Source organism: Lawsonibacter sp. OA9, from assembly GCF_022440585.1.
In genome coordinates, this window is sequence record NZ_JAKNTI010000022.1 from 343,888 (window position 1) to 399,199 (window position 55,312).

Genomic DNA, 55,312 nt, shown 5'->3' on the forward strand with positions numbered 1-55,312 from the left:
AGAGGGCAGGCCCCGGTGGGGCCTGCCCTCTTTTTTTAAAATGTAGCTGGCAGCCAGCCCAGTTCCTTCAGCTGGCCCAGCGTATCCACTGGGAGATTGGAGGCAGTGCCACGCTCCAGGCGGAAGCACCAATAGGCCCGTGAGCGGGCAGGATAGCTCTCCTGAATGTCAGAACAGAGGAATAGTACCGTGTCTCCATCCCTTAATCCATGGAACAGGTTCCCGGTTCTAGAGCGGTCTCCCAAAATGATGGGATCACCGTGCCGGTCAATCATAATATGAGAACCGTCACCAGCTTGGAGATACTGACCCCATATCAGGTTCCAGCCTGTGGCCTGCAAAACGCCAACCGCGGCAATCCCCAGACAGGCCAGTACCAGCAGGGAAGCCAGCAAACCTTTCAGCGCCCTTTTCAATGTTCTTTCCTCCTCTACGCAGGAATACCATCTGTTTTATTAGACGAAAATAGAAGGGGTTTGTTTCACGCTAAGAAAAATTTTTCCATTAAAAGGCTGCGTGACTGTTGTGACTCCCTTAGTTGGGATAACTTCTTAGGTATCTGGAGCCCCGACAGATATTACATCAGAAGTATCTACAAGGTTTTTCCGTCTATGCGGGTTCTGCTATGCTTTGTGTCTCATCCGGCACTATCTTATCCAGGATATACACGACCGGATGTGATGGGCCGTGCAGTCCTTGCGTCTGTCCGTATCCACATTGTCATGAATGGCGGTGTATCGGACGCCGAATATGGAGACCTTTCCCCAATGTTCAGTGGGTTTCAGCCCAGGCGGTTAAACGAATCTGGAGTATCCATCATCCACACAGAACTTCGGATTGGGTAAGTAGCGTTCAGCGGCGTACTGCTCCAGTATTTTCTTTTGGAATACAGGTTTTCAGCTTGCCCTTCGGAGCTTTGTGGGCCTAGGTGGAAACGCAGACGCTACCCGGATGACTCTGTTGTGGGACATTTGTGCCTCAGTGAGTTGGATTCCTGCGTTGACGTTTTGCGTTCAAGATGATCCGGTTTGCAAATGGATCCTCCTTCTGAACATTTAATAAACCTTAATACAGAAAGAGGACTTTCGGCAACATTGCCGAAAGTCCTCTTTTTCCTCAGACGGAGATAGAGAGTGCCATCTTTCCGTGACTCGTCGAAAAAATCTGCCCGCAGGCGGCATAGGGGTCAGAATATCAAGTGTTGAGCGCGCAATTTTGAATGATATAATCGCGCACCTTCTGGGCGGCAGGAGAGATGGGATGGATCTTAGGATAGGTAAGGTAAATGGTACGCACGAACTCCTTCTCCTGATCGGAAATAGGAACGATATAGACCTTATCCGTATCCATGGCCGGTACCTGCGGCAATACGGACACGCCAAATCCCAACCCGACATACTGCAACGCGGCATTGCACTCCCGCACTTCAAACACAATATTAGGAATGATCCCATGCTGAGAAAAGACCTGATCCATATTGGACCGCAGGTTGCTGCTGTGTTCCAGCATAATCTGCGGCTCGTGAGCAAAATCATCAAAGGAAACAAAACTGTGGCCGGAAAGAGGATGGTTGGCGGGGACTGCCAGATAAAGTGGCTGACGGATAACCCCTACCGACTCCGCCCACTCGGCCTGATGAAGGCTGAATCCCAGATCCAGTGCGCCAGAACGGATCTGGTTCAGGATATCATAGGAAGCGCTTTCTGTAAAATGAAAGCGAATCTGGCGGTTTTCCTCCTGCTGATAAAATCCATCCACCAGAGCGGGGATCATGGAGGCGGAAACGCTGTGAAAATATCCTAATCGGACAATCTGGGGGGCGTTGTTGGCCATCTGCCGCAGCACATTAGAACCGTCCTGCAGAAGAGTAAGAGCTTGCTCCACATAGGGAAGAAACTGCTGCCCATAGACTGTCTGAGTAACCTTCCGGTTTTCCTTCTGGAACAGCTTGACCCCCAATTCCTTCTCCAACTCATTGATGGCGTAACTCAAGCTGGGCTGAGAAATACACAACTGCTCAGCAGTGCGTGTATAGTGCAGGTTGTGTGACAAAACCTGAAAATATTGCAGCTGGAGCAGCGTCATAGTAACCCACCTTTCTATAAAAAGAATCTATTAATACATAAAGAATATTGGATAGATGGGAAATTGTCAAGCTTGGATCAGGCAAAGAGTAGTTAAAGATTACTGGTGTTGGGACTGCTCCTGACAGGCAGAGGTGAAATAATTATAGATTTTTCTCTATAAATCCAATTCAAAACAAGTATTAGACATAAGGTTGTGCTAAATGTTAAATTTAGATTAGATAAAAGAGCTATTTACAGCAAAATTATCAAAGGAGTGTTGAATACTATGGCAAAAGAGATCACTACAGAACAGATTGAAATGTTGGAAGAAATGGTTGCCAGAGCCCGTAAGGCTGCGGCAATCATTGAGACTTACGATCAGGACAGAGTAGATCACCTGTGCCAGGCAGTTGCGGCGGCTCTTTATGATCTGAAGGTCTGGGCGCAGCTCAGCGATGAGGCCGTGGATGAGACCAACTTGGGCGATAAGGTGACGAAGCGCAACAAACGCAACAAGCTGAAGCTGATCCTGCGCGACTGTATGCGGAGCAGAAGCGTCGGCGCTATTGAAGAAATCCCGGAGAAGGGGCTGGTCAAATATGCCAAGCCAGTGGGGGTAATTGCCTCTCTGGTACCTACTACCAATCCTTGTCTGACACCTGCCGGCCAGGTAATCTACGCTATCAAGGCACGAGACGTTATCATCTGCAGCCCTCATCCACGGGCCAAAGTGGTGACCAACAAGTGCATTGACATCATTCGGGAAGTCCTACTCCGTGAGGGCGCCCCCGCCGACATCATCCAGGGTATTCAGCAGCCCTCTATCGCTCTGACTCAGGAACTGATGAAACGCTGCGATCTGGTTATCGCCACCGGTGGCCGGCCCATGGTCAAGTCCGCTTACTCCTCCGGCACGCCCGCCTATGGATCCGGTGCGGGCAATGCTACTGTGATTATCGATAATACTGCTGATACTCCTGAGCGCCAGCGTGAGGCAGCGCAGAACACCCGCATCTCCAAGACCTCTGATTTCGGTTCCGGTTGTTCCTGTGACGGAAACCTGGTCATCCACGAATCTATCTATGACAAAATGGTAGACGCGCTTAAGGCCGAGGGCGGCTATCTAGCTAACGAAGAAGAGGCGGAGAAGCTCAAGAGTGTCATGTGGGACGAGATGGGGCACCGACTTCCCGGCACTGTGGCCATCAGCCCTCAGAAGCTGGCTGAGGCTGCCGGGTTTGAGATCCCCGAGGACCGGAAATTTATTATGGTCACGGGTGGTGGTATTGATCAGATTGGCAAAGAATACTTCTTCTCCTCTGAGAAGCTGACCACTCTGCTGGCTTTGTTCAAGTATGAGGGAGAGTTTGAAAATGCCCTGGACATGATGCGGGCCATCTTCGAGGTAGGCGGCAAGGGCCACTCCTGCGGTATTTACTCTTGGGATGACGGCCACATTGACCGTCTGGGCAAGGCGGCCCCTGTCTCCCGCATCATGGTGCGCCAGCCCAATAACAAAGGTAATGCCGGATCCGCCACCAACGGTATGCCTCCCACGTCCTCCATGGGCTGCGGGACCTGGGGCGGCAACATCGTTTCCGAGAACATTGCCCTGAAACACTATATGAATACCACTTGGGTGGCCCGTCCTATCCCCGAGGATATGCCCTCTCTTCAGGAGCTGTTCGGTAAATTTTATAAAGATGGCATGGATGAGGAGTGATCCGACTATTTTCCTGTGGTCATCTAACTGTTGAAAGGAGCTTTGTGATGCAACATAGTATTCAGGAGCTGACTGAACTGGCGAAGGAGGCTCGTCGGACCACAATGGAAATGATTGCTAGCCTGGGAAAAGGTCATGTTGGCGGCGCATTGGATATTGTGGACGTACTTACTGTACTCTATTATGAGGAAATGAATATCGATCCGAAAAATCCCCAAATGCCTGGGAGAGACCGCTTTGTGCTTTCTAAAGGACATGGAGGTCCCGGAGTTTATTCCATTCTGGCCATGAAGGGTTATTTTGATCGGAAGGAAATATATACCCTGAATAAGCCAGGTACTATGCTACCCAGTCATTGTGACCGGCTTTTGACTCCTGGAATTGATATGACCACCGGCTCTCTGGGGCAAGGCCTATCTGCCGCCGTAGGCATGGCGCTGGCTGACCGAATCGATGGGAACGGCGCCAGAGTGTATTGTATCATTGGTGACGGCGAAAGTCAGGAAGGCCAGATCTGGGAGGCTGGTATGTATGCAGCACAGGCCAAACTAGGCTCATTGACCTGCTTTCTAGACCTGAACGGCCAACAGATTGACGCCCCGGTAGATGAGGTCAACTCCATGATTGATGCGGCAGCTAAGTGGCGCGCATTTGGCTGGAACGTTCAGGAAATCGACGGCCATAACCTCCAGGCCATCTATGACGCTATTGAGCAGGCAAAAACCTGTATGGACAAGCCCAATATGATTGTGCTCCACACCATAAAAGGAAAAGGCTGGAAAAAAATAGAGGGGACGACCAAGTCCCATAGTATGCCGGTGACTGCGGAAGATCTAAAAGATGCTCTGCAGGACCTGCAGTAAACGGTGATCAGGAGGTGAAATCATGGAAAGCAAAGTTGAAATGAGAAAAATTTTTTGCGATACCCTGATCGACTTGGCAAAAGCGGATGAACGCATCTGTATCGTCAACTCAGATTCCCGACAGATCTCCGGTACACGGGACTTTGAACAGGCCTATCCTGACCGTGCGTTTAATGTAGGAATTGCGGAAGCCAACATGGTGGGCGTGGCGGCCGGGCTGGCTGTCAGTGGAAAACGTCCATTTGTCCATGCGTTTGGTCCCTTTATGACGCGCAGGGTTTTGGATCAATTGACGATTTCTCTGGCGTATAGTAAACTGAATGCGGTTTTGGTAGGCCTGTCTCCCGGAATTGTCGCTGAAATTAATGGCGGGACCCATCAGAGCTACGACGATATTGCCGCTGTACGAGGAATCGCAAATACTACCATTGTGGAGCCCTTTGATGGTATGCAGCTTCGTCAGATGATTCCAGCCCTATTGGATCTGGACGGCCCGGTGTATCTTCGCTATGACCGGGCTGTGGCTCCTTGTTTTTACGGTGATGACTACCGCTATCAGCTTGGTAGGGCTGATATACTGCGTAAGGGCAGTGATGTCACTCTGATTTCTTCCGGTATTATGCTGACTCAGTGCCTGGAAGCGGCCCAAATTCTGAAGGAGAATGGGATTGAGGCACGGGTTCTAAATATGCATACCATTAAGCCGATAGATCAGGAGGCAATCATTCAGGCTGCCCGCGAAACTAGAGGGATCATTACAGTGGAAAACCACAATATTATCGGTGGCCTGGGAAGCGCGGTAGCTGAGGTACTGGCGGAAAACTATCCGGCCCCTATGCGCCGCATTGGCATTCGGGACCGGTTTGGTGAGGTGGGCAATCGTGCTTACCTTCGCCAGTGCCTTGGAATTGACACTGGAGACATCGTAAAAGCGGCAATGGAATGGAAGTAATCAAAAGATATGCGATAGAAAGGAGCGCAAAAATGAAAAAAACTATAAGCGCAATGTTAGCAGCTGTCCTTCTACTGTCACTGACAGCCTGCGGAGGTAACAACAATAACAGCGATAACAATTCATCCTCTGCTATCAATGCGGATGGAAGCCGTGAAACCTATGTGACGTTCAAGGTTGGTACCAGCCACAATGCGGAATCTTTTTTCTATGCTGGCTTGGCTGAGTTTGAACGGCTGGTTGAGGAGAATACCAAGGGGGCGGTTCAGGTCGAGGTCTTTGCTGATGAGGCTCTGGGCACCGAGGGTGAGATGGCTGAGGGTGTGGCCATAGGCACAGTAGACGCTTGTCTGGTAGGCTCCAGCTCAGTAGCAAAACTGGATTCTAATTTTAATGTGTTTAGCTTGCCTTATCTTTTTATTGACAGTGACCATGTAGACGCTGTCTTTGCAGGTGAACCAGGGCAGCTTTTCCGAGACAATATCTGGAACAGCAATCATGTTATGATCCTAGATTACTGGGATTCCGGCTTCCGTCATTACTCAACTAACAAGGGAGAAATCAATGGTCCCGAGGATATGGCTGGACAGCTGATTCGTATTCCTGATAACCCCATTCAGGCTGCCACAGCTGCCGCTCTGGGTGCGTCTACTTCTACGTTGGGCTATAAAGAAGTCTATCTGGCTTGTTCCAACAATACTGTAGACGGTCAGGAAGGCCCTATTTTTGCTTTCTGTGATGATAACTTTTACGAAGTGCAGAAGTATATGGTTCTGGATGGCCACATTTACACAGTTATGGGCCTGCTGATGAATGGAAATGTCTGGGAAAAGTTGACCGATGAGGACCAAGAAATTGTAATGCAGGCTGCAAAGGACGCAGGCCTGGTGGAAAAGAATGGGATTCGCCAGAGCGAGGCTGAACAGATTGAGTTTTTAAAGGAAAAGGGAATGACAATTAATGAGAACCCCGATAAAGAGGCTTGGCGTGTGGCAACTGCCAGTGTATATGATCAGTTCGCTGATACCTATGGCGCAGATCTGATTGACCAAATCAAGAACTTCCAGTATTAATGTGTGCTCCTTTCTTCCAGATTGCGGAGCTTCTGGTTCAGGCCAGAAGCTCCGCGGTTCCCAATGTTAGAATTGAAAATCAATAAGATCGAAAGGAGATATTTTATGCATTCGTTCAACCGAAAACTACAAAAAATCTCCCGCGGCATTTATAAGGTTTTTTTTGTCTTTGCTACAGTTAGTTTTGCCGTACTGCTTGTAATTCTCCTAATCAATGTATTTTCTAGAAACTTTCTCAACGGTGCGGTCGCGTCTATTGAAGAAGGAAGTAGATTTATTTTTACATGGATCATGTTTCTGGGAATTGCCATCGGTGTGTACCGGAAAAAGCATCTAGGTGTGGAATTTCTGGTGGAAAAATATCCGCCCAAGCTGAAACGGGCTTTTTCCATAATCAGTGAGATTTTGACTATTCTGCTGTTTCTGGTATTGACCATTTATGGTTTTAAGTACTCTGCCAGTACCATGAGAATGTATTCTCCAATTATGTCTATCCCTTATGGATTGGTTTATCTCTGTATTCCTCTGTGTGGCGCATTCAGCTTATTTTATAGTATTGCCGGGATCATAAACGACCTGTATGGTGACGAGGAGAAGGGGGAGGGCAGCAAATAATGGTTTCTACCCTGTTGATTTTGATGATTGTTCTCTTCCTGATCCTAGTCATCTTTACTGGTACTCCCATTGCGGTAGCTTTGGGGCTGTCCGCAATCGCTGAACTGGTTATGCAGGGAGAGGTCCCGCTGATGATTGCGCCCCAGCGTATCTTTAACGGCGTAAATAGTGTGACACTGATGGGCATTCCCTTCTTTATGCTGGTGGGCTCTATTATGGAGCGCAGTGGAATTACCCAAAAACTGATTGATTTTGCCAACTCGCTGGTTGGCTGGCTGCGCGGTGGCCTGTGCTATGTAGGTGTTCTTACCGGCATCCTGATGGGCGGTATTTCCGGGTCCGCTCCCGCCGATACCGCGGCTTTGAGTTCTATTATGGTGCCGAGTATGGAGCGCAGCGGCTATCCAAGAGAATACTCCGCGGCCCTGATGGCCAGTTCTGGTACGCTAGGAATCATTATTCCCCCCAGTATGCCCATGATTGTATTGGCCAGTATTACTGGTATTTCAGTTGGGAAACTATTTCTAGGTGGTATTATCCCCGGTATCATGATTGGTGTTTCTTTTATGCTGGTCTGCGGGATCACCTGCTATGTACGCGGCTATGATAAAAACCACTGCAACCATTTCTCTGTTACCCAGGTTCTGAAGACGTTGCGGCATGCCCTGCTTCCGATTTTCGCTCCGGTCATTATCGTAGGTGGCATCCTGACTGGCATTGTAACCGCTACTGAATCTGCCATCACAGCAGTGGCTTATACCTTGATTGTTGCGATGGTGGTCTATCGGACTATCAGGATAAAGGACCTCCCAGAGATGTTTGTGGAATCAATAATTGGTGCCTCAAATGTCATGTTTATCATTGGCACATCCAGCCTCTTTGCTTGGATTTTGCAGAGCAATAACTTCCAGCAAGTTATTTTAAATCTGTTCGGTGATTCGGTCAGCAATAAAATCTGGGTCATGTTTATTGTCAACTTGGTGTTCTTTATCGGGGGGTTCTTTCTGGAGGGCACCGCCATGCAGATTATGTTTATCCCTGTTCTACTGCCCATTGTTCAGGCAGCCGGAATTGATACAGTTGCCTTTGGTGTTACCGTAATCTGCAATATAGCCGTAGGCAACCTGACTCCTCCCGTCGGCGTTTGTCTGTATGTAGCGGCCAATTCCTCTAACGCCAAGGTAGAGGGGATTATCCGCGAAATTATCCCGTTTGTCCTAATTACGCTGGTCGATGTTGCCATTTTGGTTGTGTTCCCGCAGCTGATTACATTTATTCCTAATATGATGAACGGATAAAAACAACGATACAGGATAAGGAAGGGTTTCTATGCCATTGAATCTGGTGGAAGAAATCAAAATTTGTGAAGTTGGACCTCGCGACGGCCTGCAAAATGAAAAGAGGATCTTGACCACAGAGGAAAAGTTAGTGCTGATCGAAGGTGTTGTACAAGCAGGTTTCTCCGTAATTGAAGTGGGATCCTTTATGAGCCCTAAAGCGGTCCCTCAGATGGCCAATACCGATGAGGTATTTCAAAATTTGAAGCGCAAAGAAGGTGTGGAGTACCGCGCGTTGGTCGCTAATTTAAAAGGTGTGGAGCGGGCCGCCGCCTGCGGTTGCAAAAAGGTCAAGCTGAATGTCTCCGCCAGTAAAGCGCACAATCTGGCCAACCTAAATCGGACTCCGGCGGAGACAGTGGAGGGTTTCTACGGCTGTATGGACGCGGCAAGGTCTGTGGGAATTGAGGTCTCCGGCTCGATCTCTATGGCCTTCGGCTCCCCTTGGGACCGGGAGATCCCTCTGTCCGACGTAAAGGAAATTGTGGACGCCTATCTGGCCGTGGGCGTGACGGAGATCTCCCTGTCCGACGCCTCTGGTCAGGCTTACCCCACACAGGTATATCAAATCTGTACCGATATGGCAAAGACCTATCCCCAGGTAGCCTGGTGGCTCCACTTCCACAATACCCGGGGGCTGGGGATTGCGAACATCATGGCTGGAATGCAGGCGGGCTTCACCCGGTACGATTCCGCTTTTGCAGGCGTGGGCGGCTGCCCCTTTGTGCCGGGTGCAGCAGGCAACGTGGCTACGGAAGACGTGGTCCACATGTGCGATGAAATAGGGATTAAAACCGGCGTGGATTTGGATCAGGCTATGAAGGTCAGCCGCCAGCTCGTCCAACTGCTGAACCATGGAACCGACAGCTATCTGCTGCGGGCCGGAAAGTCCAGTGATCTGATTTCTGAACTGCCCACTGGACAGCTTAGAAATCAGACATTAAAATAAAACAAAAGTGTTCCGGCTGAGACAGAATGCTTTTGGGTTATTCAAGCGAAAGGGAACGATATGAGAAAGCGATTTTATCGGAAAAGCCCCTCTCCTGCCGCGCAAGCCATTGCAGGCTGTACAGTGAGTGTAGCAGGCATTTGCGCCGGGTTGTTCTATTTTATCCCTATCCATGAGGGTATAGGTACCTTGTGGACTATGTTCTGCGCGGTAATTGTGGGTATCTATTATGCGCGCTATACTCGGATTTGGAAAAGCACTTCGAAGAAAAAAGAGTAATATACAGATCGACACCAACCCCTAAGTGTTCTTATCTGCTCTATATGACAGACAAAATATTTAAAAGAGGGTTGAATTTCTACTAGAAGAATGAAATCAGTAGTTTGAATTCCCACATTAATAATCAGATATTTAAAAAGGGTCATCTGCCTTGATATCAAGGCAGATGACCCTTTTTAAATACACTCTGATGGAATATCCTGGTGCCCTTACCAGGGGTATCCCTCAAGTTCCACGGCTTTATATCAGCTTTTTTCCTGGAAACTGGCTCCGCATCCCCGGCAGGTGACTGTGATCTTCCCCTTGCCTCGGGGGACCCGGAGCTGCTGTCCACAGTTGGGACATTTGAAATACCGATGCTCCTTATCACGGGCGATGGTCCTGCGCAGGCGAAGCCACTGGATGGTTGGACCGGCCAGCTTCAAAAACCGCGCGTTTTCCTCCCGCCTCCGGGGCAGGTTCCGGGAGAGAAGGCGGAACAGGGAGAATACTATCAGCACACAGCAAACCCAATAGAGAATCTCGAACCTGGTGAGCAGGAACAAAAGGTATAGGACAAGATATGTGCCAATCAAAAAGACGTTCAGCTGGTCGTTACCATACCGGCCATACATAAACCGTTGGATCGCGTTGCGGATCATAAATGTGTGCCCCCTTAGGAAACAGGAGGCAGGCGTGTCCGCCTGCCAATGTACGATATTATGATAGTCTTTCTCCATGTAATCGTCAAGGCACCATTCGTAAACAAAATGTAAATTCCGTAGCCCTTTGCCACCCTCCGGCGCCTTTTTGCGCCTGACGACCCAGTATCAGGCCGAAGACTCTTGCGTCCGGGCGAAAAATAGGATATACTGTCACCATCCAAACAGAGGACAGGGGGACCTCGTATGAAGCGCATCGATAAGGAAAATTATTATCTGGACATTGCCGAGACCGTGCTGGAGCGGTCCACCTGCCTGCGCCGGTGTTACGGCGCTATCATCGTGAAAAATGACGAGATCGTGTCCACGGGCTACAATGGGGCTCCCCGTGGGAGGAAGAACTGTATGGACTTGGGCTACTGTACCCGGGAGGCCATGAATATCCCATCTGGTCAGCGGTATGAGCTGTGCCGCTCCGTCCATGCGGAGATGAACGCCATCATCTCCGCTGCCCGGCGGGACACCCTGGGTTCCACCCTCTACCTGGCGGGGCGGGAGGCGTCTACCGGCGAGCTGCTCCATGACGCCACTTCCTGCTCCATGTGCCGCCGGACCATCATCAACGCGGGTATCGACCGGGTGGTTATCCGCAACACAGATAAGGATTACTCCGTGGTCCATGTGGAGGACTGGATTCGGGAGGATGATTCTCTCCCGGAAAAGCAGGGCTGATCCCCTTTGCCCCATTGTTTGTAGGGAAATGCCGCCTATGGAACATGAAGGCGGCATTTTTATGGACAAAATTTGTATTTTGTCTTGACATTTACACGGCAGCGTGTATAATAATTAGGTCTGCCGATGTCGTCAGACAACATCCTTGCCCCTGGCATAAGACTTCAGGGGCCATATGTCCATAAGGAGGTGCAAAACATGGCAAAAATCAACGCGAACTACGAGGCGGTCTATATCCTGCAGCCCGACCTGAGCGAGGAGCAGATCTCCGCCCTGGTGGCAAAGTTCAAGGCCGTGGTCGAGGCCAATGGTACCGTGTCCGAGATCGACGAGTGGGGCAAGCGCCGTCTGGCCTATCCCATCAACGATCTGATGGAGGGCTACTACGTCCTGATGACCTTTACTGCCGCCGCCGCTATCCCCGCTGAACTGGACCGTATTTTCCGGATCACCGATGGTGTGATGCGCTCCATGATTGTCTGCAAAGACCAGTAAGGGGGAGCGGATATGCTCAACAAAATCTTCATCATGGGTCGTCTGACCCGTGACCCCGAGCTTCGGCGCACCCAGACTGGCACGCCCGTGGCCTCCTTCTCCCTGGCCGTAGACCGGGATTTCAAGGACAAGTCCACCGGCGAGCGGACCACTGACTTTATCGACGTGGTGGCCTGGCGTCAGACTGGCGAGTTCGTCAGCCGCTACTTCACCAAGGGCCGTATGGCCGTGGTGGAAGGCCGTTTGCAGATCCGTGACTGGACGGATAAGGACGGCAATAAGCGCCGCTCCGCCGAGGTGGTGGCCGACCAGGTCTACTTCGGCGACTCCAAGCGGGATGGGGACGGAGGGGGCTTCTCCTCCGGGTATAGCCAGGGCGGCTCTGCCGCCGGCGGCTGGTCCGCTCCCGCTTCCAACTCCGGCTATGGCGCTCCGCCCGCGGACGGGGACCAGTTTGCCGATCTCTCTGATGATGACGGCCGGTTGCCGTTCTAACTTTGACCATGTATGGTCGTAAAAAGGAGGTCAATCCCATGGCTATGGAACGTGATAACAGAGCTCCCCGCGGCCGCAAGCGCCGTAAGGTCTGCGCTTTCTGCGTGGACAAGGTGGAGTGCATCGATTACAAGGACGCCGCCAAGCTGCGCCGGTTCACTTCCGAGCGGGCCAAGATCCTGCCCCGCCGCACCACCGGCACCTGCGCTATGCATCAGCGTCAGCTGACCGAGGCCATCAAGCGGGCCCGTCAGATCGCTCTGCTGCCCTATGTGACCGATTGATCGTGTCTATTAAAAAGCCGCCCATGGTTCATCCATGGGCGGCTTTTTGTTGTAGCTGTATGATACACGCGGCCCGGTCAAATTCCCGCCTTTATCCTGAGAAGAAAAATAGCAAAGGCAGATACAAGAGCCAGGATTATCACGATTTTTAGGAGCTGTTGGGAGCGTTTCACATACTCAGGCGGAATATCATCCGACCGGCTGGAGCGGAGCTTATACCAGCAATACAGCGCAGGTACACCAAGAAGGATGAGCAGTATCAACAGATACCAAGAGATGGAGGAAAGAATATGCTCTAATGCGCTCGCTCCAAGCAGGGGAGCCGCAGAGTGAAAGGAAATCAGAAGTAAATAGAGGCTCAGACCCCAGTTTCCAAGACATAGAAGCTTATAATACAACTTTTTCATGCCAATTCCCCCTGAATAAAGGCTATACTCCACTAAGCCTGCGTGATGCTCTCTGCTGTGAAGGGGAGAGATAGGAACGACCGCTGTGCGGAAGCGCGATTGCCTGACGGTCATTCTATAGGGAAATGGGGGCAAGGACATCATAAATTTTCTCCGGATCAATGGCCTGGTAGGTTCCGGAGGAGGTCTGGACCTGGAGGGTCACCTTGTCCTCCGTGCAATACAGGTCCAGGAAAAAATGCTCCCTCTCTCCCGTCATGGCCACAAAACAGTAGGACGCCTCTTCTGGAGGGGTATAGGGGCCAGAAAACAGCCTGCGGCGGAATTTGGTTTCAGACAAGGCCCGGTACAGAAGGGCCGTTTCCTCCGCACCGGCCTGACAGCTTATCCCCCGTCAGATACATTCCATTGGGGGAAATACAGGATGTCCACGCTGAAAATGCCCGTCCTGACCGTCTGCGATCCCGACAGGGCGAAAGAATACAAATCCCAATGCTCCGATGAAAAGGGCGCAACCAGCCAGCAGAAGAAGGATCCCCATTCTGGGCCTTTTTGCGATTTCTTTCATTGATGACCGACTTCCTATTCCAATCGAACTGGCATTTCTTACAAACACCAATTTCCCTATCTGTCCATCCAGCCTGTCCCAAATGCCATCCCCAATTCCAGTACCCACAGGGATGAGAGAAAAAACAGGCAGGTCAGTCCGTATCCAAAGAGCGTCCCGGTCACCAGCCTGCGCCCATTGCCGCTCTCATAAGGGGTCAGCGCCTGAAGTCCGCCGTCCAGCACCAGTGGGACAAGCAAGAGCAGGGCGGGCTTCCAGCCAGGGTGCCAGAGGGCAAAGGTGAGTCCACTAGCCAGGATGCCTGCAAGCTCACCGGTACACCGGGCACAGATTGGGAACTGTCTTCCGTGGAAGTGAAAGGAGCGGTCTGCCCGTTGGTGGCAGCCAAACAGAATTGGCAGCCACTTGTCAAACCAGTCCAGCATTTCAACTGCCCAGGACGATCCCGACCCCAAGCATGAATATCAGCACATAGTACAGCGCGCCAAGGCCCACAGCGACCAGTGCTCCAATACCGGCGGCCTTGGCTGTCCGGGGCTTCTGGTCCTTCCAGACCAGCCACAGCACCAGGCCGACAATGGGGATACAGCAGCCCAGAATCCCCCATCCAAGGCCGCCATTGTCTACCACCGGGGGAAGGGAGGACTGAGAGGCACCGCACTGGGGGCAGGTGATGGTTCCATCCGCTATGGGAGCGCCGCAATGTCTGCAATATGCCATTTGGATTCCTCCTTTTTCAAACTGCATAATACGGATATTTCAAAGTCATTGTAGACGATTCTTCCTGAAAAGGCAAGAAAAAGCGCTCATTTTCTCAACTATGACACCCGGATCCGGAATGCTGCCCGGCTTCCAACCCCATCTCGTCCATGGCGTGAGCCATGTGGATGGCCATGGCGTGCTCCGCTCCTACTCCGTCCCTTCGGGCAAAAAACTCCAGCAGCAGGGCGTGGTCCCGCAGAGTGGCCTGGGCCAGGTTCTCCTGGCCTTCTCCGGCGGATCCGATGGCCGTTTCCACTGCCTGGCTGATGATGGGCAGCAGGCGCATCATAAAAGCGTTGTGGGTGGCACGGACGATGGCCCCGTGGAATTCCAGGTCGGCCTGGGTCCGATCCTCGCCCGCCTGAATGCGGGCAGCCACCCGCTCTCCCTGGGTCAAAATTTCAGCCAGCTCCTGCTCCGTGGCCCGGACGCAGGCCAGACGGGCGGCCTGGGGCTCAAAGATAGCCCGCAGCTCGAACAGGTCCCGCAGTCGGCCCCTGATTTCTTCCAGGCGGCCAAAGCCAAAATCCTCAATCTCAGCCACCTGCCGGGACACAAAGGTACCGCGGCCCCGCTGGACCTCCAACACCCCTTGGACGGTGAGCGCCCGGATGGCTTCCCGCAGGGTGGCCCGGCTGACCCCCAGCTCATGGGACAGGTCTACCTCGTTGGGCAGCTTGTCTCCTGGGGACAGCCGCCCCTCGGCCACGATCTGGTTATAGAGCCGTTCTGCAGTCTGCTGGGATAAATTTGAGCCCATTGTGTCCGCCTCCTCTTGACATCCTTTCCCCCATGATATACTATATGGTCAGACAATTCAATAGTTATCAGACAACTGATGGCTTGATTTTTAAGGAGGCTTACTGTATGCGCTCTGATGTTGTAAAAAAAGGCGTGCCTGCCGCCCCGAACCGCTCTCTGCTCTATGCCCTGGGCTATACTAAGGAGGAGCTGGAGCGGCCCCTGATCGGCGTAGTCTGCTCCTACAATGAGATTGTCCCCGGCCACATGAACCTGGATAAGATCGCCGAGGCTGTGAAGGCCGGAATCCGGGCCGCCGGGGGAACTCCAGTGGAGTTCCCAGCCATTGCCGTGTGTGACGGCATCGCCATGGGCCATGTGGGCATGAAATACTCCCTGGTCACCCGGGACCTCATCGCTGACTCTACCGAGGCCATGGCTATGGCCCACCAGTTTGACGGCTTGGTGATGATCCCCAACTGCGACAAGAACGTGCCCGGCCTGCTTATGGCCGCCGCCCGGGTAAATATCCCCACCATCTTCGTGTCCGGCGGCCCCATGCTGGCCGGAACTCTAAATGACGGACGCCGCACCTGCCTGTCCCATATGTTCGAGGCGGTAGGCGCCTACTACGCCGGCAAGCTGGACGAGGCCGGGGTGGAGGAGTATGAGAACAACGCCTGTCCCACCTGTGGCTCCTGCTCTGGCATGTATACCGCCAACTCCATGAACTGTCTGACCGAGGCCATCGGTATGGGACTGCGGGGCAACGGTACCATTCCAGCTGTTTGGTCCGCCCGTCTGCGGCTGGCCAAGCACGCCGGAATGCAGATCATGGACCTGGTAGCCAAGGACATTCGCCCACGGGATATTATGACCGAGGCGGCTTTCCACAATGCCGAGACCATCGACATGGCCTTGGGCTGCTCCACCAACACCATGCTCCACCTGCCCGCTATCGCACACGAGTGCGGTATTGAGCTGTCCTTTGACATGGCCAACGAGATCAGTTCCAAGACCCCCAACCTGTGCCATCTGGCTCCCGCCGGGGACACCTATATGGAGGATCTGGAGCGGGCAGGGGGCGTCTACGCCGTGATGGCGGAGCTGGCCGGAGCCGGTCTGTTGGACACCAGCCTGATGACCTGCACCGGCAAGACAGTGGCGGAAAATCTGGCGGGTGTGGTCAACCGGAATACCGAAATCATCCGGCCCATTGACAATCCCTACTCCAAGACCGGCGGCATCGCCGTCTTGAAGGGCAACCTGGCCCCCGACGGCTGTGTGGTGAAGCAGTCCGCCGTGGCCCCTGAGATGATGGTTCATGAAGGCCCCGCCCGGGTGTTTGACTGTGAGGACGATGCCATCCAGGCCATCTATGATGGCAAGATCGCGGCCGGGGACGTGGTGGTCATCCGCTATGAGGGACCCAAGGGCGGACCTGGTATGCGTGAGATGCTCAACCCCACATCCGCCATCGCCGGAATGGGGCTGGACAAGGACGTGGCTCTCATCACCGACGGCCGCTTCTCCGGCGCCACCCGGGGCGCCTCCATCGGCCATGTGTCCCCGGAGGCGGCCAGCGGTGGTCCCATCGGACTGGTGGAGGAGGGGGACCGAATTGCCATCGATATCCCCAACCACTCCATCACTCTGAAGGTGCCTGACCAGGAGCTGGCTGCCCGGAAGGCCAAGTGGTCCTGCCCCGAACCCAAGATCAGGACCGGCTATCTAGCCCGGTACGCCAAGCTGGTGTCGTCCGCTGACAGGGGCGCTATTTTGGAATAAACAGAGCGTCTGATAGAAACAAAGAGGGGGCTCCCACCTATATGGGAGCCCCAGTGTTTTGTTAAAAAGTCGCCTTGCATATCATTTTGGGAAATTGCGTGAAACCGTCCCACTGCGGACGGTTTTCGGCGCTTCATGAAAGGGATCGTCACAAGATGGATCACCCAGAACAGGCTCAGACAATGGAACCTGAAGGACTTCAACAAAGACAACACAGAGATTGAAACAGCCCCGGTGGTGAGCAGCTGCTGCTCACCTAAACAGGGCAAAAATAAGCTCTCCAGCTTGGCCGGAGAGCTTAAATAAAATAGGGAAGATTAGGTTAGGGACAGGGCCTCTTTCACCTTGGCGATAATGTGAGCGCCGATGTCACGGGAGGCGTCCACTGTCTGGGCACCCAGGTGGGGGGTGACGATAAAGTTATCACACTCAAACAGGGGGGAGTCAAAGCCGGCACCCTCAGTCAAACCGCCAGCAGCCAGCTCGTTCTCCATGACATCCGAGCCGTAGCCACCCAGCTTACCGGACTTCAGGGCCTCATACATATCCTTCTCGTTGACGATGCCGCCGCGAGCCATATTCAGAACCACAGCGCCGTCCTTCATCTCGGCGATGGACTTAGCATTGAACAGATTTTTGGTTTCGTCGGTGAGAGGCATATGAATCGTCACATAATCAGACACCTTCAACACCTCATCGATGGTCATGCTGGTGGCCTTCTGCTCCTCAAACACATGGGCGGGCAGATAGGGATCATAAGCGACCACGTTCATCAGGAAGGCACGGCCCAGTTCACCCACGCGCTGACCAATGCGGCCGAAGCCCAGCACGCCCAGAGTCTTGCCACGCAGCTCAGAGCCTACGAACTTATACTTGTCCCAGTTCTTGTTTACCTTCACGTCATAGCAGGCAGGGATGGTATGACGCGCGATATCCAGCATTTTGGCAATGGTCAGCTCGGCAACGGCGTTTCCGTTCAAGCCGGGGGCGTTGATGACCTGGATGCCCTTCTCCTTCGCCGTGTCCATATCAATGTGGTTCAGACCCACGGAGCAGACTCCGATGACCTTTAGATTCTTGGCAGCGTCCAAAATCTCCTTGTTAATGGCGGGGTCCACCCGCATGATGAGTACGTCATAGTCAGGGATCAGAGCGACCAGCTCCTCCTGGGTGGGGAGCATCTTCGTATCGACCTGCATGTACTTGCCGAGCTCCTCGGCAATAGAGCTATGGACTGCGTCAATGATGAGGCACTTCATAAATGATCAATCCTTCCTTAAAAATATGTTTGGACATACCTTTTGTTGATTTCCTTTTTCACTATCCCTATTATGCCACAAAATCTTTGCCAAGAATATCACTTTTTTGGTTATGGTTGCCACAACTGTTTGACTGTGATAAAATAGTTGCATACCACAAAAAAAGTGAAGGAACTCCGTCAAAGTCAAGGAGGCTAAGTATGAATTTTCTGCATCTAAAATATTTTTTGATGGTAGCTGAAGAACTAAACATTACTCGGGCCGCAGAGCGGCTGTATATCTCCCAACAGTCCTTGTCCAATCACATCAGCAATATGGAGCGGGAGCTGGATGTCAAGCTCTTTACCCGCTCCCCCAAACTGTCTCTGACTTATGCCGGCGGTCTGCTGGTGGAAACGGCTACCCAGATCCTAGACCTGTACAGCCAATATCAGACCAAAGTAGGAGATATCAACCGCCACTACTTAGGAATGCTGAGGGTCGGGATCTCCCATACCTGCGGTCTGGCGCTTATGCCGGATATCCTGCCAAAATTTCGACAGGAGTTCCCTTTGGTGGAATTTTCTCTTTTTGAGGGAAACTCTACCCAGTTGGAGGACGAGCTGTCCCACGGCCGAGTGGACCTGATTATCTGCTTTCAGCCCATCATGATGGATGGTGTGCGAACCGAACCTCTGACGGAGCAAAGATTAGTCATGGTGGTGCCCAGAGCCTTCACCGACGAGTTATTTGGCGAGCGAGCGGAGGAGGTCCGGGCCCAGTTTGCACAGGGGGCGGATATCGGAGCGTTCCAGCAGGTGCCTTTTATCCTCATTAAGCGGGGAAACCGGACACGGAATATTATTGATCAGTATTTCAGCCGGTATTACTTCAAGCCAAAGCTGATTTTGGAAACAGAAAATACGGTTACCACCTTAGCGATGGCGCAATCTGGCATCGGGATTACCATTTGTCCGGAGCTGTTTCTACGGGCCATTCCATCCCCCACGGCATCGGCGGGTGGGGTAGACCTGTTTCCCCTCACGGACCCCTCCACCTTCAGCAAGCTGGTAGCTGGATTTCGTCAGGACCGATATTTGTCCCATTTTGGCGAGCGGTTTATAGAGATTACAAAGGAAGTGCTGCAGTAAAAACCGCGGCCCCGGAACACCGGGGCCGCGGTTTGCCTTTTCTGTTGCAGGCGGATCTGGGCTGGGTCTCAAAAGCGGCTGATAGCCTATTTCCGGTCAGCTTTGAAGCTGATCCAGCTCCTCCATCCAGAGGGAGTTCACCGCGTCGCTGGGCATCCGCCAGTCTCCACGGGGAGACAGAGTCAGGGAGCCCACCTTGGGCCCGTCGGGCAGGCAGGAGCGTTTGAACTGCTGGGCAAAGAAGCGGCGGTAGAAATTTTGGAGCCACTTCAGGATGGCCGCCCGGTCATAGTAGTTCCCCAGGGCGTACAAGGCCAGCCGGAACACCTTGCGGGGGGAGAAGCCCCAGCGGACGGCGTAGTAAAGGAAAAAGTCGTGCAGCTCGTAGGGTCCAACCAGATCCTCGGTCCGTTGGGCGATTTCCCCCTCCTTGGGGGGGAGCAGCTCTGGAGAGACGGGAGTGTCCAGGATATCCCGCAGCACGGCGGCCAGTTCGGGGTCGGAGGGCTCCACCGTATCTGCGGAGTAGGCCACCAGATGGCGTACCAGAGTTTTAGGAATAGAGCCGTTCACGCCGTACATGGACATATGGTCTCCGTTGTAGGTGGCCCAGCCCAGAGCCAGCTCGGAGAGGTCGCCTGTACCGATGACCAGCCCACCCTGGTGGTTGGCTACATCCATCAGAACCTGGGTACGCTCCCGGGCCTGGCCATTTTCAAAGGTGACGGATAGGTCGTCCATAGACTGGCCGATATCCCGGAAGTGGACTCGCACCGCCTCGCCGATATCGATGGTCTGGAATGTGGTCCCGATTCGCTCGGCCAGCAGCTGGGCGTTAGACTTGGTACGGCTGGTGGTGCCAAAGCAGGGCATGGTGACAGCGGTGATGTCCGTGCGGGGCCGGCCTAGCAAATCCATGGCCCTGGCGGTGATGAGCAGGGCCAAGGTAGAGTCCAGCCCACCGGACAGCCCCACCACGGCGCTTTTGGCCCCAGTATGAGCCAGCCGCTTTTTTAAGCCTAGAGCGGCGATATGCAGGATCTCCCGGCAGCGCCGGTCCCGGTCACCGCTGTCGTCGGGGACAAAGGGATTTGTCCCAATGGGGCGTGTGAGGGAGGTTTCCACCGGCTCCAGCGAGAATTCGGACCAGTCCATCCGCTCCTGTCTGGCGGGGGGGAAGGTAGTGATGCGGCGGCGCTCGAAGGCGATCCGGGCCACATCCACCTCGCTGACAGTCAGTCCATCCGCAAAGCGGCGCTCCGCCAGGACGGTCCCGTTTTCCGCAATCAGATTGTGGCCGGCAAAGACCAGATCGGTGGTGGACTCCCCCTCGCCGGCGTCGGCATAGACATAGCCGCACATCAGACGCCCGGACTGACCGGCAACCAGAGCCCGTCGATAGTCCGCCTTGCCCACCGTCTCGTTGGAAGCCGACAGATTTAGGATCAGAGTGGCGCCGGACTGGGCCAGAAAAACGGAGGGGGGGGCGGAGGACCACAGATCCTCGCAGATTTCCACGCCGACCACCAGATCGGGCAGAGTGTCGCATCGGAACAGGTGGCGTTTGCCCAGAAAGACCTCCTGTCCGCACAGGGTCAGAGAGAGAAATTCCTCCTCCGGCGCTGGCTCAAACCACCGCTTCTCATAGAATTCCCCGTAGTTGGGCAGGCAGGTTTTAGGCACCAGCCCCAGCAGCTCCCCCCGGCAGAGCACAGCGGCGCAGTTGTAAAGCTTGCCCTCCGCCCGCACCGGAAGCCCCAGGGCCACCAGCATATCCACGGGACGGGTGGCCTCCAGCACCTGCCCCAGCGCATCTTCGGCGCCGCGGAGCAGGGTGTCCTGGAAAAACAGGTCGCCACAGGTATAGCCGGTCAGACATAATTCCGGAAGGGCCAGGACTTTGACGCCCTGCCCCTGAGCTTCCCGGATCAGGGCGATGCACTGTCGGGCGTTATAGGCACAGTCGGCCACCCGGATCTCCGGGGTACCGGCGGCCACTTTGATAAATCCGTCCCGCATGATAAAAAACCTCCTATGGAGTGAATCTCGTTGACAAGAGCGGCCCCGCCGCCCAGTTTCTTTTGTTATCTTACCGTAATTTATGGGAAATTTCAAGAGGCCGGCGGCTTTCTGCCGCCGGCCTCACGCACTGTCGTTGGGGTGCTATTCCACCCCGCCCCGCTCCAGGGCGTGGGCGGCGCTGGTGGAAAAGGCGCTCCGCATTTCTTCATCCCAACTGCCAAAGGGCGGAGAGCACTTGTGCAGAAAGGTACCCCAGCGGAGGACGGAGCCATCCCCTCCACGCTCTGCCGCCAGATAAGCGTTAAGTCCGGTATGATAGCGAAGCTGGCTGTCTACCCAGGAGCTGTCCGCCCATGGGGCATTGAATAGGTCATCCACCACAAAGCCCAGGTCATAACCGTACAGCGCCACGCTGTCCCCCAGTGGTTCCGGAGGTTCCAGCAGGGAGAGGGCAGTGAGTTGAGCGTCTAGATAGGACGCCCTGTATTCGCCGCCGTGGTCCGGCGTATTCCACAGGGCCAGGGTATCTGTCAGCACCTGATCCATTACCTCCAGGATGGCAGGGTCTGTGACGGCGATGTGCTGGGTGCTGTCTGAGGCGGAACGGATCAAGTGATACAGCTCCGGGCATTCTTGCAGATGGACGGTCTCCGAGATGCTGACCTGTTCCTCTGACCGCCCTGCGTAGAGGGAAAGGCGGCTGCCGTCTTTGAGATAGAGGTTCAGTGTCCAAAGCCCATAGTCCAGAAAGCCCTCGTCGCTGTGCGTGCCCGCCTTCGGAACCTGAGGCTGTCCGGCGGCTTGACGGATCATACGGGCCAGTTCATCCCGGTCCAACCCCTCCGCCCAGCCGACGGTCACTGGGCCGCCGGAGAAGGAGATATCCGCAATATCCCCGCCCTGAAGGTCCGACATGGCCTCCAGCGCGTCAGAGGGAGACAACGGAAGATAGGCCCCCGGCGAGGGCCTCGCCTCAATTTGAGTAACTGTGCCGTCCACCACTGTGAGGGTATACCCATAGGTCCAATCGGCGTTTTCCAGTTCTGCCCAGGCCTGGGCGGCCTCCGCTGACACCGGCAGGGTATATTGAGTGTGGTCGCTGTCAGCGCCCTGTCTGCTCTGCGGGTCGATGGTTACACTATCCCCGCCGTCGTAGAAAAAGATGCTGCCCGGCTCCACAGGAATGGAGGAGAGAAGGGCGGCCCCCGGCCCCGGAAGCTCTATCCGGCCGCACCAGCCAGTAAAGTCCAGGCCGGCCCCGTCCAAAGCCAAGTGGGCGCTGTCAGAGAGCTGGACCCGGACCGCCCGCCCCGCTCCGTCCAGCACCACCTCGCCGGGGACGCCGGCCTGGGACATGCCAACGGTGTGCTGAATGGTAACGGGGTTGAGGGAGTAGGCCTCCCCCTCCCAAGTGTGGAGCAGAGACGCCCCCTCCGCCAGCTCCGCTGTGCGCTCACGGGACAGGAAATCTCCGGAAAATACCTCATCCCACAGGGCGTCGGGGTCGGACAGCTGCTCCCGGGTCAGGGGGACATAGGCGACTGTGCCCGCCTCCGGGTCCAGGGCGGTGATCCAGGCTCCATCCCCCTCCGGCCTATCTGCCTCGGCCTGACAGCCAACCAGGCTGCCTGCCAGCACAGCGGCGGCCATCGCCGCCGCCATCGCCGCCCGGCCCCGGCGCTTGGGCGAGCTGTCCATGATGGCCCGGAAGCGGGCAAAGACCTCCCTCTTGTCCCCGGAAAAGCCGGTGGTCAGCCGGGACAGGCCATGCTCCCCGGCGGTCATCTGGTCCAGAAGGGTCCGGCCATAGGCCCGGCGGCCCGCCTCGTCCCGGGCCTTCAGCAGCTCGTAGTCACAGCACAGCTCCACATCCTGCCGCGCCCGGCGGGCCATGAGCCATACCAGAGGGTTAAACCAGTGGAGACTTCGGACCAGAGAAATCAGAAGCAGATAGCCGGTGTCCCGGTGCTTCAGATGGGTCAGCTCGTGAGCCAGGGCGGTCCCCAGACTGCCGCCGGTCTGGCCCTGGGGCAGCAGAATGACCGGGTGGAGAAATCCCATGAGCAGCGGAGTGTGGACCAGGGTGCAGCGGTACAGCTCCACCGGGCGGTCACAGCCCACCACCCTCCTCTGCTCCGCCAGGGCGGCCAGATCCTCCTCCCCGGCGGGGACGCTCTGCCGGAGAGCCCGGCGGCGGAACAGCCCATAGCGGACCAGCCCCCCGAAAAAGAGGGCGGCGGCGGTCAGCTCGTAGACCAGATAGGCCGCCCCGGTCCAGTGTACGGTGTAGGTGGTGGCGCCGTCTATGGTGACCGTGCGCAGGTAGTCGTTGTCCCGGATCAGCACATCCCGGCCCACGGTATCCTCATAGTGGACATGGTGTCGGAACCAGATATTTTCTCCATCAATGGTCGCCATGGCTCCGCCGGCCCCGCCGCTCCCGGCCTCCACGATCCGCTCGTGGTCCCGCGAATAGCCGTTCACCCGGTCGTAAGCCCCCTCCACCACCGCCTGGGGGGTGGCCACATCAACGAGGGAGGGTACCCAGACAGCCAGAAAGGACCGGGCGGGCAGGTACAGGAACATGACCACCATCAGCCAGGTCCACACCTGCCGCCACCAGGTTGGGGCAAACCGCCCCTCCAGCCGCCGGCGCAGGAACAGAAGCAGGGCAATCAGGGCCCCGAAGCCCAGGCTGGTGGCCAGAAGATGGGTCAGATTTTCTGCCATATCAGCGACCTCCTTTTTCCAGCAGCGCCTCCAGCGCGGCCACGTCCTCCTGGGTCAGCTTGGCGTCGGGCAGCAGGGCGGCCACCAGACTGGGCAGCGAGCCGCCGTGGAGCCGGTCCAGAAAGGAACGGCTCTCGGCCTTCAGATAGTCCTTTTGGGCGACCAGCGGGGTATACAGGTTCGCTCTGCCGGCCTTCTCCCCCCGGACGAAGCCCCGTTCCTCCAACCGGGAGAGCAGCTTGAGCAGGGTGGGGGCCTTCCAGTCCCGCTCCAGCCGGGCGGCGATGTCCGCCGTGTGAGCAGGGTAGGCATCCAGAGCCCACAGGGCCTGCATCACCTCAAGCTCCGCGTCGGGAAGTCGGGTCAGCGCGTCGGTCATATCGGCACCTCCTTATTAGACGTTTGTCTATCTATATTTTACAACTGTCTAATTGGAATGTCAAGAAAAACTGGGGCCCAGCGGGCCCCAGCTTTCAATGAATATCAGCCGACCGAGACATAGTCCTTGGATATGTAGCCGATTTTGCCTCCGCCGTAGTCAAATTTGCACCAGCCGTTGGTTTCCTCCAAGACGGTGATCTTGGCGCCGTTGGAAGCACTGGCCACCACGTCGTACTCCTTGCCTGGGCCGGAGCGGATATTCAAACCGTTCTCAGCGTTTACAATGGTGGCGGGCGTGTTAGGGGCGATGGTGCCGGTAGTTCCAGTGTTCCCACCGGTGGAGCCAGTATTTCCACTCTGGCCGCCGGTGCTGCCGCTGGAGGAGGCGCCAGAACCCCTGCAGTAAACAGTACACTGGGCGGTCTTGTCTCCGGCGGTGGCGGTGACCGTGACCTTGACCAGATCACCGGTGGTATTCACATTGGTGATCATACCGTCCTGGGTGACGGTCAGGGCCGACTCATCGCTGCTGGACCAGGCAACTGTGGCGTCGGCGGGGTCCACCTTGACCACAAATTCAAATGTTTCATTGGCCTGGAGGGTGATGTCGGACTTATTCAGCGTCAGGCTGGACACAGCCACAGGTTCGGGGTCGGGCTGGGGATCCGGCTGCTCTGACTGGTCTCCGCCACTCTGGCTGGAATTGGGGGAGCTGCCGTCAGGGGAGCTTGTAGAGGTGGAGCCGCCGATGGAGGTGCTCTGGCTGGTACCCGCCGAGGAGGAGCCACCGTCCTTGTCCTGGGTAAACAGGGGGAGCAGTTTGGTAAAGACGATAAACAGCGCGGCGATGATCAAGACCAGAGAGATGACCAGAGCTACCACCTGGACCGGATTCACCGGTCCTCCGTAGCCGCCGCCTCGGGTATTGGCCACACGCCGTCCACTGCCTCCGCCCCGTCCAGGGCGCTCGTCACAGAAGGGACAGCGTTTATAAGTAGTTGCGTAGTACTCGCCGCATTTGTCACAGCGTATCACATCGTTGCGCCGGGGAGCATTCTGGGTGCTGGCTCCGCCGCGGCGGGAGGGGGCCTGTTTTTCTGCCATGATCGAGTTCCTCCACAAGCTAGGATATCCTTGCGTCAACAAGGGGATATAGTCCATTGTACAAGGATTTTATAGTGTCGTCAACGAAAAATGTCGAAATAACAAAATGTTCATAATCTTATGTCGGAATTTCGTGAGAAGGAGAGAAAGGGAGGCGTGTATCCTTGACCGCCGCCCCCCTTTCTTTTATAATAAAAGGAACAAAGCCCCCGTGCCGCTGGCGCGGGAAGAGAGGGGTGCGCGATGAAGGGGACTATGACCGCCGGCGAGGTGCATAAGCAGTACAACGAAATCGTCACCGCCTTCCGCAAATTGATTCCGGACCCGGCTCTGCGCCTGACGTTCAGCCGTCAGGTGGACGGCTATATGCGCCAATATGCCCTGGGGGTGTGGCAGGCGGACAACGCCAGCGCCATCACTCCCCGACATGTGGAATTTTATAATGCGGTCTATTCTGCCGGGAATCCGGTGCCCTCCGCCCTGTACTGGGAGGTGGCCACAGGGGTGGCCGGCTTTGACCTGTTTCAGCCCCCCGCCTTTTTCCAGGACCTGCTCCGGTACGACCGGATGAAGGGAACCACTCTGGCCCGGCGATTTGCTGACCAGCTTACCCTGGTCCTACTCCTGCTGGCCGCTGTGGACGATGTGGTGAGCGAGAGCGAGGCGGGGTTTGTCAACTCCTGTAACGACACTCTCCTCCACCTGTGCGACCAGGAGGGGCTGCGTGCTGACCGTCCCGCCTTGAAGGCGGACGACTTCATCGCCCGACGGCCTGTCCCGCCTCCGCCCCCTGCCCAGCCGCAGAGGGAGGAGCCCACGGAAAAGAAAGAGGAAGGGCCTGCCGCTGAACGTCCCAAGTTGGAGGAGCTGCTGGCCGAGCTGGACGGGCTATGCGGCCTGGACAAGGTGAAGTCCGATGTGAAGAGCCTCATCAATCTGGTGAAGGTGCGCAGGCTTCGGGAGGAGGCGGGCCTGCCCGTCCCGCCCATGTCCCTCCACCTGGTATTCATGGGAAATCCGGGGACTGGCAAGACCACGGTAGCCCGGCTGCTGGCCAAGATATACCAGGCGATAGGGGTGCTGTCCACCGGGCAGATGGTGGAGGTGGACCGGTCCGGACTGGTGGCCGGTTTTGTGGGCCAGACTGCCCTGAAAACCCAGGAGGCGGTACAGAAGGCGGTGGGCGGCGTGCTGTTTATCGATGAGGCCTACGCCCTGGCCAGCTCGGACAGCGCCAACGACTTCGGACATGAGGCCATCGAGGTGCTGCTGAAAAACATGGAGGACCACCGAAAGGACCTGATCGTCATCGTGGCCGGTTACACGGACCGGATGGAGCGATTTATCCACGCCAATCCGGGGCTGGAGTCCCGATTCAACAAGTATTTCTTCTTTGAGGACTACGACGCCGCCCAGCTTATGGATATTTTCGTGTCCATGTGCCGTAAGAACGGCTATGCCCTGTCCGGAGAGGGGGAGGGGCTGGCCCGAAGGGAACTGGAGGAGCTGTACCGGAACCGGGACGAGAACTTTGGCAACGCCAGAGAGGTACGCAACCTCTTTGAGAAGGCGGTGGCTCGTCAGGCGGACCGGGTGGCCCAGCTGGACGGCCCCACCAGGGAGCAGCTGATGGAGCTGCTGCCCCAGGATATCAAGCCGTAAGAACTGCTCTCCCCTGAAAGACAGAGGGAAAGAGCGCAACATAAGGAGGAAAAATTATGCTCATAGAGTTTGAAAAGCTGCAGGAGAACCTGGTCCCCAAGCCTCGAGGCGGGGAGGGGGAGATGTACACCCGGACCTTCCAGGACGAAAATAACAAGATCATGCAGATCCGCCTGACCCCCGGCAGCCACCTGGGGATGCACACCCATGAGGTGGACAGCGAGGCGTTCTATATCCTGTCCGGGACCGGAAAGGTACTGTGTGACGGAGTGGACGAGCCGCTGGCTCCCGGCAGCTTTCATTACTGCCCCAAGGGCCATGGCCACCGCCTGATGAATGACGGCACCGAGGACCTGGTCCTGGTGGCCATCATTCCCAACCACGGCGCATGAGAATCGCCTTTTACACCCTTGGATGCAAGGTCAACCAGTACGAGACACAGGCCCTGGAGCAGATCGTGACTGCCCGTGGCCATCTTCTGGTGCCCTTTGAGGGAGAGGCAGACGCCTACATCATCAACACCTGCACGGTCACCGCAGTAAGTGACAAGAAGTCCAGACAGGTGATCCGCCGGGCCAGAAAGCGCGCCCCGGACGCCGTCATTGCCGTGTGCGGCTGCTATCCCCAGACGCATCCGGCGGAGCTGGAGGGGCTGTCCATTGACCTGGTGTCCGGCACCGGGGACCGGGCCGGCTTTGTAGACCTGCTGGAGCGGACCTGGCGGGAGCGCCAGCCCATCACCGCCCTGGACGACGCGCTGAAAAGGCGGGCCTTTGAGGTCCTGCCCGCCGGCGGGCTGGAGGGCCGCACCAGGGCCATGCTGAAGGTGGAGGACGGCTGCGTCAACTTCTGTACTTACTGTATCATCCCATACGCCAGAGGCCCCATCCGGTCCCTGCCTTTGGAAAAAGCGAAGGAACAGGCCGCCCAACTGGCGGCGGAGGGCTACCAGGAACTGGTCCTCACCGGCATCGAAATTTCCTCATGGGGACAGGAGCGAAAGGATGGCACTGCTCTCATCGACCTGGTTGAAGGGGTGTGTCAGGCGGTCCCCGGCTGCCGGGTCCGGCTGGGCTCTCTGGAGCCCCGGACTGTCACCAGGGAGTTCTGTACCAGGGCGGCCCGGCTGGACAACCTGTGTCCCCACTTCCACCTGTCCATGCAGAGCGGCTGTGACGCCACCCTGAAGCGGATGAACCGGAAATATGACACAGAGCGGTTTTATGAGAGCGTGGCCCTGTTGCGGGACCACTTCGAGGACCCGGCCATCACTACGGATATGATCGTGGGCTTTCCGGGGGAGACGGAGGCGGAATTTGGGCAGACAATGGACTTTATCCAGCGGTGCGCATTTTCCGCCATGCACATTTTCCCCTACTCCAAGCGGCCAGGCACTCCGGCGGCCCAGATGGCGGGCCAGGTGCCTAAGGCCATCAAGGAGGAGCGGGCTCGGCGGGGAGCGGCCGTGGCCGCCCAGATGGAGCGGGAATACCTGGAGCGGTTTGTGGGGCGGACCCTGCCTGTCCTCTTTGAGGAGGAGCGGGACGGCCTGTGGCGGGGCCACACCACCCGGTATACAGAGGTTGCCCTCCAAAGCGGGGAGAACCTGCACAATCAGATCAGACAGGTAACTTTCACCGCTGTGGAGGGCAGCGTCCTGCTGGGGCGGGAGGCGGATTGAAAAAAATGTGGCTCTCGAAGGCCGCCGGTGTTATAATAGGAGCCGCTGCTGGGCGATAATGTTTAGGGCATCACGCTGCCCGTTGAGAGGAGCGCTTCACAAATGAGCGAAGAGATGAACTTTACCCCCAATCCGGGGAAAAACCTGATCCGCGCGGTGGATGGGGTGGACTATATTCGTATCCCGGTCAAGACACACTTGATCACAAAGGATGACGATATGGCGGACGTGGTGAAAAAATATCCCCAGGACCTGATGAGGGAGGGAGATATTCTCTTCATTTCGGAGAAGGCAGTGGCCTGTACCCAGTGCCGTGCCATCCCCATGGAGGATATTAAGCCCCGTAAGCTGGCCGTCACCTTGAGCCGCTATGTCACTAAGACCCCGGCGGGCATTGGCCTGGGGATTCCGGAGACTATGGAGATGGCCCTTCAGGAGTGCGGTACCTTGCGCATCCTCTTCGCCGCCTTCTGCTCGGTCATCGGCAAGCTGCTGGGAAAGAAGGGGTGGTTCTACATTGTGGCCGGACCGAAAGCCAGAGGCATCGACGGCCCTACGGAGGGCACCATTCCGCCCTATGACCACTATGTGGTCCTCACTCCGGCCGACCCCATGGGGACGGCCAAGAGTCTGGCGAAGGCCCTTGGACACCCGGTGGCCATCGTGGACATCAACGACCTGGGGGCCAATATTTTAGGCTTCTCGGAAAAACAGCCCTCTATGGACCAGATCGCCAAGATCCTGGGGGATAACCCCCTGGGCCAGGGAGAGGAATGTACGCCCATGGGCATCATCCGCCGGGCATAACAGGAAAACAAAAGCCTCCGGCCCGTTAGCAAGGGGCCGGAGGCTTTTTCATGCCTGATCCTCCATACGGGGGTCGGGCAGATCCACATAGATGGGGCTGTGGCCGGTGGACTCCACAAATCTCAGCAGATCCTCCCGCTTCAACTGGAGGGTAGAGGTGGAGCGGCCAGGGTGGCCACTGATGAATTCGTCGGCCAGCAGATCCCGGTCAATGACCAACTGGACCTGATGTTGGGCGTCAAAGAGCAGCTCCAGAGCGGATACGGAGCCGGGAACGGTCTGAAGGAAGTCTCGCATATGGCCGTCATCGGCGAAGGACAACCGGGCGCACCCCAGTTGGGCGGACAGGAATTTGGTTTTAAAGGGCTTGTCGCCCGGCATCATCAACAGATAGAACTCCGTCTGCTGGCGGTTGCAGAGAAACAGATTTTTGCAGATCTTAGAGCCCAGGACCGCCTCTACCTCCTGGCAGAACTCAATGGTGTCGGCGTGGTCATGGTCAACCCGGACAAAGGGAATGGACAGCTCCTCCAGCCGGTCATAGATGGCAAATTCCTGGGGGATGCGGTCGTCAGTGGGGCGGGTGGTATAGCGGTTTTTATCTATGTACATATCGGTCCCTCGTAATTTAGATGGTAGTGGAACGTGAAAAGAGAGCGCCTGCCCCTCCGTGGGGCGGGCGCTGTCCGCTTTAAAACTGGAATATAGCGCCGATCACGGCGGCAGCGGCGATAAAGACAATGGGATGGAGCTTCTTCAGCTTCTTGGTCTGCATACACAGGAAGATAGCTACGGCCAGGGCGATAGAGGGCCAGTGGAGGGCAAAGGTGTGCTCCGCAGTGCCGCCCACCAGCAGGAATACCGAAACAGCCACGCTCAACCCAGCGGAGGCAATCAGCCCGGTAGAGGCGGGGCGCAGGCCGTAAAAGACGGCGTCCACCGCCTTGGACTGGCGGAATTTCTGGAGGAAGCCGGCGATGATGATGATAACTACGATGGAGGGGAAGATGAGCCCCAGAGTGGCAACCACAGCGCCGGGTAGACCGAAGATCTCAAAGCCCACATAGGTGGCCATGTTGACACCCATGGGACCGGGGGTGGACTCGGACACGGCGATCATGGTGGTCAGCTCCACGTCGGTGAACCAGCCAGTGCGGGTCCCCATGTCCTGGAGGAAGGGGATGGTGGCCAGTCCACCGCCCACGGCAAAGAGGCCCACCTTGGCAAATTCAAAAAACAGGCGCAGTAAGATCATTGGTCAGCCCCTCCCTTCTTCATACCGGCTATCATACGGGCCACATAGCCAACCACGCCGGAGCACACAATAAGAATGACGGGGGACAGGTCCACAAAGAAGGCCAGCAGCAGGACAGCCAGGAAAATACATACAGACAGGGCGTCCTTCAAGTTGGACTTGCCCAGCTTGACCACACTAGCGGCAATCAGGGCCACCACAGCGGCGTTGATGCCCGCCAACGCATGCTGGACCACAGGGATATCCGCAAAGTTGGACAGGAAGGCGGCGATCAAGGTGATGATGACAAGGGAGGGAAAGACCAGGCCCAGGGTGGCCAGCACACCGCCAGGGATTCCCCTGTACTTGTATCCGATGAAGGTGGCGGTATTTACCGCGATAATACCGGGGGTGCACTGTCCCACGGCGAAGTAGTCGGTGAGCTCCTCCTCGGTGGCCCAGCCCTTTTTCTCCACCACCTCCCGCTGAAGGATGGGAAGCATGGCATAGCCGCCGCCAAAGGTGCATACCCCCACCTTGGCGAAGGTGACGAACAGATCGACCATAATATTCATGTAGCAGCTACCTCTCAGCGATCAATATTCAGATATAGAGCCCAGACAGGACGGCGGCCCCCGCCTTCAACGCGGCGCGGCGGTGGGGCGCGGGGTGCTCCTGGGTAGGCGGACAGGTCCTATACATTAAATCGGAAGAGGATGATATCGCCGTCCTGGACGACATACTCCTTGCCCTCAGAGCGGATCAGGCCCTTCTCCCTGGCGGCGGCCATGGTGCCACAGGCCATCAGGTCCTCGTAAGAGACCACTTCAGCCCGGATGAAACCCCGTTCAAAATCGGAGTGTATCTTGCCAGCGGCCTGGGGGGCCTTGGTCCCCTTCACGATGGTCCAGGCCCGGCACTCGTCCTCGCCGGAGGTCAAGTAGGAGATCAGGCCCAGCAGGGTGTAGCTGGCCTTCACCAGCCGGTCCAGGCCGGACTCGGCTACCCCCAGGTCGTCCAGAAACATCTTCTTCTCCTCGCCGTCCAGCTGGGCGATCTCCGCCTCCAGCTTGGCGCACACGGGGATGACCTGGGCCCCCTGAGCGGCGGCCCGCTCCTCCACCTGCTGGTAGTAGGGGACGGAGTGGGGATCTGAGAATCCCTCCTCGTCCAAATTGGCGGCGTAGATGACGGGCTTTAAGGACAGCAACTCACAGTCGGGATATTCGGCGGCGATATCCACCGCTTCATAGGAGCGGGCGGATTTGCCGTCGTTGAGCCAGTCCCGCAGGCCCTCAAAGTCGGCCGCCTCCTGAAGGAACTTCTTGTCCCCCTTGGCCATCTTTTTGGCCTTGTCAATGCGCCGCTCTGCCATCTCCAAATCAGCCATTACCAGTTCCAGGTCGATGGTGTCCATGTCCCGGACGGGATCAGTGGACCCCTCCACATGGATGACGTTGTCGTCATCAAAGCACCGGACTACATGGACAATGGCGTCGGTCATGCGGATGTTGCCTAGGAATTTGTTGCCCAGGCCCTCTCCCTTGCTGGCTCCCTTCACCAGACCGGCGATGTCCACAAATTCGATGACCGCTGGTGTGGTCTTCTTGGGGTGGTACATCTCGGACAGCTTATCCAGCCGGTAGTCAGGGACAGCCACCATGCCCACGTTGGGGTCGATGGTGCAGAAGGGGTAGTTGGCGCTCTCGGCGCCAGCGTTGGTGATGGCGTTGAACAGGGTGCTCTTTCCAACGTTTGGAAGCCCCACGATGCCCAATTTCAAGGCGATCCCTCTTTCCAAATGGTATTTTATGAATCAGCCCAAATATTATATCTGTTTTAAGCCGGGGATGCAAGGGGTGACAGGCAGAAATCCGACGGGGAGGCTTGGATTTTCCCTGTGGAGTGGCCCAAAAGGCCGGTCCAGTGGATAAAAAAACGGGGCGATTTTTAGAGAAATATGGTATAATAGTTCTATGAAAGAATCTAACCGCCTTGTCCCTTCCCCCACCGCCAGAAGCCAATTTCAGGCGGGAGCGTACCTGGGCGGTTTGAAACATGGAGTAGAGGAGGAAAAACGATGTACTACCGGACCGGCTATGATTCACCCGTCGGCCCTCTTATGCTGGCCAGCGATGGGACCAGTCTGACAGGCCTGTGGATGGAGGGCCAGAAATATTTTGGCGGCGCCATCCGGGAGGAACTGGTCCAAAGGGATGACCTGCCCGTCTTTGCTATGACCCGAACATGGCTGGAGCGGTACTTTGCAAGGGAGAGGCCTGACCCGTCGGAGCTCCCCTTGGCGCCGCGGGGCGGAGAGTTCCGCCAGGCGGTGTGGGAGCTGCTGTGCCAGATTCCATATGGAGAGCTGACGACCTATGGTCACCTGGCGAAAGAGATGGCGGCTCGCCTGGGCAGAGCCTCCATGTCGGCCCAGGCAGTGGGCGGCGCGGTGGGGCATAATCCCATCTCCATCATCATTCCCTGCCACCGGGTGGTGGGGAGCGACAGCAGCTTGACCGGCTATGCCGGAGGATTGGAAAAGAAAAGGTATCTCCTCTCTTTGGAGGGGATTGATGTGACAACACTCAGCACCCCTACACGGGGAACGGCGCTGTGAGGAGGGGGAGCATGGACTGGCCAGATAGAAAGACAAGGTGCCCGTGGGCTAACCCCAACAACCCCCGGTACCTCCAATACCACGATAAGGAGTGGGGGGTCCCCGTCCACGACGACCAAAAGCTCTTTGAAATGCTGATCCTGGAGAATTTTCAGGCTGGACTGTCCTGGGAGTGTGTCCTCAATAAGTGGGAGGCTTTTTCCAGGGCCTTTGACGGCTTCAACCTGGAGAAAGTGTGCTCCTATGGACCGGAGGAGCAGGCCCGCTTGAAAAGTGACCCAGGCATCATCCGCAACGGGAGGAAGATCGCTGCCGCCGTCCAGAACGCCCGGGTGTTCCGAGAGATTCAGAGGGAGTGGGGCAGCTTCGACCGCTATCTGTGGCACTGGACGGAGGGCCAGGTGGTCTGTGAGCAGGGGAAGGCCAGCTCCCCGCTGTCCGACCGGGTATCCAAGGATCTGAAAAAACGGGGAATGACTTTTGTGGGGACAGTCATCATCTACGCCTACCTCCAGGCCGTAGGGGTCATTTGGTCCCATGAGGAGGGCTGCTTTCTGGAGCGCCGTCCCGGACCCAGCCCGCTTTCTGAAGCGGCGCTTTGACGAGAGTTTGACTGAATTACTCCTCCGGTTCCGGTGGTGGGAACTGGAGGGAGAGGCGCTGGTATCTGTCTTGCCGCTGCTCTGCGACCCGGACCTAGAAAAGGTGCGCCAGAGCTTGGAACACTTGCTGGCGAAAGAATAGAGAGAAATCAGAAAGCCGCCTGTGCATTTCTGCACAGGCGGCCGTTTTTATGTCTCCCGACGGTACCTCTGGTATAACTGAGTATATTGTATCTAGTAGTAGCACACCGTCCTGTTATTCGCCAAGCTCCTCCGGCAAAGGCCGCCTCCGGTTCTCCACTGGTCCCCACTCCGGCAAGGGAAGGCGCTGCATGGCGCCGAAGGCGCGGGCTTTCAGCCCAGGGTAGCGTCCCTGAAGTTCGTAGATGAGCTCCTTGATCTCCTGCCGTTTGGTGTTCCCATTGGCTGGACAGGGATTTTTGACTACGGGCAATCCCAGCCTCTGAGCCGTGTGCTGAATCAGATTTTCGCCACAATAGAGGAGAGGGCGAATCTGGGTGATGCCGGTCCGATCTAAGAAGGTGACAGGCTGAAAACATGACAGTCGCCCCTCAAAGATCAAAGACATGAAAAAGGTCTCAATGGCGTCATCATAGTGGTGGCCCAGGGCTATTTTGGTGATGCCCCGGTCCAGAATGGCCTGGTGAAGAGCCCCACGGCGCATTTTCGCGCACATGGAGCAAGGGTTCTTCTCCCGGCGGATATCGAAAATGATGTGCTGGATCTCACTGCTCAGTATGGTGTAGGGAACACCTAGTTCCCCGCACAGACGGGTGATGGGGGAGAAGTCCATCCCGTCCCTCCCATCGGAATGACCCATATCCAGGGTAAAAGCCTCTACCGTGAAGGGGATAGGGTAAAACTCACGCAGCTTGGCCAGCGCCATCAACAGGACCAAGGAGTCCTTTCCGCCGGATACACCGACGGCTACCCGGTCGCCGGGCTGTATCATATGATAGTCCTCTACACACCGGCGAGTCAGGGATAGAATCTTGTTCATGGGGGATCTCCTCCATTTGAGTAAAACTGTTACAAAAACTGAAGTTTTGACTGAATAAAAACAAAAATTAAAAATGAGATATCAAGAGATATCGAAAGAATATAAGAGAAAATAAAAGATATCTGATCTTTTGCTAAAAAAACATGAAATATCAGTTGACACCCGCTTACTCCCGTACTATAATACAAAACGCTCCGCTTGTACAGAGTTGGGCAAAATGTTTTTATCATTGACCAAATGGTTGAGATAAGTAGAGGAAAATGGAGGTTTCACCTATGTCCACTTTTATGGCAAACAAGGGGAACATCGTGCGTAGCTGGTACGTCCTGGACGCTGCTGGCAAGCCTCTGGGCAAGACAGCCGCTCTGGCCGCTGATCTGCTGCGCGGTAAGCGCAAGCCCGAGTTTACCCCCAACGCCGACTGCGGCGATTTCGTTATCGTCATCAATGCTGAGAAGGCTGTTCTGACCGGCAAGAAGCTGGACCAGAAGTATTACCGCTCCCACTCCGGCTGGGTGGGCGGCCTGAAGGAAGTCAAGTACCGCACCCTGATGCAGACTAAGCCCGAGCTGGCCATGAAGCTGGCCATCCGCGGGATGCTGCCCAAGAACATCATCGCCAAGGACTCCCTGACTCGCCTGCACATTTACCGCGGCGGCGAGCATGAGCACGCTGCCCAGAAGCCCCAGGTCTGGGACGCTGAGTAAGAGGAGGATTTAGATCATGTATAAGAGCAAGAAGCCTTATTTCTACGGCACCGGCCGCCGGAAGTCCTCCGTGGCCCGCGTGCACCTGTTCGAGAACGGCACCGGAGCCATCACCATCAATGGCCGTGACATCGACGACTACTTTGGTCTGGAGACCCTGAAGCTCATTGTCCGTCAGCCCCTGGTCACCACGGAGACTGTGGGTAAGGTGGACATCGTGGCCACCGTTACCGGCGGCGGCGTCACCGGCCAGGCCGGCGCTATCCGTCACGGTATTGCCCGCGCTCTGCTGCTGGTCAACGAGGAGTACCGCCCTGCTCTGAAGGCCGCCGGGTTCCTGACCCGCGACCCCAGAATGAAGGAGCGCAAGAAGTACGGCCTCAAAGCCGCCCGTCGCGCGCCTCAGTTCAGCAAGCGCTAATCTCACTTACCCAAGAGATAATTTCCACTGCTTCTCAGTACGTCTTTGGACGCTGTTTTGCAGAAAATTGGATGGTTTTGGTGTTGTGAGAGTTCCTCAAAAGTGTTTCGTTTTTCTCTGTAAGGAGCAAGCAAGGAGCATACAAGGAACAAGGATCGCAAGCAAAAACAAAAGCCTTATGAAGCAGGAGATCGTTCCGCAAGGAGCGTATCTCCTGCTTTTTTGTGCTGCACGGCTTTTCCTTCTTCCTTTTAGATCTTGTTGATTGCCTCCACCAGTGTTTCAATATCCAGGTGGGTGTAGACATGTTCGGTGAGCGTCATGGCACCGGAGTGTCCGACAATCTTCTTGATCATGGTTTGGTCTACATGGGCCTCTGTCAGCATGGAGATGCAGGTATGTCGGGTACAGTGCGGCGTCTGGTCATATCCAAGCTGCTCCATCAGGGGCGTGAAGTAACTGTCGTAGTAGTTCCTGTAATCAAAGTGCTTTTGATCTGGCGTGTGGAGCAGATATTCACACTGAGAACCTTCGTACCACGCTTTGTAGAATGGCAGTACCTTGTCGGCAATGGGAACTTTCCGCAGGCCGTTTTCGGTTTTGCTGGCGATCACATCGAAGTACTGTTCTTCCAGATGTACGTTTTCCTTCTTCAAGTCGAGGAACTCCGAGATGCGGCAGCCGTTGTAGATCAGCATCAGCACGATCTGATAGTACGGGTCCTCTGCAAGCTCCCATAGGCGGGCAATCTGCTCCTTTGTGAACTTGTTCCGGTCACGTTTGTTTGGATTTTTATCCTTGTACCGGCTCAAATCCACAAACTCGGAGTAATCCTTGTTGCAGATATCGTTTTTCATGGCGTAGGCATACAGCTGGTTGAACAGCCCCTTGAGTTTTTTCAGAGTGGGGTAATTCTTCTCACAGGTGTCCACCACAAATTGAAGGTCCATCAGCCGAATGTCCCGAAACACCTTGTTGTAAAGTGTTCCGCACACCCGATAGGACGCCTCATAGCCTTTTACGTTTGACTTGGAGATGGTGGGGAACTTCTCCTTTGACCAGCGTTCATAGACCTCCTGGAAGGTGGCTTTGGATGCCTTGATGTCAAAGGGATTGTTGTTGTACTCTGCCAGCATTTGCAGCCCCTTTGCTCTGGTTGCCGCATAGCCGATGGTGATTTGTTCCTGAACAGACTTTCCTGTTTCAGGGTTGACGTGCCACCCTACCGTTTTCCTCACTGCATAGGGCCTTTTTCATTTTCTCCAGCATCTGCCGATCCAGTTCGTTGCGCCGCTGAATGCGCTCCAAATCGGAGAGGACTTCCACTTCCTTGTCCTGCAACTTGGCATCTGCGTAGTAGGCCAGTTCCTTTTCAATCCAGCGGTCAAAGGATTCTTGATCGGTCCAATAGGTTTCCAACTTTTCACGCTCATCCCGGAACTCTTCCAAAATCAGGCACAGGGAATCATTCATCTCGGCGGAGTGGTCATTTCCTTTGAATTTCAGGGAGCAGGACCATTCTTCGCTGTGGGGCGGGCGCTGGACATCGATCTCGAACCGGATACCGGCCTTCTTGTTTAATTGGTAAAGAACCGCAATCACATCAGACAGGCTGTCCAGCTGGATTTCGGGTTTCTGGTAGCCAATCAGGTCTGCCGGAGATATGTTTAAGATTTTGGCGATGGCATTGATCATCGCTATGGATGGCTCAATTTCACCGCTTTCGTATTTTTGAACTGTGCGCATCGTCTTGTCCAGACGCTGTGCCAGCTCTGTTTGGCTCAAGTGAGCGGCCTTGCGGGCTGCCTTGATTCTCTCGCCAATTTCGGCTGGGTTGTTGTGCATTGTCATCACCTCGTTTGTATTGTAACACGAAGCGGTGCGAATTACAAGGTTGCAATACGAATAATTTTTTCGTATTTAGTGTTGACAAGCTGTCATGGATGGCTTATAATCAAAACACGAACTAATAATTCGCATATCGGCAATAAGGAGGTCATTCACATGGAGAAGAAAGTTTATGTCGAACTGCCGCCCTTCACCGGACGCAATGTCCCCATCACCGAGATTGCAGCCGCCATGCACAAAGATGCCCAGTATGTGCGCATTGGTTTGCAGCAGGGAATCCTGAAATTCGGCTATGCAATCAAGCTGGAAAACTCTAACGAGTACAACTACTACTGCCCCGACAGAAAGGTGTGGGAGGAAATTGGATACTTCCAGCCGGAAACCGCATAAAAAAGAGCCCTCATCCTGGCAGATGAGAACTCTTGGCGGACAGTACAAACGGCAGCTGCCGTGTGACTATCACTCAGCTAGGATATTATAACACGACAGCTGCAAAATTCAACAATTGTTTAAGGAGGAACAGAATTTGACAGCTTTACCAGACAGCATCATACAAAATGGTCTGTTCTGCTGCTGGAAGTACGAGGAATGGAGTGGGAGGAAAACGAAGGTGCCATACCAGCCGGAAACCGGTCTGGGAGCGAGAAGCAATGAGCCTTCCAGCTTTGTACCTTATAAAACGGCAGTGCAGGCCAGCGGATATGATGGCATCGGAATTGGCATTTTCAACGGAATCTGTGCGATTGACCTAGACAACTGCGTTTCGGACAGCGGCTATTACACCCAGACTGCCGCAGAAATTGTGGCCTTAATGCACAGCTATACCGAGTACAGTCCCAGCGGCAACGGTCTGCACATCCTCTTTTCGGCAAAGGGCTTTCAGTATGATACCAAGCGATTCTACATTATGAACCATCAGGCCGGAATCGAGGCTTATGTGGCAGGAGCAACCAACAAATATGTGACCGTGACCGGAAACCGCTGTGAGGATTATGAGTATGGTGACCGGACCCAGGAGCTGCAAGTGTTACTGGACAAGTTCATGCGCAGGCCAGAGATAGGCGCAGAAAATGCAATAAATGCAAAAAACTCTGATTTAAGCGTGGAGCAGCTTCTGCAACTGGCAAAAAGCAGTAAGAATGGGGCAGCGTTCACAGCCCTTTGGAACGGTTCGCTGGAGGGATATTCGTCCCCATCAGAGGCAGATCTGGCGCTGTGCAGTCATCTCGCCTTTTGGACAGGACGGGATGCTGCCAAGATGGACACTATGTTCCGGCAGTCGGGATTGATGCGGGATAAATGGGACCGGCAGCAATCCGGCACAACGTATGGTGCAATCACCATTCAGAAGGCAATCGAGCATTGCCGGGAAATCTACACTCCAAAAGCGGAGCCGTCACCGGTTTTTCAACCTATTGTTCCGCTGACGCCACAGTGGAGTGATCTGCCTGCATTTCCGGTAGACGCTCTCCCGGATGTGATTCGGAATTATGTGAGTGCGGTGGCCGAACACAGTCAGACTGCCCCGGATATGGCAGCGGTGATCAGCCTGGGTGTGCTGGCAACCTGCTTACAAGGGAAATACAAGATAGAGGGAACGCCAGGATACTGTGAGCCTTTGAGCTTGTACACAGTGGTGATCGCCGCACCGGGGGAGCGAAAGTCCAGCGTCATGCGGGATATGACCACATTCCTCTATGAGTATGAGCAGGAATATAACAAGGCGCACAGCATGGAAATACGGGAAAACCATTTGCAGCGGGAATCTTTGGAGCGCCAGATCTCCGGTCTACAAAAGAAGCTGGAGCGCAAGGAAAGCCGGGAAATGGAGCTGGAACTACGGCAGCTTCAGGAACAGCTGGAAGAAACTCCAGAACGAAAGCCGGTTCGCTTTTTTGCCGACGATTGTTCCAGTGAAGCTCTGACCAGCTTGATGGCAGCCAACAACGGAGTGTTCTCCGTGATCTCCACCGAGGGCGGCATCTTTGACATCATGGCCGGATGGTATTCCAACAAATCCAACATTGATGTCTGGCTGAAAGGTCATTGTGGAGATGCCATTTATGTGGATCGAATGACCCGTGAAGCAGAGTGCATCATGCACCCGGCACTGTCGGCTATCCTCTCTATTCAGCCCAGTGTGCTGGATGAAATCATGTCCAATACCACCATGACCGGGCGGGGCTTGATTGCCCGCTTCCTGTATGCGTCCCCACCGTCCAGAATTGGCAGCCGGGTCTTTCGTACCCAGCCAATCCCGCCCGAGGTAATCGCCGCTTACCGCAGCTTGATTTTTCGCCTGATGGCTCTGCCGATTGGTGGAGATGCCCAGACGGTACACCTTTCAGAAAAAGCCTTTGACCTGATGGCCGATTACTTTCAGGAACATGAGAAGTTTCTGGTTGGCGAGGGGCAGGCAATTTCCGATTGGGCAAGCAAATATATCGGTGCCGTACTCCGGATTGCGGGACTGTTGCACTGTGCTGATATGGAAGATGACAAAGCAGAAGTGACCGCTTCTACGATGAGCAAGGCGATTCAGATCGGCAAATACTTTCTGGCTCATTCCACCTACGCCTATTCCATGATGGGCACTGACTTAACCATCCAGAAAGCCAAATTTGTCTTGGCAAAGCTGAAAAAGAAGAACGTATCGGTGATCAAACGTTCTGAGCTTTTTCAGATGTGCCGGGGGAAGTTCTTTAAGAAAACGGAGGAGATTTTTCCGACGCTGGGACTGCTGGAGGGACATGGATACATTCGGCTGGAAGAACCGGAACGCCAGTCGGTAGGCAGACCAGCCGATGTGAAAATCATTGTGAACCCCGCAGCATGAAACCGGAATTTTCTGCATTTATTGCATTTCCTGCACAGAGTTATACTCTGGTATCGCACCACCGTCCCCATCGAAAAATCCGCAGATTTGGAGATGGATGGTTCGGGAGAATCCGGTGGATTTTCCCGAACCGTGGGCGGCAGGATTGCTTACAGAAGCAAGGATGCCGGACACACCTGACTTGCTGTGTGGATAGCACACGCAAGTCAGGGAGGCTCCCGCAGGAGCCGCATCCCCCTCGGAGAGCCCACGATACTTTGCAGCCGCAGGATGAAAGTATCATAGTGGGTTATTACACTTCCGCAGGAAGTGCGCCCCGGCCCGCAGGCCGTACAAACGTGAAAGGAGCTCTATGGCGAGAAACGACGGGATTGACCGTACCAGTGCAAGAAACGTAAACCTGACTGCCGCCAAAATCGGAAATGCCCAGCGGCACAACGAACGAGAAAAGGAATCCTATACCAACCCAGATATTATACCAGAACACACCCCTGAGAACATCCATTTTAAGAAACCTACCGCCGGATATGCAGAGATGTTTGCTCAGATGGAAAAAGACGGTGTAATCTCCACCCGTGGTCTGAAATCAGACGCCAACCTTTACGGGGAACTGATTTTTGATGTAAACTCCGCCTACTTCTATAACCATGGCGGGTATGAGTTTGCCAAGCGATTTTATGAGGACGCTTACAGGGCAGCCGTAGAGATCGTGGGTGGCGAACAGTATATTCTCTCTGCCGTCATGCACGCTGATGAGCGTAACCGGGCCATGTCCGAAGCACTGGGGCAGGATGTATTCCATTATCATCTCCATGTGGTCTATGTTCCGGTTGTGGAGAAGCAGATCCTCTGGTCCAAGAGGTGCAAAGACAGATCACTTGTGGGAACCGTCAAGGAAACGATTATGCAGGTGAGCAGCAGTAAAAAATGGCTGTCTAAACCGGCATTGGACGAGCAGGGGGCGCTCATTCTCCGGAAGAATGGAAAGCCGGTGCTGCGGAAGTCTTACGGCGTCCTCCAGGACGATTTCTTTCGGGCTATGAGAAACGCCGGATATACGGATGTGGAGCGTGGAGAACGAGGCAGCTCCGAGGAACACTTGACCGTGATGCAGTTCAAGGTGGAGCGGGAACAGGAGCGATTGGAACAACTCACAGCACAAACACAACAGAAAGAGCAGCAGGCAGCTTCTCTGGAAAAGAAGATTGAGAAGATTCAAAAACAGCAGATTGCCGTTCAGAAAGTGGAGCAAATAGAACCCCATGCAGTTCCGTTTTCCTCTAAAGTTATGCTGGATCATTCTGAATATGAAAATCTGGCAGCTGCGGCAAAGAAGTTTTATGTCCAGGAGCGCAAGGAATCCAAGCTGCAAAAAGCTTTGGATGCAGCGATGAAAATGATAAGTGAGTTGAAGGCAAAGGTCGCTGCATTGACCGCAGAGCTAGCAGAGTACAAGTCTGTTCGTGGTCAGTTGCGTATAGGGGAATTGAGCAAAGAAAATTGTGAGCTTCGCAGTAAGCTCCATGGCTACGAAGAGGTGATTTCCCGTAATAATTTATGGAAGCTGTTTCCAAGAAGGAAGGAAAGAGTTGCAGTAAAAGGAGAAATAGATCCCCCGCATTAATGGCAATACAAGAATCTAATTTAGGGACGTCCGAAAGGACGTCCCTTTTATGTTAAGTAGAAACCAATTGTGACTTATAATCCGTTGTCCTATAATCATCTAAATTTTATACTGTAAATAATTCGAGTTCAATGGAGGACTACTCACAATGATTCAGGAAGAGCTTGGGAAAAGAATACAATCTCTTCGCAAAGAGCGTGATATAAGCCAAGAAAAATTTGCACTTCAAATCGATATGGACAGAACATATCTGGCGTCTGTGGAGGCTGGAAAAAGGAATATTTCGATATGTAATATCAAAAAAATTGCAGATGGCTTGAATGTTTCATTAAGCGAATTATTTGAAGGACTTAAATGAAAGGAGTATACATTATGGAATCCCCTTACGAAGGCTACTCTGTTAGCGATTGGGACAAAATTACAGAAGATCTTATTGCGGAACATCCGCTTTCCGAGGAAGAAATTGTTGATGCAGTTTTGGATGCATGGGAAAGAATTAAAATTACCAAAATCGGTGGAGAATTGCAAATTGGTGTAGATATATTCCCAAGCCCTCAAATTATGGGAAACTATTTGCATGAGCTGATTCCTGTCATACTTGCGCACAAGTATCCCGGAATTTGGCGCAAAGAGTGTTCAAAGGACGAGAAGGATATTGTTTACATTCCGAACGATTGCTATTCTGTAGAAATAAAAACATCTTCTAATGCTACAAATATTTTTGGAAATCGTAGTTATGGACAGGAGAATAGCGAGAACAATTCAGGTAAAAAGAAATATGGATACTATATTACTGTGAATTTCGAAAAGTACACCGAAAGCAACCATAATCCGAGGATTAAGAAAATTCGTTTCGGTTGGATCGACCACTCAGACTGGCATGCACAGGCTGCGGCAACAGGCCAACAGGCATCGTTAGCTCTAGATGCCAGAGATCATAAACTTAAACTCTTGTACTCTGTGTAAAGGGTCCCCAAATATCACTTATTGGCTAAGTTATAGAAGAAAGGTAGGAGCAAGTGTGAAGTCTCCTTACGACGGGCATGATGTCAAAGAATGGGCTGACATTACGGATGAAATTGTAAAGAAATACCCTGTTTCTGAAAAAGATATAATTGAAAGTGTTCAGGAAGCATGGGAAAAAACAAAGCAGACTAAGATTGGTGGGGAACTTCAAATTGGTGTTGATGTCTTTCCAGAACCTCAAGTTATGGGAGAATTTCTACATGAATTGATCCCTGTTACGCTTGCCAAAAAACATCCGGAGCATTTTCGTAAAGGAAAAGTGAAGTCTGAAAAAGATGTAGTTTATAATCCAAATGATGAGTTGTCTATAGAAATAAAGACCTCTTCTGATGGTACTAATCTTTATGGGAATCGTAGTTATGGACAGAAGAACAGCGAAAACAACTCAGGTAAGAAGAAAGAAGGATATTACATTGGTGTAAACTTTGAAAAGTACACCGATGATAATCATGATCCACAAATTAAAAAAATACGCTTTGGATGGATTGATCATGAAGATTGGGTTCCGCAGAAGAAAGAAACCGGACAACAAGCAAAATTAGATAAGGATGCACGAGATCATAAGCTCAAACTTATCTATGAATACAAGAAATCTCACAAACGTAAGGGCAAAGAGAAATAACAGTGCCGGAGAGTGGCTTGAAGCCACTCTCCGGCACTGTTATTTTATATATTCCATTTTTCCCTGTAAAGCTCTGACCACCAACCATTGCGCCGTTTTGTCACATCAAAGCTTTGTGCAAGACCTTCTATACTATCGAGGAAACCTCTAAGAGTATTAATGATAGCCATTTTGGTAAGATTATCATAGTCAGAATAATTCTTTAATTGCACAAAAAACTCTCCAATTGCAATGTTCTGAATATCCGGAATTGTGATTTCGGCTTCTACATTTTGAAGCCGTTCCAATGTCGAGATAACCTGTTTTCGGGCTGACTTAACAACCTCGTCAAGAAAATCACTAGTAATGAGCTTGAGCTGAATATTACCTCGATCTGTTTTTTGGTTAACCAACATAATATCTATGCCTATAGAATTTTTATTTGATGTATGAGCGCCTGTTCTCGTTTCAGATTGCATAGGATATACTTTAACAAGATTGTATCCTGCTGAATAAATGCTTTCCAAAACAGATAGCCAGCTCTCCAAGCTTTTATCGTGGAAAGAAAATACTAGGTATCCATCGCTTTTAAGTTTTTTATAGCATTGCTCAAAAACTGACTGAATACCATTTTGATAATAGGTGAAGTCTTTCCCGGCAACAGTATTTACAATGATTTCATTTGTTTTCGGCGATAAAGGCTCCGTAAAACCCATCTCGTCTGCTAAAGAACTATAATAATTCCATACATGAAAGAAGTCTATCAATTCTGAATACATAACATTTGCACCGTATGGAGGATCAGTAAGAACTAGATCTACAGATTCATTTGGGATGAAATCAAGGTTTCTTGAATCGCCACATCTTAATACCGGGTGACTACTATCAAGCATAGATATGTCATCTACAGGATATGCAATGACCTTATCATCACTCTTTACTTGAATCGAATCATATCGACCACTAGAAAGCCTTTTAACAGCTAAATCGTAAATGTTAGTATTAAATTTTTTCCCTCGTAGAATTTTTTGAACCGTTTTGATAAACGTTCCTGTACCAAGTCTTGTTCCCCATACACAGTTTTCGACAGGCATTGCAATAGGAACGTATGCGTGGTTAAAAAATATATTGCTAATCTTATATGCATTTTGCTGATATCTGCAAAACATATTGTTCATTTCCAACATTCCGGAAAAAGCCAGCTGAAGCCACAATTGAACGTTTTTATTGTCAACATGATTGATCTCTTCAAGCAAGTATCCCAGACACAGTAATTGTCTTGGATTGAAAAGATCTTTAAAATATCGATACCCGTGATTGATGATTTGCTTTGTGTTATAGCCCTCAGGGATTGCTTGCTGCGGAATTGGTAAGTTGTCCTTTTCTTGGAGATATGTTTCACATGCAAGATGGTAAAGAGCTATATCTTGGTCATCTGGTGCTTTGTAGTCATGCGCATGGCAATTAGGACAGTAATACTCGATTGCCACAATATCTGTGTCGAAAGGATAACCACATTCTATGTCATAATCACTTAATAGTTTTTCTTCCTCACAGTGTGGGCAATGGAATACACCGCTTTTTATATAACTATCCTTTGGAGAATGAAGCTTCCATCCGCATTCACACTTGAAAATGCCATTTTGGAATTTAGTCATATGGAGTTTACCGCATTCGGGGCAAACGATAGTGAATTCATCTTTTTTATACGCTATTACAAAACTAGAGAAAAATCTGTGCTCCTTACATGAGGTATTTGTTTTTGCTTTTTTCACATGAAAAGCATACATTAAATCAGCTGTTTTTCCACACTCTGGACATTGTGTATGATAAAATTGCTTTATTTTCTGCCCAACATTGGATTCCATTTTTTTCAGTGTATTACTAACAGCTTTTTCATCTATATGTTCAACTAATGCCTTGGTGACGAACAATGATAGTGGCTGTAAATCGTTTCCTATTACGTTACATCCAAACCTTAAAGCTTCAAAAATTGTTGTTCCACCGCCCATAAACGGATCGAGCATAGTAAGGTTCGGATTTAGGCAACTATCTGAAGAATTGTTGTAAAATTTTTCAAAAATATTGTCGTCTGCATTTGCCATGAAACCTAAAAGAGCCATTCTAAAATTTGCTGTTATTCTACGTGCAAAGTATTTATGAATAAAGAATACTGGTTTTTTTCTGCTTGCTTCTTTGCGTGAGGCTTGATACATTAAATCATAAGGCATTTCTGCACGAAAAGCCTGTTTTTTCTGCTTTTCCATTTTTCTTACCCCTAAATATGTGTGTCTTCAAAAATAAAGTCAACTATATCACCGATATTGCAATTAAGTGCTTTACATATTTTTTCGAGGCTTTCCATTGAAACGAACTCATCTTTTCCTAATTTTGCAAGAATATTAGCACTTATCCCAGCTGTGGTAATTAGGTCTGTTCGTTTCATTTTTTTATCAATTAGTATTTTCCAAAGTTTTGTGTACTGTACCGCCATATGTACCACCTTTTTAATTTACTGACTTGAATTTTATCATAAAAATCATTAAAAGTCAATTTAATATCATTATATCGTTACTAATTGTAATGGCATATTAATGGAAAATAGAACAGCCGAGCATAACAGATGCTCGGCTGTTCCTATACCCTATTTCCCTTTATTCTTCCATGACCTCTAACATTAACCTAGCCCCCAGCTTAAAGCTATTCTGGAACAGTAGGCACTCTGTCATGGTCTGATACTCACGAACGGCGTCCGTATATCGAGAGAACAGTTCTTTCTGTTCATCCGTCATGGTTGCCTGAAGCTTTTCTTCATTTCGGGTAATCAGGTGAAGCACTTCCTTGTATTCCTTGCAGGCGTTTGTGTCGTATTCGGTTGGTTCAATGTTGCCATACCAAAATTCTTCAAGAAGTCTCATACGGTATCCTCCCCATAGATCAGCTCTTGGAGGATGATTTCCTCTGCACGATTGTGGATGTTGTTCATGGCTCCGACCCATGCCATCTGATCCCGCGCTTTCAGCTGCTCATTGATACCCTCTTTCTCTGCCAGCCGTGTTACGAGCAGGTGGAGTTTGTTTCGTGCTTGAGTGTCAATATCGGCCAAATAGCTGTACAACTTTCCGCTGAGAACTAGGTCGGAATAGAGCATAGGACGATGCTCTTTCAGGTATTGCTGGTGCTTCCTGCCCCACATACCAATAGGAGATGTCCCAGCTTCATCCAACGCTAAGCAGGGGATATAGTAGTCGCCCTGGAGTTCATACCAAAGGTCATTGCACTGATCGAAAATGTATTTCTCCATTATGCTGTCCTCCGTGTGTGAATTTAATTTTGAGGTGAAGACAAGAACAGCAACCAAGTTTCTTTCCCTACTGTTGTCCTGCGTTGCCCTGGGCAGCGATACGCAAGGCACACATAAGGAGCAAAACCTGCTTTTCGTGCGTCATGCACGAGGAGGAAAATTAGAATCTGATGTGCAGAAAAACCGTGGTATTAAGCCAAAAATCAGGTGGAAAGCGAAGAAATCACTGGATGTTTGGCAGGGCCAGCACAGGGCTCTTGAAGTTCAGCAAACGCTGATTTTATATCAAAAACGTTCAAAAGCTCCGGAAAATTGCGATTTTCCGGGGCTTTTCTTTTTAGAAACCTCTGACAGTCTTTGCCTGGTTTTAACCTGATTTAGCCCAATCTGGCCCTGCTTTTGCGGTTAAATATGGGCTAAATAACAGAGCGAAAGAAGTCGATTTGGGCTAGGCCTTAGGGGAGGCCGTCATGGGCAGTTATTACCCGCTCCAGAGGTCCCCGATACCAAACAATCCATCTGTTTTTTGCTCCTAATTTAACCTGCTTTGTCATAACTGAATACTGTTTATATTGCAGACATATATAGTGCGCCGAATCATTTCCTGAATGAAGCGGCGCTCTTTTTGCCCCAGTTAACAGACGCAATTATTTCCCCTGTCCTGACTCAAAGCCTACATAGCCGTCTGTTTCGCCGCAGGCGGCTAAATCTATGAGGGGAGGGAACCTCCAAATGGCTAAACCAAAGGTAATCAGCGTAGCAAATCAGAAGGGCGGTGTCGGAAAAAGCACCACCGTCTACAACCTGGGAGCCGGCTTTGCGCTGGAGGGAAAGAAAGTCCTGTTGCTGGATGTGGACCCCCAGGGCGACCTAACCGAGATGCTGGGCCAGCGCAAGCCCCATGAACTGCCCCTCACCCTTGCCAAATGGTATCGGGGACAATGCCCTGCGGCCGCCCGGAGATCATGTACCACCATGAGGGCTTTGATTTTGTGCCGGGGAACCAAACACTGTCCGCCGTAGAGGCAGGCCTGGTGAACATGATGAGCCGTGAAACGGTGCTGCGGTGGTATATAGACAGCATAAGGCGGGACTATAACTATGTTCTGCTGGACTACCGTCCTTCGCTGGGTATACTGGCCATTAACGCCCTGCCTGCGTTGGACTATGTGCTTGTCCCCGTCCAAGCGGACTAGCTGGCGGCGGAGGATATGACGGAACTGGTGGGGACGGTGCGGAACGTCCAGCGTCAGATCAACCCGTAGCTGAAGATCGGTGGTGTGTTCCTGACCATGGCAAACGAAACCAACTTCCACGAGGACATTATAGCCAGCGTTTGGAACAATTCTGACCGGCACCTACCGGACCTCAGAGAACGCATCCTTCATCGTGACGGGCTGTAAAGCCGGTACCTTCACCATTGAGGAGTTGTTCCAGCGAAGGATCCCACATGATCGACACATTCCCTCAAACGGTTTGCCTCTCCAGCCAAGAGCAGAAGGTGGTAGGCGACGGCGGCCGCTACTTTATCACATATTCCGCCAGAGCCATTCTGGTTGAGGGCATAGCGCTGGTTGTCAAGGAACCCAGGGCCAGGACCGGCTACCTGTTGGTCGGTACGCCCCAAACGATTCAGGTTAAGGCGGGGCAGACGGTCACGGGTCATGGTGGAATTCCGCAACCAGCCCCTAGGGAACTTGATTGTTGAAAAGTGGGGGCGGAACGGCACAGAAACCATTCCTCTGGAGGGTGTCAAGTTTGAGATTAAACACGCTAACGGCCAGTATGTGGGAAACTCCGGGGGCACCCTATTCAGCAACGATATCTATTATTCCGACTCCACGGGAAAGATCACTCCGTCTGGTATCACAGGTACCGCCATTGAGACCGGATTGGAGAGCGTGCCTAGATACACCATCGAACTGGACAGCCAGACCGTCCCCACCAATCCCAACGCCGCGCAGACCCTCCACTGCTATAACAACACCGTAGGAAAGACGTGGAGTTTACTACCAAAGCCAACACCGGAACATGGAAGATTCTAGTAGCTATAAAATCGTCTATAAGACTAATCTCAATGGGGAAGAGAACTGTGTTTTGGCGGACGGCGTGAACACTCAGCAGTGAATGCCTCCACTGTGGCGTTGCTCGGTGTGCGTGTGGCGAAGCAGGAGGAGAAAACTCGTATAGACTGGCCCTATACTTCAGGATATCTCCAATGCGGCCATTACCATCGAGGGCTGTGAAAGGCAAACAAGGACAAGAACATCGGATGATTTACCAAGGTGGGCAAAGCGTCGCCTAGAACTTCGTCAGAGTAAAAATCTTACCACGGGGAGGACCGCTGATATAGGCAGCCGCATGAACGCCAGCTATAATTACCGACTCCATCCATGTCGGAAATGTGGAGTTTGTACTGGACGTGAGCAGTACAGAGCAGTTCATGTTTGGACACAGGCCTGCCAAGGGATGACTACTATTATTGGGGCTACTACCACTCCAATCTTATGGTGGAAAAAAGAATTATTGAAACGTGCCAAACAGAAATTGGAATGTTAAATGATAAAAAATAACGGGTTACTGAACAGCCAAGTGAGCCAGATAAGGGACGTGAGCGATGATGAATATGAGGGTTTAAGGGCTGCGACTCCAGAGGAGTAGTTGTATGCCTATGATCAGAGTACGCAGTTCGCCGGACAATGTGGGAGGGAGTCCGGGCCATCTGTTGGGTCGACTGGATGACACCGCCACTATATTTGTCAGCGACCAGAAGTGCAACAATGCCCCTACAACATGCCTGAGTTTAAGAGAGTTAAATAGAGTCCTTCATATGCTCTGGTTTGATGAGCAATATGATCATGCGCTAAAAAATTGTGGCCACAACGATCATTTTTGCTGTGTATACCCGGAGGGCTGTGTAAACAATAATCAAGCTTGTATCTATCTCTATCGCCGGGAATGGTTGGACCAGCACATAGAACAGTCTGAAAAAGGAATTCGCCTTCCCAAACCGTGTATTCCGTAGACGAAATGACGTCAGTTAAAAGTTCTATAGACCCAGCCACACCTGCTGGAATCTAAAATTATGAGATTGACATGCTTCTGCCTCGTTACGATATCCGATTGATAACACTGCCGCTTTGTCGTTTTAAAATGTTAACTTCACAAATAGCAGGATTCGTTTCCTACGACAGAAAACGGGCGATCTTTGGGAAAGCAAATTGTAAAGGATGGTCTTCTAAACTATAAGTCGCAATATACAGCCTGAAGTCAGTGGTTGCTCTAAGATCTTATGATTCACTACCAGACAATGGACTGTTATGCAATCAATACAATGATCTAGACACAATTCGGTAAATCAGGAGTCCCCCTTTTGTGCTGAGGTATGGTCAAAAGAAAAACCCCGTTTCATGCTCGTCATGGAACGGGGTTTTGGAGGAGAAATCGTCATATTTTGGCCTTTATTCCTGCTGAACGTCGGCTTTTTTACTAGGATTTTTCCCTCTGCGTTTTAATAAAATCCTGATCTAGTAGGGTTGTGGCATTTACTGTAGCTTAGTAGAAGTAGGAAAAAATATTTGAAAAATTACCAGCGTACAAGAGGTTTCACACCCAGAATAAAGCCGGGGATAGAAATACACTTTTACTCAGGTGTCGAAGACCCATGCTTTGCAGTAGCCGTCAGACAGAGCTTCCAGAATACGGCCTTCCTTGTTGGCATCGCCCACTACGACCACATGGTCGAAGTTCTCCTTGATCTGAGCTACCAACTCACAACGGGGCGCCACACCCATAGACAGGACCACAGCCTCGGCATCCAGAGTCACCTGGGATCCGTCGGAGCGGGACAAGTGGACGCAATTATCCTCAATGGACTCCAGCTTGTGGTCGGGCATAACTTGACCGCCGTAACTCTCCAACTGCTGTAGTTCGTCGGCCACAACTTGAGGAAACACGCCTGGGCAGATAACGGATCGCATCTCTACCACAGAGACCTTACAACCGCGACTTCCCAAGAAAGAGGCAGTCTCCAGACCGGCTAGGCCGGAGCCAACCACGACCACAGACTTGCCGTCCAAGTTAACCTTGCCGGTGAGCACCTCGGGGACAGTGGAGACGTTGGCGTTGAGAATGCCGGGGATAGATCTAGGCCGGATGGGAGTGGAGCCGGCGCAGACAAACACGCCCACAGGATTCAGCGCCTTAATGTCGTCCACAGTGGCTTCCTTACCCAACACCACATTGACACCGGCGTTCTGGACTTGGGTAATCAGGCCCTCCTTGAGCCAGGTGATCTTGTTCTTCTTTGGGGGCTTCTCTGCGTAGTTTAGTTGGCCACCCAAGAGGTCTTCCTTCTCAAACAGAGTGACGGTATAGCCGCGCCGGGATAGAACCTGAGCGGCCTCCAGGCCGCCGGGACCACCACCTATCACCACCACGGGGCGCCCGTTGCCGTTGTGCTCCATGTGGGCGAACTCACGTTCACGGCCGAGAGCAGGGTTGACAGTGCAGACCGGGGGCACCCCGCTGACCTGGGTCTGCATACACACCAAGCAGCTGATGCAGGAGCGGATCTCACACTCCCGTCCCTCCATCACCTTTTTGGTGAAGTGAGGGTCGGCAAGGTGACCACGGGACAGACCAACGAAATCGCTGACACCCTCAGCCAGGAGGGATTCGGCAAAGTCGGGCTTCTTAATGGTATTCACTGCGATGACGGGGCAGTTGACCGCCTCGGTAATGGCCTTTGCCAGGTGTTTCTTCCAGCCCTGCTGGAAGGAGGGGGGCTCCCGGTTGAACTGAGAGGACTCCTGCAGGCCGCAGTTGACGTTAATAAAATCCATGCCCATCTCATCATAGATTCTGGCCATCTCCACACCGTCTTCCAGGGTGTTTCCGCCCTCCACATATTCATCAGCGGAGATGCGGATGCCCACTACAAAGTCTTTGCCTACTTCTTTTCGGATGGCATCATAGATTTCTACGATGATCCGCATACGGTTTTCCAGAGGGCCGCCGTACTCGTCGGTGCGCTTATTGATGGTGGGAGTGAGAAACTGCCCCAGCAGATAGCCATGGGCGGCATGGATTTCAATGCCATCCACACCGGCGTTTTTGGCCAGACGAGCGGCGTTGACGTAGCGGTCAATGATATACTGGATGTCTTTCTTGGTCATCTCCTTGGTTATGGTTCCGTCGTTGGCCTTGGTGGGGGAGGCGGACCAGGGAATCTCGCCATTCAGATTGGCCACGGAGGTGCACTTACCGGGATGGTAGAGCTGGAGGATCAGCTTGGCATCGTACTTGTGAATGATGCTGGCCAGATGGGAGTACGACATAGCCTGAGCGCGGTTTTCCAGTACCAGCTCGTTGGGACTGAGTTTGCCCCACGTGGAGTCGATGGTAACAATACCAGTCATAATCAGGCCGGCACCTCCTCTGGCCCGCTCCTCCATATAGGCGCAGAAGCGGTCTCCGGCCTCGCCGTTAGATTCGGCATAGAACAGGCCAACAGGGGTCACAACTACCCTGTTTTTAAGCTCCAGACGACCAATTTTTCCTGGTTTCAGCAGATTGGGATATTGTGTATTCATATTTTTCCTCGCTTTCTATGGTACGCAGCGGCCTTACTCTACCAGATATGGGAGCGTCTCGCCGCCGATTGGGATGATCAGTACATCAGGATCCTCGTACTGGGCGTAGACTTGGTCAAAGACAGCCTGAATATCGTCTTCTCGGTGCCAGATAAACTTACTGGGCTTGACCTCCTCCTCGGAACAGCCGTTGGTTAGCCAGTGGACGGTACAGTATTTATGGAGCTTGGCGATGCTAACGCCAACGGCCATGGACAGCAGATCTTCTCCGGTCTCCTTGGCGTCGATACGCGCCTGAAGTATCGGAACGCCATTGAGTAGGCCCAAATTGGTCGGAAACGTTTTGTGAGGGCCAACACCCTCCACGCAGGGGGCTAGAACAATTATAGTGCCTCCCTCAGAGATAACGCGGCCGCCGCCATATATACCCTTAGTGCATTGCCACATATCCTGATCGGTGGGGTAGGAGGAAGTCACCACAATATTGGGGCGGCACTTGATGGGAACGCCCAGCGTCTTTTTGCTGTTTTCTACACCGGTGCGATGGGCCTGAACATAGTCTCCCGCTACGACCTTATAGATCTTGAATTCGCCAGTGAGGGAGGTGTTGATGATAAAATGCAGACCGATGTTCTTGGTCCACTCCTCCACAGCCAGCCGCACCGGGCAGTTGTCCATGCCATACACGATGCCGTCCTGAAAGCCCTGCATTACATGAAATTCGGACACGATATCCTCCGAGGTGATGCCGGGATACAGGATTTTGGCACCGCCGGACCAGCCCATGCAGCCATGTGGGATAATGTTGCCGATGGCAATGCGAAAATCGGCCTCCATAGCCGGCTTGAATACCCGGATAGGAGTGCCCATCTGGCTGGTACCCACCTCGACCAGCAGCTCGGGGTCGCTGAACTCAGAGTTGAACACGGTGTACTCATCCACAATGTTCTGTCCCAACTTGATCGCCATCTCTTCGCGGGTCATGCGGCGGTGGCTACCTAAAGCCATGACGAAGCAGATATCCTTCTTTTCAATTCCAGCGTTCAGTAACCGGGGAAGAAGTTCTTCCAATACTAGGTAAACCGGGGTAGGCCGGGTCACGTCGTCACTGATGATGCAAATCTTGTTTCCTGGTTTGACCATCTCTTCGATTCGGGAAGTTCCGATGGGATTATCCAGGGCCTCCCTGACCAGATCCTTCTGATCGGGGAGATCGTGGAACTCAGGCGTGCTGGCAACCATCACACGACCATTGTCAGGAATGCGGAGAGGGTAGTTTTTTTTAGAAGATGGAATGTCAACGGTGATATATTTCTGATTCATAGCAGACTTCTTTCTTGTTCTATCCGCAGGAAGCAATTAGCCCAGCATGCGCACCATCGTCATACAGATGGGCTCAATATAGGTAATCAGTAGCAGGCAGATGAACATGGCTATGATGAAAGGAATAGCCGCCTTGGCAATCCGCTCAATGGATAGCTTGGCGATGGCAGAGGCGGTGAACAGGTTGCAGCCGTAAGGTGGGGTTACGAAACCGATGGCCAGAGCCACGGTCATGATGATGCCAAAGTGGACATCGCCAATGCCGTAGGCCTTAACTACGGGCAACAGAACGGGGGCCAGGATCAAGCAAGAAGATATGTTGTCCACGAAACAGCCTACAATAAGCAGGATTACGAGGATGAAGGCCAGGACCATCCAGCCCTCGCTGAAGGTAGCAGTCATCCAGGAAGCTAGCTTCTGGGGAATCTGCTGCATGGCCAGGAAGTTGGCAAAGGACATGGAGAAGCCTAGAGCCAGAGCGGTCAGACCGCACATGTCGGCGGTGGCCCGCAGGGAGTCTAGGAAGGACTGCCAAGTTAACTCATGGTACACGAAGATACCTACGATGATGGAGTAAACGGTGGCGACGACAGCAGCCTCAGTCGGGGTGAACACACCGCCGTAAATACCGCCCAGGATGATGACGGGGGCCAAGAGGGCGGGAATGGCGCTAAATATGATCTGAGTAGCACTCTTGCCGGTTGCGCTATTCTCGGTGCTGCCCTTATAGCCATTTTTTTTGGAGAAGTAGTAGCACACGGCCATGAGGGCACCACCAATTAGAAAGCCGGGGACAAATCCGGCAATAAACAGGTGGCTGATGGAAGCACCGGTGGCCACACCGTATATGACGAAGGGGATGGACGGAGGAATGATGACACCGATGGTGCCCGCAGTGGCGGTCAGGCCGGTGGCAAAGGCCTTATCATAGCCTCGCTTCTCCATCTCGGGCAGCATCATAGCACCCATGGCGGACACAGTGGCCTGAGCGGATCCGGAGATAGC

At 53.2% G+C, this 55,312-nt stretch carries 61 protein-coding genes (1 of these 61 cut by a window edge); 34 read left to right on the top strand and 27 right to left on the bottom strand.

All coding sequences use genetic code 11. The annotated features are described in order from the left end of the window. Positions 1-35: 35 nt before the first annotated feature. Positions 36-416, bottom strand: a complete 381-nt coding sequence (locus MCG44_RS02605; protein ID WP_147571115.1) for a hypothetical protein — start codon at positions 414-416, stop codon at positions 36-38. Between the two features lie 778 nt (positions 417-1,194). Then, positions 1,195-2,085: a LysR family transcriptional regulator gene (locus MCG44_RS02610; RefSeq protein ID WP_147571114.1), complete on the bottom strand. Its 891-nt coding sequence runs from the start codon at positions 2,083-2,085 to the stop codon at positions 1,195-1,197. A gap of 267 nt (positions 2,086-2,352) precedes the next feature. Here MCG44_RS02610 and MCG44_RS02615 point away from each other — a divergent pair, with 267 nt between their 5' ends. The 7 genes from MCG44_RS02615 (at position 2,353) to MCG44_RS02645 (ending at position 9,578) form a co-directional block, all read left to right on the top strand. Further along, positions 2,353-3,789, top strand: coding sequence for an aldehyde dehydrogenase family protein (locus MCG44_RS02615; RefSeq protein ID WP_186853166.1), 1,437 nt, complete (start codon positions 2,353-2,355; stop codon positions 3,787-3,789). 47 nt (positions 3,790-3,836) lie between these two features. Beyond that, positions 3,837-4,652 carry a transketolase gene (locus tag MCG44_RS02620; RefSeq protein WP_186853165.1) on the top strand — a complete coding sequence of 272 codons (816 nt, stop codon included), beginning with the start codon at positions 3,837-3,839 and terminating at the stop codon, positions 4,650-4,652. Positions 4,653-4,674: 22 nt separating this feature from the next. Next, a complete protein-coding gene (locus tag MCG44_RS02625; RefSeq protein ID WP_186853164.1) occupies positions 4,675-5,604 on the top strand; it encodes a transketolase family protein in 930 nt (309 codons plus the stop codon). Next, positions 5,595-6,677, top strand: coding sequence for a TRAP transporter substrate-binding protein (locus MCG44_RS02630; protein WP_240286644.1), 1,083 nt, complete (start codon positions 5,595-5,597; stop codon positions 6,675-6,677). The genes MCG44_RS02625 and MCG44_RS02630 overlap by 10 nt, the downstream gene beginning before the upstream one ends. 105 nt (positions 6,678-6,782) lie before the next feature. After that, positions 6,783-7,292 (top strand): TRAP transporter small permease, encoded by a 510-nt coding sequence (locus tag MCG44_RS02635; protein ID WP_186853162.1) that lies wholly within the window; start codon positions 6,783-6,785, stop codon positions 7,290-7,292. Beyond that, on the top strand, positions 7,292-8,590 hold the full coding sequence (locus tag MCG44_RS02640; protein WP_186853161.1) for a TRAP transporter large permease: 1,299 nt from the start codon (positions 7,292-7,294) through the stop codon (positions 8,588-8,590). The genes MCG44_RS02635 and MCG44_RS02640 overlap by 1 nt, the downstream gene beginning before the upstream one ends. A 31-nt stretch (positions 8,591-8,621) precedes the next feature. Further along, entirely contained in the window at positions 8,622-9,578 is a 957-nt protein-coding gene (locus MCG44_RS02645; protein WP_240286646.1) for a hydroxymethylglutaryl-CoA lyase, read from the top strand. 524 nt (positions 9,579-10,102) lie between these two features. Here the strand turns inward: MCG44_RS02645 and MCG44_RS02650 are convergent. Then, the gene (locus MCG44_RS02650; RefSeq protein ID WP_147571110.1) at positions 10,103-10,498 is read right to left on the bottom strand and encodes a hypothetical protein; all 396 of its coding nucleotides are present in this window, start codon (positions 10,496-10,498) and stop codon (positions 10,103-10,105) included. 246 nt (positions 10,499-10,744) lie between these two features. Between MCG44_RS02650 and MCG44_RS02655 the strand changes: the two genes are divergently transcribed. The 4 genes from MCG44_RS02655 to rpsR all read left to right on the top strand — a co-directional run bounded on the left by MCG44_RS02655 (position 10,745) and on the right by rpsR (position 12,504). Next, positions 10,745-11,230, top strand: a complete 486-nt coding sequence (locus tag MCG44_RS02655) for a deoxycytidylate deaminase (RefSeq protein ID WP_147571109.1) — start codon at positions 10,745-10,747, stop codon at positions 11,228-11,230. Between the two features lie 198 nt (positions 11,231-11,428). Next, positions 11,429-11,725 carry a 30S ribosomal protein S6 gene (rpsF, locus tag MCG44_RS02660; protein WP_186853159.1) on the top strand — a complete coding sequence of 99 codons (297 nt, stop codon included), beginning with the start codon at positions 11,429-11,431 and terminating at the stop codon, positions 11,723-11,725. Between the two features lie 12 nt (positions 11,726-11,737). Next, the gene (locus MCG44_RS02665; protein ID WP_147571107.1) at positions 11,738-12,220 is read left to right on the top strand and encodes a single-stranded DNA-binding protein; all 483 of its coding nucleotides are present in this window, start codon (positions 11,738-11,740) and stop codon (positions 12,218-12,220) included. Between the two features lie 44 nt (positions 12,221-12,264). Next, the gene (gene rpsR / locus MCG44_RS02670; protein WP_374740045.1) at positions 12,265-12,504 is read left to right on the top strand and encodes a 30S ribosomal protein S18; all 240 of its coding nucleotides are present in this window, start codon (positions 12,265-12,267) and stop codon (positions 12,502-12,504) included. A 77-nt stretch (positions 12,505-12,581) separates the two neighbouring features. Here rpsR and MCG44_RS02675 read toward each other — a convergent pair whose 3' ends face one another. Together MCG44_RS02675 and MCG44_RS02680 are read right to left on the bottom strand one after the other, a co-directional pair. Then, complete coding sequence (locus tag MCG44_RS02675) at positions 12,582-12,911, bottom strand: hypothetical protein (protein WP_147571106.1); 330 nt, start codon at positions 12,909-12,911, stop codon at positions 12,582-12,584. 115 nt (positions 12,912-13,026) lie between these two features. Further along, positions 13,027-13,251 carry a hypothetical protein gene (locus MCG44_RS02680; RefSeq protein ID WP_186853158.1) on the bottom strand — a complete coding sequence of 75 codons (225 nt, stop codon included), beginning with the start codon at positions 13,249-13,251 and terminating at the stop codon, positions 13,027-13,029. Between the two features lie 84 nt (positions 13,252-13,335). Here MCG44_RS02680 and MCG44_RS02685 point away from each other — a divergent pair, with 84 nt between their 5' ends. Next, positions 13,336-13,482 (top strand): hypothetical protein, encoded by a 147-nt coding sequence (locus MCG44_RS02685; protein WP_240286648.1) that lies wholly within the window; start codon positions 13,336-13,338, stop codon positions 13,480-13,482. Positions 13,483-13,535: 53 nt separating this feature from the next. On the opposite strand, the gene MCG44_RS02690 is transcribed toward MCG44_RS02685, so the two are convergent. From MCG44_RS02690 to MCG44_RS02700, 3 genes are all read right to left on the bottom strand, one after another. Next, positions 13,536-13,904 carry a DUF2085 domain-containing protein gene (locus MCG44_RS02690; protein ID WP_147571104.1) on the bottom strand — a complete coding sequence of 123 codons (369 nt, stop codon included), beginning with the start codon at positions 13,902-13,904 and terminating at the stop codon, positions 13,536-13,538. Position 13,905: 1 nt separating this feature from the next. Continuing rightward, positions 13,906-14,199 carry a zinc-ribbon domain-containing protein gene (locus tag MCG44_RS02695; RefSeq protein WP_240286650.1) on the bottom strand — a complete coding sequence of 98 codons (294 nt, stop codon included), beginning with the start codon at positions 14,197-14,199 and terminating at the stop codon, positions 13,906-13,908. 94 nt (positions 14,200-14,293) lie between these two features. After that, positions 14,294-15,001 (bottom strand): FadR/GntR family transcriptional regulator, encoded by a 708-nt coding sequence (locus MCG44_RS02700; RefSeq protein WP_186853156.1) that lies wholly within the window; start codon positions 14,999-15,001, stop codon positions 14,294-14,296. A 107-nt stretch (positions 15,002-15,108) separates the two neighbouring features. On the opposite strand from MCG44_RS02700, the gene ilvD reads away from it, so the two are divergent. Further along, entirely contained in the window at positions 15,109-16,770 is a 1,662-nt protein-coding gene (gene ilvD / locus MCG44_RS02705) for a dihydroxy-acid dehydratase (protein WP_240286653.1), read from the top strand. 317 nt (positions 16,771-17,087) lie between these two features. Here ilvD and MCG44_RS02710 read toward each other — a convergent pair whose 3' ends face one another. After that, positions 17,088-18,029 (bottom strand): D-2-hydroxyacid dehydrogenase, encoded by a 942-nt coding sequence (locus MCG44_RS02710; protein WP_147571100.1) that lies wholly within the window; start codon positions 18,027-18,029, stop codon positions 17,088-17,090. Positions 18,030-18,229: 200 nt separating this feature from the next. Here MCG44_RS02710 and MCG44_RS02715 point away from each other — a divergent pair, with 200 nt between their 5' ends. Then, entirely contained in the window at positions 18,230-19,159 is a 930-nt protein-coding gene (locus MCG44_RS02715) for a LysR family transcriptional regulator (RefSeq protein WP_186853155.1), read from the top strand. 96 nt (positions 19,160-19,255) lie between these two features. Here the strand turns inward: MCG44_RS02715 and MCG44_RS02720 are convergent, their stop codons facing one another. From MCG44_RS02720 to MCG44_RS02735, 4 genes are all read right to left on the bottom strand, one after another. Beyond that, on the bottom strand, positions 19,256-21,178 hold the full coding sequence (locus MCG44_RS02720) for an NAD(+) synthase (RefSeq protein ID WP_240286654.1): 1,923 nt from the start codon (positions 21,176-21,178) through the stop codon (positions 19,256-19,258). Positions 21,179-21,322: 144 nt separating this feature from the next. Further along, positions 21,323-23,911 carry a M56 family metallopeptidase gene (locus MCG44_RS02725; RefSeq protein ID WP_240286656.1) on the bottom strand — a complete coding sequence of 863 codons (2,589 nt, stop codon included), beginning with the start codon at positions 23,909-23,911 and terminating at the stop codon, positions 21,323-21,325. Position 23,912: 1 nt separating this feature from the next. After that, complete coding sequence (locus MCG44_RS02730) at positions 23,913-24,290, bottom strand: BlaI/MecI/CopY family transcriptional regulator (RefSeq protein ID WP_240286658.1); 378 nt, start codon at positions 24,288-24,290, stop codon at positions 23,913-23,915. Positions 24,291-24,394: 104 nt separating this feature from the next. After that, complete coding sequence (locus MCG44_RS02735; protein ID WP_240286660.1) at positions 24,395-25,396, bottom strand: SH3 domain-containing protein; 1,002 nt, start codon at positions 25,394-25,396, stop codon at positions 24,395-24,397. A 243-nt stretch (positions 25,397-25,639) separates the two neighbouring features. On the opposite strand from MCG44_RS02735, the gene MCG44_RS02740 reads away from it, so the two are divergent. From MCG44_RS02740 to MCG44_RS02755, 4 genes are all read left to right on the top strand, one after another. Further along, positions 25,640-27,058, top strand: a complete 1,419-nt coding sequence (locus MCG44_RS02740) for an AAA family ATPase (RefSeq protein WP_147571094.1) — start codon at positions 25,640-25,642, stop codon at positions 27,056-27,058. Positions 27,059-27,114: 56 nt separating this feature from the next. After that, positions 27,115-27,450, top strand: coding sequence for a cupin domain-containing protein (locus tag MCG44_RS02745; protein WP_147571093.1), 336 nt, complete (start codon positions 27,115-27,117; stop codon positions 27,448-27,450). After that, positions 27,447-28,739, top strand: coding sequence for a tRNA (N(6)-L-threonylcarbamoyladenosine(37)-C(2))-methylthiotransferase MtaB (gene mtaB, locus MCG44_RS02750; RefSeq protein WP_240286662.1), 1,293 nt, complete (start codon positions 27,447-27,449; stop codon positions 28,737-28,739). The genes MCG44_RS02745 and mtaB overlap by 4 nt, the downstream gene beginning before the upstream one ends. A gap of 102 nt (positions 28,740-28,841) precedes the next feature. Then, entirely contained in the window at positions 28,842-29,546 is a 705-nt protein-coding gene (locus MCG44_RS02755) for a coenzyme F420-0:L-glutamate ligase (protein ID WP_240286664.1), read from the top strand. A gap of 48 nt (positions 29,547-29,594) precedes the next feature. Here the strand turns inward: MCG44_RS02755 and MCG44_RS02760 are convergent, their stop codons facing one another. The 4 genes from MCG44_RS02760 to ychF all read right to left on the bottom strand — a co-directional run bounded on the left by MCG44_RS02760 (position 29,595) and on the right by ychF (position 32,563). Next, positions 29,595-30,158, bottom strand: a complete 564-nt coding sequence (locus tag MCG44_RS02760) for a prolyl-tRNA synthetase associated domain-containing protein (protein ID WP_147571090.1) — start codon at positions 30,156-30,158, stop codon at positions 29,595-29,597. Between the two features lie 79 nt (positions 30,159-30,237). After that, entirely contained in the window at positions 30,238-30,801 is a 564-nt protein-coding gene (locus MCG44_RS02765) for a chromate transporter (RefSeq protein WP_240286666.1), read from the bottom strand. Next, the gene (locus MCG44_RS02770; protein ID WP_147571088.1) at positions 30,798-31,355 is read right to left on the bottom strand and encodes a chromate transporter; all 558 of its coding nucleotides are present in this window, start codon (positions 31,353-31,355) and stop codon (positions 30,798-30,800) included. The genes MCG44_RS02765 and MCG44_RS02770 overlap by 4 nt, the downstream gene beginning before the upstream one ends. A 119-nt stretch (positions 31,356-31,474) precedes the next feature. Next, positions 31,475-32,563, bottom strand: coding sequence for a redox-regulated ATPase YchF (gene ychF, locus MCG44_RS02775; protein ID WP_240286668.1), 1,089 nt, complete (start codon positions 32,561-32,563; stop codon positions 31,475-31,477). Between the two features lie 297 nt (positions 32,564-32,860). Here ychF and MCG44_RS02780 point away from each other — a divergent pair, with 297 nt between their 5' ends. From MCG44_RS02780 to MCG44_RS14860, 3 genes are read left to right on the top strand one after another with little or no spacing between them, the layout of a single operon-like run. Continuing rightward, positions 32,861-33,400: a methylated-DNA--[protein]-cysteine S-methyltransferase gene (locus MCG44_RS02780; RefSeq protein WP_240286671.1), complete on the top strand. Its 540-nt coding sequence runs from the start codon at positions 32,861-32,863 to the stop codon at positions 33,398-33,400. Positions 33,401-33,411: 11 nt separating this feature from the next. Beyond that, the gene (locus MCG44_RS02785; protein ID WP_240286673.1) at positions 33,412-34,002 is read left to right on the top strand and encodes a DNA-3-methyladenine glycosylase I; all 591 of its coding nucleotides are present in this window, start codon (positions 33,412-33,414) and stop codon (positions 34,000-34,002) included. 7 nt (positions 34,003-34,009) lie between these two features. Continuing rightward, positions 34,010-34,144 carry a hypothetical protein gene (locus MCG44_RS14860; RefSeq protein WP_263858369.1) on the top strand — a complete coding sequence of 45 codons (135 nt, stop codon included), beginning with the start codon at positions 34,010-34,012 and terminating at the stop codon, positions 34,142-34,144. 114 nt (positions 34,145-34,258) lie between these two features. Here MCG44_RS14860 and MCG44_RS02790 read toward each other — a convergent pair whose 3' ends face one another. Further along, a complete protein-coding gene (locus tag MCG44_RS02790) occupies positions 34,259-35,023 on the bottom strand; it encodes a tRNA 2-thiocytidine biosynthesis TtcA family protein (RefSeq protein WP_240286674.1) in 765 nt (254 codons plus the stop codon). A 275-nt stretch (positions 35,024-35,298) separates the two neighbouring features. Here MCG44_RS02790 and rplM point away from each other — a divergent pair, with 275 nt between their 5' ends. Together rplM and rpsI are read left to right on the top strand one after the other, a co-directional pair. Continuing rightward, positions 35,299-35,730, top strand: a complete 432-nt coding sequence (rplM, locus tag MCG44_RS02795) for a 50S ribosomal protein L13 (RefSeq protein WP_147571082.1) — start codon at positions 35,299-35,301, stop codon at positions 35,728-35,730. A gap of 16 nt (positions 35,731-35,746) precedes the next feature. Further along, complete coding sequence (gene rpsI, locus MCG44_RS02800; RefSeq protein WP_147571081.1) at positions 35,747-36,151, top strand: 30S ribosomal protein S9; 405 nt, start codon at positions 35,747-35,749, stop codon at positions 36,149-36,151. Between the two features lie 251 nt (positions 36,152-36,402). Here rpsI and MCG44_RS02805 read toward each other — a convergent pair whose 3' ends face one another. Both MCG44_RS02805 and MCG44_RS02810 read right to left on the bottom strand, forming a co-directional pair. Next, positions 36,403-37,389: a tyrosine-type recombinase/integrase gene (locus tag MCG44_RS02805; protein ID WP_240286676.1), complete on the bottom strand. Its 987-nt coding sequence runs from the start codon at positions 37,387-37,389 to the stop codon at positions 36,403-36,405. Next, the gene (locus tag MCG44_RS02810; protein WP_240286678.1) at positions 37,355-37,996 is read right to left on the bottom strand and encodes a helix-turn-helix domain-containing protein; all 642 of its coding nucleotides are present in this window, start codon (positions 37,994-37,996) and stop codon (positions 37,355-37,357) included. The genes MCG44_RS02805 and MCG44_RS02810 overlap by 35 nt, the downstream gene beginning before the upstream one ends. 159 nt (positions 37,997-38,155) lie before the next feature. Between MCG44_RS02810 and MCG44_RS02815 the strand changes: the two genes are divergently transcribed. The 6 genes from MCG44_RS02815 to MCG44_RS02840 all read left to right on the top strand — a co-directional run bounded on the left by MCG44_RS02815 (position 38,156) and on the right by MCG44_RS02840 (position 44,107). Next, positions 38,156-38,389, top strand: a complete 234-nt coding sequence (locus tag MCG44_RS02815; RefSeq protein WP_033121804.1) for a hypothetical protein — start codon at positions 38,156-38,158, stop codon at positions 38,387-38,389. A gap of 136 nt (positions 38,390-38,525) precedes the next feature. Next, positions 38,526-40,835, top strand: coding sequence for a DUF3987 domain-containing protein (locus tag MCG44_RS02820; protein WP_240286680.1), 2,310 nt, complete (start codon positions 38,526-38,528; stop codon positions 40,833-40,835). A gap of 352 nt (positions 40,836-41,187) precedes the next feature. Further along, the gene (locus tag MCG44_RS02825; RefSeq protein ID WP_240286682.1) at positions 41,188-42,459 is read left to right on the top strand and encodes a plasmid recombination protein; all 1,272 of its coding nucleotides are present in this window, start codon (positions 41,188-41,190) and stop codon (positions 42,457-42,459) included. Between the two features lie 148 nt (positions 42,460-42,607). Next, on the top strand, positions 42,608-42,817 hold the full coding sequence (locus MCG44_RS02830; RefSeq protein ID WP_240286684.1) for a helix-turn-helix domain-containing protein: 210 nt from the start codon (positions 42,608-42,610) through the stop codon (positions 42,815-42,817). A gap of 14 nt (positions 42,818-42,831) precedes the next feature. Next, positions 42,832-43,425, top strand: coding sequence for a ScaI family restriction endonuclease (locus MCG44_RS02835; RefSeq protein ID WP_240286686.1), 594 nt, complete (start codon positions 42,832-42,834; stop codon positions 43,423-43,425). Between the two features lie 55 nt (positions 43,426-43,480). Further along, positions 43,481-44,107: a ScaI family restriction endonuclease gene (locus MCG44_RS02840; RefSeq protein ID WP_240286688.1), complete on the top strand. Its 627-nt coding sequence runs from the start codon at positions 43,481-43,483 to the stop codon at positions 44,105-44,107. Positions 44,108-44,151: 44 nt separating this feature from the next. On the opposite strand, the gene MCG44_RS02845 is transcribed toward MCG44_RS02840, so the two are convergent. The 4 genes from MCG44_RS02845 to MCG44_RS02860 all read right to left on the bottom strand — a co-directional run bounded on the left by MCG44_RS02845 (position 44,152) and on the right by MCG44_RS02860 (position 47,390). Then, positions 44,152-46,353: a DNA adenine methylase gene (locus MCG44_RS02845; protein WP_240286690.1), complete on the bottom strand. Its 2,202-nt coding sequence runs from the start codon at positions 46,351-46,353 to the stop codon at positions 44,152-44,154. An 11-nt stretch (positions 46,354-46,364) separates the two neighbouring features. Continuing rightward, positions 46,365-46,580: a helix-turn-helix domain-containing protein gene (locus MCG44_RS02850; protein ID WP_240286691.1), complete on the bottom strand. Its 216-nt coding sequence runs from the start codon at positions 46,578-46,580 to the stop codon at positions 46,365-46,367. Between the two features lie 160 nt (positions 46,581-46,740). Further along, entirely contained in the window at positions 46,741-47,004 is a 264-nt protein-coding gene (locus MCG44_RS02855) for a DUF6809 family protein (protein WP_240286693.1), read from the bottom strand. After that, on the bottom strand, positions 47,001-47,390 hold the full coding sequence (locus MCG44_RS02860) for a TnpV protein (protein WP_240286695.1): 390 nt from the start codon (positions 47,388-47,390) through the stop codon (positions 47,001-47,003). The genes MCG44_RS02855 and MCG44_RS02860 overlap by 4 nt, the downstream gene beginning before the upstream one ends. Position 47,391: 1 nt before the next feature. On the opposite strand from MCG44_RS02860, the gene MCG44_RS02865 reads away from it, so the two are divergent. The 5 genes from MCG44_RS02865 to MCG44_RS02880 all read left to right on the top strand — a co-directional run bounded on the left by MCG44_RS02865 (position 47,392) and on the right by MCG44_RS02880 (position 49,435). Then, positions 47,392-47,766 (top strand): hypothetical protein, encoded by a 375-nt coding sequence (locus MCG44_RS02865; protein ID WP_240286697.1) that lies wholly within the window; start codon positions 47,392-47,394, stop codon positions 47,764-47,766. 356 nt (positions 47,767-48,122) lie between these two features. After that, the gene (locus MCG44_RS14865; RefSeq protein WP_263858371.1) at positions 48,123-48,413 is read left to right on the top strand and encodes a ParA family protein; all 291 of its coding nucleotides are present in this window, start codon (positions 48,123-48,125) and stop codon (positions 48,411-48,413) included. Continuing rightward, positions 48,356-48,586: a ParA family protein gene (locus MCG44_RS14870; RefSeq protein ID WP_263858372.1), complete on the top strand. Its 231-nt coding sequence runs from the start codon at positions 48,356-48,358 to the stop codon at positions 48,584-48,586. Before MCG44_RS14865 ends, MCG44_RS14870 begins: the two co-directional genes overlap by 58 nt. Positions 48,587-48,840: 254 nt before the next feature. Continuing rightward, positions 48,841-49,098: a hypothetical protein gene (locus MCG44_RS02875; protein WP_240286699.1), complete on the top strand. Its 258-nt coding sequence runs from the start codon at positions 48,841-48,843 to the stop codon at positions 49,096-49,098. Then, a complete protein-coding gene (locus MCG44_RS02880) occupies positions 49,088-49,435 on the top strand; it encodes a hypothetical protein (protein ID WP_240286701.1) in 348 nt (115 codons plus the stop codon). Before MCG44_RS02875 ends, MCG44_RS02880 begins: the two co-directional genes overlap by 11 nt. Positions 49,436-51,037: 1,602 nt before the next feature. Here the strand turns inward: MCG44_RS02880 and MCG44_RS02885 are convergent. The 3 genes in view from MCG44_RS02885 to MCG44_RS02895 are tightly spaced (at most 36 nt apart) and all read right to left on the bottom strand, a layout consistent with a single transcriptional unit that may run on beyond the window. Then, positions 51,038-52,984 carry an FAD-dependent oxidoreductase gene (locus tag MCG44_RS02885; RefSeq protein WP_240286703.1) on the bottom strand — a complete coding sequence of 649 codons (1,947 nt, stop codon included), beginning with the start codon at positions 52,982-52,984 and terminating at the stop codon, positions 51,038-51,040. 33 nt (positions 52,985-53,017) lie between these two features. Then, positions 53,018-54,307: a nickel-dependent lactate racemase gene (gene larA, locus MCG44_RS02890; RefSeq protein WP_240286705.1), complete on the bottom strand. Its 1,290-nt coding sequence runs from the start codon at positions 54,305-54,307 to the stop codon at positions 53,018-53,020. Positions 54,308-54,343: 36 nt separating this feature from the next. Then, positions 54,344-55,312: the 3' portion of a TRAP transporter large permease gene (locus MCG44_RS02895; RefSeq protein WP_240286707.1), read on the bottom strand. It continues 318 nt past the right edge of the window; the window shows 969 of its 1,287 coding nt (coding positions 319-1,287); its start codon lies off the right edge, out of view; the stop codon is at positions 54,344-54,346.

Bases quoted from the DNA above. Each gene is read 5' to 3' on its own strand.
- MCG44_RS02610 (WP_147571114.1), bottom strand. From the start codon at position 2,085: ATGACGCTGCTCCAGCTGCAATATTTTCAGGTTTTGTCACACAACCTG.
- MCG44_RS02615 (WP_186853166.1), top strand. From the start codon at position 2,353: ATGGCAAAAGAGATCACTACAGAACAGATTGAAATGTTGGAAGAAATG.
- MCG44_RS02620 (WP_186853165.1), top strand. From the start codon at position 3,837: ATGCAACATAGTATTCAGGAGCTGACTGAACTGGCGAAGGAGGCTCGT.
- MCG44_RS02625 (WP_186853164.1), top strand. From the start codon at position 4,675: ATGGAAAGCAAAGTTGAAATGAGAAAAATTTTTTGCGATACCCTGATC.
- MCG44_RS02630 (WP_240286644.1), top strand. From the start codon at position 5,595: ATGGAAGTAATCAAAAGATATGCGATAGAAAGGAGCGCAAAAATGAAA.
- MCG44_RS02635 (WP_186853162.1), top strand. From the start codon at position 6,783: ATGCATTCGTTCAACCGAAAACTACAAAAAATCTCCCGCGGCATTTAT.
- MCG44_RS02640 (WP_186853161.1), top strand. From the start codon at position 7,292: ATGGTTTCTACCCTGTTGATTTTGATGATTGTTCTCTTCCTGATCCTA.
- MCG44_RS02645 (WP_240286646.1), top strand. From the start codon at position 8,622: ATGCCATTGAATCTGGTGGAAGAAATCAAAATTTGTGAAGTTGGACCT.
- MCG44_RS02650 (WP_147571110.1), bottom strand. From the start codon at position 10,498: ATGATCCGCAACGCGATCCAACGGTTTATGTATGGCCGGTATGGTAAC.
- MCG44_RS02655 (WP_147571109.1), top strand. From the start codon at position 10,745: ATGAAGCGCATCGATAAGGAAAATTATTATCTGGACATTGCCGAGACC.
- rpsF (WP_186853159.1), top strand. From the start codon at position 11,429: ATGGCAAAAATCAACGCGAACTACGAGGCGGTCTATATCCTGCAGCCC.
- MCG44_RS02665 (WP_147571107.1), top strand. From the start codon at position 11,738: ATGCTCAACAAAATCTTCATCATGGGTCGTCTGACCCGTGACCCCGAG.
- rpsR (WP_374740045.1), top strand. From the start codon at position 12,265: ATGGAACGTGATAACAGAGCTCCCCGCGGCCGCAAGCGCCGTAAGGTC.
- MCG44_RS02675 (WP_147571106.1), bottom strand. From the start codon at position 12,911: ATGAAAAAGTTGTATTATAAGCTTCTATGTCTTGGAAACTGGGGTCTG.
- MCG44_RS02685 (WP_240286648.1), top strand. From the start codon at position 13,336: ATGTCCACGCTGAAAATGCCCGTCCTGACCGTCTGCGATCCCGACAGG.
- MCG44_RS02690 (WP_147571104.1), bottom strand. From the start codon at position 13,904: ATGCTGGACTGGTTTGACAAGTGGCTGCCAATTCTGTTTGGCTGCCAC.
- MCG44_RS02695 (WP_240286650.1), bottom strand. From the start codon at position 14,199: ATGGCATATTGCAGACATTGCGGCGCTCCCATAGCGGATGGAACCATC.
- MCG44_RS02700 (WP_186853156.1), bottom strand. From the start codon at position 15,001: ATGGGCTCAAATTTATCCCAGCAGACTGCAGAACGGCTCTATAACCAG.
- ilvD (WP_240286653.1), top strand. From the start codon at position 15,109: ATGCGCTCTGATGTTGTAAAAAAAGGCGTGCCTGCCGCCCCGAACCGC.
- MCG44_RS02710 (WP_147571100.1), bottom strand. From the start codon at position 18,029: ATGAAGTGCCTCATCATTGACGCAGTCCATAGCTCTATTGCCGAGGAG.
- MCG44_RS02715 (WP_186853155.1), top strand. From the start codon at position 18,230: ATGAATTTTCTGCATCTAAAATATTTTTTGATGGTAGCTGAAGAACTA.
- MCG44_RS02720 (WP_240286654.1), bottom strand. From the start codon at position 21,178: ATGCGGGACGGATTTATCAAAGTGGCCGCCGGTACCCCGGAGATCCGG.
- MCG44_RS02725 (WP_240286656.1), bottom strand. From the start codon at position 23,911: ATGGCAGAAAATCTGACCCATCTTCTGGCCACCAGCCTGGGCTTCGGG.
- MCG44_RS02730 (WP_240286658.1), bottom strand. From the start codon at position 24,290: ATGACCGACGCGCTGACCCGACTTCCCGACGCGGAGCTTGAGGTGATG.
- MCG44_RS02735 (WP_240286660.1), bottom strand. From the start codon at position 25,396: ATGGCAGAAAAACAGGCCCCCTCCCGCCGCGGCGGAGCCAGCACCCAG.
- MCG44_RS02740 (WP_147571094.1), top strand. From the start codon at position 25,640: ATGAAGGGGACTATGACCGCCGGCGAGGTGCATAAGCAGTACAACGAA.
- MCG44_RS02745 (WP_147571093.1), top strand. From the start codon at position 27,115: ATGCTCATAGAGTTTGAAAAGCTGCAGGAGAACCTGGTCCCCAAGCCT.
- mtaB (WP_240286662.1), top strand. From the start codon at position 27,447: ATGAGAATCGCCTTTTACACCCTTGGATGCAAGGTCAACCAGTACGAG.
- MCG44_RS02755 (WP_240286664.1), top strand. From the start codon at position 28,842: ATGAGCGAAGAGATGAACTTTACCCCCAATCCGGGGAAAAACCTGATC.
- MCG44_RS02760 (WP_147571090.1), bottom strand. From the start codon at position 30,158: ATGTACATAGATAAAAACCGCTATACCACCCGCCCCACTGACGACCGC.
- MCG44_RS02765 (WP_240286666.1), bottom strand. From the start codon at position 30,801: ATGATCTTACTGCGCCTGTTTTTTGAATTTGCCAAGGTGGGCCTCTTT.
- MCG44_RS02770 (WP_147571088.1), bottom strand. From the start codon at position 31,355: ATGAATATTATGGTCGATCTGTTCGTCACCTTCGCCAAGGTGGGGGTA.
- MCG44_RS02780 (WP_240286671.1), top strand. From the start codon at position 32,861: ATGTACTACCGGACCGGCTATGATTCACCCGTCGGCCCTCTTATGCTG.
- MCG44_RS02785 (WP_240286673.1), top strand. From the start codon at position 33,412: ATGGACTGGCCAGATAGAAAGACAAGGTGCCCGTGGGCTAACCCCAAC.
- MCG44_RS02790 (WP_240286674.1), bottom strand. From the start codon at position 35,023: ATGAACAAGATTCTATCCCTGACTCGCCGGTGTGTAGAGGACTATCAT.
- rplM (WP_147571082.1), top strand. From the start codon at position 35,299: ATGTCCACTTTTATGGCAAACAAGGGGAACATCGTGCGTAGCTGGTAC.
- rpsI (WP_147571081.1), top strand. From the start codon at position 35,747: ATGTATAAGAGCAAGAAGCCTTATTTCTACGGCACCGGCCGCCGGAAG.
- MCG44_RS02810 (WP_240286678.1), bottom strand. From the start codon at position 37,996: ATGCACAACAACCCAGCCGAAATTGGCGAGAGAATCAAGGCAGCCCGC.
- MCG44_RS02815 (WP_033121804.1), top strand. From the start codon at position 38,156: ATGGAGAAGAAAGTTTATGTCGAACTGCCGCCCTTCACCGGACGCAAT.
- MCG44_RS02825 (WP_240286682.1), top strand. From the start codon at position 41,188: ATGGCGAGAAACGACGGGATTGACCGTACCAGTGCAAGAAACGTAAAC.
- MCG44_RS02830 (WP_240286684.1), top strand. From the start codon at position 42,608: ATGATTCAGGAAGAGCTTGGGAAAAGAATACAATCTCTTCGCAAAGAG.
- MCG44_RS02835 (WP_240286686.1), top strand. From the start codon at position 42,832: ATGGAATCCCCTTACGAAGGCTACTCTGTTAGCGATTGGGACAAAATT.
- MCG44_RS02845 (WP_240286690.1), bottom strand. From the start codon at position 46,353: ATGGAAAAGCAGAAAAAACAGGCTTTTCGTGCAGAAATGCCTTATGAT.
- MCG44_RS02850 (WP_240286691.1), bottom strand. From the start codon at position 46,580: ATGGCGGTACAGTACACAAAACTTTGGAAAATACTAATTGATAAAAAA.
- MCG44_RS02855 (WP_240286693.1), bottom strand. From the start codon at position 47,004: ATGAGACTTCTTGAAGAATTTTGGTATGGCAACATTGAACCAACCGAA.
- MCG44_RS02860 (WP_240286695.1), bottom strand. From the start codon at position 47,390: ATGGAGAAATACATTTTCGATCAGTGCAATGACCTTTGGTATGAACTC.
- MCG44_RS02865 (WP_240286697.1), top strand. From the start codon at position 47,392: ATGCTGTCCTCCGTGTGTGAATTTAATTTTGAGGTGAAGACAAGAACA.
- MCG44_RS14865 (WP_263858371.1), top strand. From the start codon at position 48,123: ATGGCTAAACCAAAGGTAATCAGCGTAGCAAATCAGAAGGGCGGTGTC.
- MCG44_RS14870 (WP_263858372.1), top strand. From the start codon at position 48,356: ATGTACCACCATGAGGGCTTTGATTTTGTGCCGGGGAACCAAACACTG.
- MCG44_RS02875 (WP_240286699.1), top strand. From the start codon at position 48,841: ATGATCGACACATTCCCTCAAACGGTTTGCCTCTCCAGCCAAGAGCAG.
- MCG44_RS02885 (WP_240286703.1), bottom strand. From the start codon at position 52,984: ATGAATACACAATATCCCAATCTGCTGAAACCAGGAAAAATTGGTCGT.
- larA (WP_240286705.1), bottom strand. From the start codon at position 54,307: ATGAATCAGAAATATATCACCGTTGACATTCCATCTTCTAAAAAAAAC.